Genomic DNA, 41711 nt, shown 5'->3' on the forward strand with positions numbered 1-41711 from the left:
CTGCCTTTGCGAATGACCGAACGATCCGAACGGCAAATGGCGCAAGCCTGCTTGCGTGACTTTGGAACAACCTGAATATGGATCGTTTGCTCATCAATTTCCACAATCTGTTGAACATTTACCTCTGGTAAATTGACTAAAAGATCAGTATACTGGTTGTGCATCTGTCATTCCTCGAGTTGGATTGGTCGCACAACCATCTTATGGAATGTACAGATGTTTTTCAATTTTGGCTCTACATGTTGTCAAGCACTATGTTTGGTATAGAGCCTAAATTTATTTGTAAAATTACACATTCAGGAGCGGTATCGGACCGTTTTCGGCCAAATTCCGGCTTCGCGGCGAAAAAATAAAACAGCTCCGGCGCGCGGAGCTGTTATCTGGCGGCGAAAGCGGTTATCCTTGCGGCTTGCAGACGAGCGCGGCCAGGAACGAGAAGATGATTGCCGCCGAGATGCCGGCGCTCGTCACCTCGAAAATGCCGGTGATGATGCCGATCGGGCCGCTCGTCTTCAGCTCGGCCAAAGCGCCGTGCACGAGCGAATTGCCGAAGCTGGTAATCGGCACGGTCGCTCCGGCGCCGGCGAATTTGATGAACGGTTCGTACAAGCCGAGGCCGTCGACGATCGCCCCGGCCACGACCAATGTGCTCATCGTATGCGCGGGAGTTAGCCGGACGATGTCGATCAACAGCTGGCCGACAACGCAAATCGCGCCCCCGATGACGAATGCCCATACAAACTGCATCCAATTCATTGCTCTTCACCTCCGCTTTCGATAGCAACCGCGTGGGCGATGCACGGAATGCTCTCTCCTTGCTGGTACGATAACGGCGAATGCAGCGATCCCGTCGCGACGACAAGCACCCTTCTCAGCTCGCCGCGCCTCATTCGTTTGAGAATATGGCCGTACGTCACGGTGGCGGAGCAGCCGCACCCGCTGCCTCCGGCCTGAACGTCCTGCTTCTTCAGATCGTAAATCATCAGGCCGCAGTCGTTGTACTTCGTCTGCTGCATCGGCAGCCCGTGCTTGACGAGCAGGTCTCTGGCGATTTCGGAGCCGACGCTGGCCAGGTCGCCTGTGACGATCAGATCGTAGTAGCCAGGCTCGCGGTTGAAATCGCGAAAATGCGCCGCAATCGTATCGACCGCCGCCGGAGCCATCGCCGCCCCCATATTGAACGGGTCCTTGAGGCCCATATCGACGACGCGGCCGATCGTGGCGCCGGTTACGACCGGCCCTTCGCCGCGATCGGAGAGGACAGCTACGCCGGCTCCGGTCACGGTATATTGCGCGGTAGGCGGCTTCTGCGAGCCGTATTCCGTCGGATAGCGGAATTGCTTCTCCACCGTGCAGTTATGGCTGCACGTGCCCGCGACCACATTGCGGCCGAATCCTGAATCGACGATGAGCGAGGCCAGCGCCAGTCCTTCCATCGATGTCGAGCAGGCGCCGAAAATGCCGAGATACGGGATATTCAGCGTGCGGACGGCAAACGTGTTGCTGATGATCTGGTTCATCAAATCGCCGCCAACATAAAAATGAACGCGATCGTTCGTCAGTCCCGCATTTTCGATTGCCAGCTTGGACGCTTCCTCCAGCAGCTTTTTCTCCGCTTTCTCCCAGCTGTCCTGCCCTATTCGCAAATCGCCGTGGACGATATCGAATTCGTTGCCGAGCGGGCCCTCGCCTTCATCCGGCCCGACGACCGTGGCCGTGCCGATGATGACCGGACGGTTGCGAAATTCCCAGCTTTGATGGCCTTTCAGCATGTTATTTCAGCCCCCCGATTTCCAGCGCCATATGAATGAGCCCGATGATGAATGCCGCAACGACGCCGAACACGATGACCGAGCCGGCCAGCTTGAACATGTTGCCGCCGACGCCGAGCACGAGCCCTTCGCTGCGGTGCTCCAGGGCAGCCGAACAGACGGAATTGGCAAAGCCGGTTACCGGAACGGCGGTTCCTGCGCCGGCCCATTGGGCGATTTTGTCGTAAACCCCAAGGCACGTGAGTATAACCGAAATCAAAATAAGCACCGCCACCGTCGGGTTTCCGGCCGTTCTTTCGGTAAAGCCGAAATAAGTCTTGAAGAACAGCGTCAGCGCCTGTCCGATCAGACAGATCGTGCCCCCGACCAAAAAAGCGCGAATGCAGTTTCGCAGAACGGGCCGCGCCGGCTCGCGTTCTTTGGCGAATTGCTTGTATTCCTGCTGCGTCCAGGTCAATTTCTGTTTCGCTTTCGTGGCCATCTTCTTTTCCCCTCGCTTTGCACTTGTTTTCATCGTTAAGAACGGGCCGAATGGCGTCCGACAGCCCTCCGATCAGCCCTGCAGCTTGTCAGGAGCTGTTCGGATAAGGATGGCCTAACCCGGCAGCTTCGGCCATTTTTCGGATGGCAGGGCAAGCACTATTCAAATTATTTGCTAAATCGCCCCGGGTTACCCGGGCCCAACAAAGGTGCATTATATGTAACATATTGCCAGTTATTCACAGCGATGGTTTGTGCATATTAGTTGTGGGAGGTGATTAACATGACCGTTGCATCTCAAGTGAAAACAACGTTGGCCTCTCTCAAAAGCGCTCAAGCCAACCTTGAAACGTTTGCGCTCAGCACCGAAAACCAGGAAGCGAAGCAATTGTTCGAAAATGCCGCCAAAACGACTCAGCAAGTGGTCGACCAGCTGCATTCCCGCGTTCAGGAGCTGGAGCAGCAGGAGCCGCAATACAAAGGCTTTTAATCCAAGCCAACAGTCCGTAAAAAACAAAAACAGCCTTGCGCGCTCCATCGAGCGTTCAAGGCTGTTTGCCGTTCCCGTTGTCTCAGATTCGGGCAAAAATCAACACAACCAGCAGCAATACAAAAAGTACCAAAATGAGCAGCAAGAAGGAGCGCTGACGATCGATGCTCATCGCTTACCGGGCCTCCGTTCGGCATAAAAAGTCCGTACGCTTAAGCTTATTCCCTGCTGCCTCCGTTCGGACCGGGATATGCGCGGATTTGTCGCCAATGCGAGTGACTTAAACAAAGTCTTGTAGGCGTCCATGAAGGCTGAAGGTCGGCATCTCGGCTTCCCGAAAGCGCGGAAGCCAAACGGAAAAGGACCCCGGCAAGAGTCCTTTTTTCCAGCGTTAATCTTTGATGATAACGACCGTGCCTAACGGAATGTGACGAAACAGCCATTCCACGTCTTTGTTGTGCATCCGAATGCAGCCGGACGAGACGGAGCCGCCGATCGACCAGGGACGGTTCGTTCCGTGAATGCCGTATTTGTAGCCGCCGGTTCCCGGCACATTAAGCCCCATCCAGCGGCTGCCGAGCGGGTTGTTCGGATGTCCCCCGGGAATTTGCTTCCTGACGTAATAAGGCTTCTCGATTTTGGTTACAATATGAAACCGCCCCGACGGGGTCAGTTCCTTGCGCCTTCCGGTGGCAACGGGAAAAGAATACATCGCCCTTCCGTTCACCATAACCGACAATACGTTAGCCGATTTGCTGATCACAAGAAAGACGCCTTCTTCCATCAAATGCTCCGGCAGGCTCGTATCCGGCGCCTGTACGTTCGCCGCAAGGGCCGATACCGGCTCACCTTCCGCCGCAACCGGAGTGAAGGTAATCGCGAGAAGTACGAGCATCAGCAGGCTTAACCCGATTTTTTTCAATTCGATCATCCTTATGCTTTGAAATGGCACGCTTAGTGTTGCTTTCGCTCCCCGAGGATATACCGAATAAATCGGCGACCCGGCGGCCTTACTCTTTTCTGACGCTTTCGGCATACTCGGTCCAGTCGCCCTTGACCGTTACGGTAACGGTATCCTGCTCGGTATGCCCGTTCGGCCAGCGGGAAGTAAATACAAACCGATACGCGCCGTCAGGCAACCGCTCGAAATCGTCGCGGTGCGCTTCCCCCTTCCATTGTGTGGAACCTGCTTCAGGCTGAAGCCCTGTCGTTATCTCCGTATAGGACATGCGGGCCGAAACCTGCGCCGCAGGCTCGTTCGTATCCGCCCGCAGCACGAACGCTTCGCCGGCCCAAAACATGTCGGGCGGCCGCGGGCGCTCCGGATCGCCGGACACCTCGGTATTGTATTGGCGCCGATACGATTCCCACAGGTCGGTATGGTTCACAAAGCCCTTCAGCTGCAAATCGCCGACCGGAATTTTCTGGATCGCTTCGGCGGAAGCGCCGTACGGATCGGTCACGACGAGCGACGCTTCCCACTCCCCGGGATGACCGGACGTTGCCGCGGCCGGAATGGCCGTTTCGACGCGCGTGTCCGACGCTTCATATCCGGGACCGCGAATGCGCCACGCATACTGCAGCGGATCGCCGTCGGGATCGTAGGCTTCCCCGATCAGGCGGATTTCGTCTCCTTCGAAGGCGGGCTGCGGAAGCCAGCGGATGCTGACGATCGGCGCCCGGTTAATGTACAGCCACGTTTGCTCAGACCAGTCGGAAGCTGCGCCGTATTGATCGGAATAGGTAAGGCTTTGGAATCTTTTTCATCATTTCCTCCGCCTTTTCCCCTCCGCCACACCGTGCGTGCGCGTTTCCGCGCACACGGCGTTCCATCTTCTCCGCAGCAAGCAGAGAAGACTTGGGGCTGTTCCTCCATGCCCGTTACAGGCACTTCCTCGGTCGCGCCCCAGCTCTCACAAGGGTAAGTGCATTTCGGCCGAAGCCTTATAGCAGCCGTCCTGATGGCATTCAGTTCATGTGACGTCCCTTGCTTTCCTTGTTCCCTGCAACCTAGCTATCCGTATCGTCCTTAGGCGCTGCCTCTGAGTCTCAAGGGCTGGATACCGCCATCGTTCGGTATAGCGACTTTCCTATGGGACTGCGTACTCCTCGCCACCCTTAAGTTGTGTCAGACCCGTTCGTTCGGCAGTTCGTCAGACCGCCCTAAGGTCATTCTCGCCATAGACGATTTTTCAGCCGTCCGGCATATCGGTACGAGCCCCGCAATTAGTGTTCTGGTACTCTTCCTCATGCCGCCTTTACCTGGCTTCATACGGCGGGCGTTGCCGCACCCTGCCGCATGCAGGAGATTAACGAGATCGCTTCGGAAAACATGGCTTCCTCATTTCAATCTTCGGTTGCAAAGTTAGGCTTCGCATAAGCCCCTGCTTTTCCGCCTGCAGCGCTTAGGCAGCAGCCGTTATAGCAGAACAAGTCGCACGTCCCACACTTTGACACGTACGCGCAGCTTCTGTCCGGCCGGCAAATCCTGATTCACGGTCCAGCTGCCGTTTGTGGAGCTGGTCCATTGCGGGAGCTTGCCGGTATCGAGAATCATCGCCGTATTGGCCTCGTTCGTGATCTGCAGCTGATAGCCGGAGAAGATCGTTCCTGCGTCCGGATCGGTCTGTGTCCAAGTCAGCGTCGGCCGCAGCGTATCGATGACGGTCGGTTGAGCTTGCGTCCCGTTCGGGAACGTCATGACGGCCACAGGCGGGCGATTCGTTTGCATCCAGCCGATGTTGCTCCAGGGAGACCACGCTTCTCCATCGCTGACGCGCACCTGAACTTGAACCTTCTGGCCTGCCGCGAGATCGAAGTCGAGTGGCCAGCTATTGCTTGTTGCTGTCGTGTTCTGAAGAACGTTACTTCGGTGCTTGACCGTATTGCCCCATTCATCGCGAATGATCAGATCGTACAGGACAAAGACGGTGCCAGGATCCGGGTCGGACTGATTCCAGCGGATCGTCGGCCGCAGCGTGGAGAGCTGCGTCGGGCTGCTCTGGCTGCCGTTCGGATACGTCAGCACTGCCGCCGGCGGCTTGTTCGGCGCCACCGGGTTCGTCACATTGAGCTCCTGCGTATACCAGTCCGACCAAGCGCCGTATTCGTCGCGAACAGCCATGGCCACCGTATATACGCCCTGTTCGGTCGGCCGGATCAGCTTGCCGTTCACCGATTGGCCGCTCGGCGTAATGTAGTAATATTTCGCTCCGAAGATGCCGCTGTTCGCTTCATAACCGGCCTGACAACCGGTCCGGTAGCCGCGGCAGCGGTCCACGTCGTACGATCGATCGTTCCAGACGACGGTGTTGTCGCCGGCAATCGAGAGCGTGAACAGCGAGATCGGCTTTCGGTGGACGACCAAAATCTTCGAATGAACCGGCGAGTATTTCCGGTAGTTGTCGAAGCGGTTGTCCGGATAGCGGTGGTCCGGCTTCGGATCGTCGGGAATGCGGTAATCGATCCGGTATTCGCCGACTTTACTGAACTGCAAAATTTCGTTTGTTTCTTTTCGAGGCGGCTGATAACCGACGGCGCCGTCATTGTAATCGAGGAACATGTTCCAGTTCGTATGCGTGTATGTCCATTCGCTGCGCGCCGGGATGGGCGGATCGTTCTCCGGGTCCTTGAACGTCTTCGTATACCGCACCGGTTCGTTCACAATGGCGTAGCCGTCCACGAACGATAGGCCTGGGTCGGGATACACCGCGTAGGACAATGCTTTGAACTCGACCGCGGTCTGCTCCGTAAACGGACCGAAGCCGCCGGAAGCAAACGTGTTGTCGTTTACGTCCATCTGCAGGTAGCCGTTCAAATAAATCCGGATGTTGCTGCCGATCGCCATGACTTCGACCGTGTACCACGTGTTCGATTCCAGGCTGCTGATTGCTTTGCGCGCCAGCTCGGTCTTGCGGCCATTGACGATTTTGAACAACACCGCCGTGTTTTTCATCAGCTCCAACCGGTACATATTGGCATGATTCGTCTGCCGGAAGGCAAGACCGGTCGGGATCACGGCATCCGGCTCATACAAATAGCGGAAGCTCATTTTGAGCGAAAAGCTGGACAGCTGAATCGGGCTCATAAACTGCCCGTGCGTCCGGGTACGGCCGTCCACGTACATTTCATTTTGCGCGCCCTGGCTGTAGTCCGGATCAATGGTGAGCAGCTTATCCGGCGCCTGGAACACCACATTCCCGTTAAATAACCGATTTTCTTCGCTCCGCGGCCTAGTTTCGTACATCCATAAGTTTGGATCTTCTTTGCCTGCTGGCAGCGTATCGCCGACGTAATTGAAGTTGGCGTCGAAGTATTCCGTTTTGTATAAACGGTGTCCGGAGATACGTGTTGCCCATTCCGGATTTTGATCCGAAGAAGTCGTCACCTCGTGGTATTGGACTTTGATTAAATCGCCCTTGGCGTTCATATATACGACCGGAACCAACAGAATGCCATATCCCCGTTTAACCACCCGAAAAGGCGTCAGGTTGCCTTGTGCATCCAAGGTCAAGAGCCCCACAGAGTATCCCTGATTGCCTAACCAGGAACTACAGTTCATGATGATTTTATCGTTAAAAGTACGGGTCGTCGCATAGGTTAACCGACCGTAGTTGTTCGTACCGCACATGTTGCTGATCTCCGCTTCGGTGAAGTGGCGCGTAAAATAGGGACGGTCTGCTCCGTACTCGGTAAGGCTCAGCGACTGCGGCCACTCCGACCGGCTATTCTGCCACAAGATACGCCCATTTTCCAGGGTGGTAAACACGCCTTCTGGCATCTGGTTGGTAAAGTAATAGTGCCACGGATTCGTTCCATCAGCGAAGGTCATCGGCGAACCTTGCGTTGAGTCGCAAAATCCTCCGTTAAATCCGCGCCCCTTTTCCTCATACTGCCCTTTTTCAATCTCCTTCTTGATGCCGTTATTGAGATCGGACAAGCGATACTTCGTGAAATAGTAAACGGTTCGGTTCGAGCAGGATCCATAATTGAAATCGACATATTGACGCACGATCAACTCGTCCGTCGCTTTGTTCCATTGAATATCAGCTAAGGAATTCGTGTCTGTCAATGGAACAGGTTCAAAGCGAGAACTTGCGACATAATACTGATAGGCCCAGCTGTTTCTGCTTCTCATAAGAACTAAATCATCAAAAATAAAATCATCGAAATACGGATCGCCGCCATCATAGTTCTTTATTATTTTCAGTTTCTTCTCAGCCACTACGTTCATCGGGGCGGCATACAGCTGATCGTAGCCCCAGCCGCTGTAATCCGTTTCGCGGATTCCGGCGGAAATGAGCGTATTTCGCCATGTTTTGGTATAACCGCTGTACAGTCCCGGGCTGGCGCCGTCCAGCGTCGTGATCGGCCAGCGCATCATATCGGACACATACACAGGGTGAGATTCGACCGGCATCGGCTCTTCGACTTGTCCGGACGCGGTGAACGTCGCCTCCGGCGCATCGTTGATGACGTCGATCCAGTACAGCGCCTCGGCCGATTTGCCGTATTCGCCGGGCTCCTTGGCATAGACCTTCAGGCAGTATTTGCCGATCTTGTCCGACGAGAACGGGAAATTGTTCCCGTGATCCGATAACAGCGTCGTCGGCGAACATGTGCCGTTATTTTGGTTGTCATAGCCGTAATGGATCCGGTACACTTCGATACCGTCGCCGTCCGGCGAGTACGATGTATTGCGCAGCTGAATCGTCTGGTTCCGCACAATCGTCTCCTGATACTGCAGCTGAGGGATTGGCGGCATATCTGGAAACACCGTTAACGTATGCTTGGCCGGCTTCAGCGATTTCAAGCCCGTGTTGTCGTATACGTGCAGCTGCAGCTCATAGGTTCCGGGGGTAGGGTATTTATCAGCCCATAATCCGCCCTTTTCGTCCCTATTGTGATCGATGGTCCGTCCGGCGACGGGAGAATAGCTTTTGTCCGTACGGAACGGCTCCGGCAGCGGCCGATTCTCTTTCACAAGCGAAGGGCCGGTAATGACCGGGATCGGGTTCGGCGGTACCACTTCCAAATATTCGCAGACCGTCAAGGAGGTGCGTTTCGTGGAGCCTGTCAGGCACACCATCTGATCCCCGGCCGGATCTGCTGTAACGAGTCCGGTAATGGTGCGTTGGTTATATGGCGGCCGTAGATTTTTCATGGTCGGAATGCTGGCCACCCAAGATGTACTCTGCGTAAAATCCCAGGACAGCTCGACGTCCATGCCTTGCGGATCGCGGGCTTTCGTGACCTTGAGCGCCACCGTTTCCCCCAGTGCGGCGCGCGTGATCGGATTGTTCAAGTCGTGGCTGTAAAACCATTTGAACTCGAGCTCGAGCGGTTCAGGCGGCGGCTCCGGACCGATGGTGAATTCTGTGGTGCCAATCGTATGCGAGTTACCGCAGTTATCCAGCACCGAGCCAAATACGTGGATTTTCCCCGAACCGATGCCGCCGGGGTACGAAAAGTTTCGGCTATCATAGAAAAAGCCGTGCGATCCATCCAGCTTGCCATTCACAACTCCATTGAAGGGCATATTCGGCGACACATGCCGGTTCCCTCTTGGGTCTTCGTAGGAAATACGAAACGTCGCTGCTTTGCAGGACGAGGCCGAATCATCGACCGTCACAATGGTCAAATTGTCATCGCCCCAAGGAATGAAAGGCTTGTCCACTTCAATCGTTCCGGTAATTTTGCCGTCGCCTCCGCCGCCGCCATCGTCGCCGCAGGAAGTTTGCGTCCGGATCGTCACCGATTTCACGTTATTGCCCCGCGTTGCCTCGTTTTCGCCCACCGCATTGTCCTCATCGACAACGAGCGTAAATGTGATGATCGGCGAGCTGACGGTGCCGGTATACGTCCCGGATAGCGTGATTCCGTTTTTCATCCCCCCGGGAATCGTCTCCGTCTTCTTCACGACGCCATCCACTTTGACGACAACCTTGAACGGCTTGTCGGTCGATTCGCCGCCATTGCGGTACTTGTAAGTGAGCGTAATGGGAGCGTTGACGACGTAGCACGCTTTATCCGGCACGAGATCCGCAGCCATCAGGTCCGGCACCGTCGGCGGCTCATACGTTACATCGATGTAGGCCTGGTATTGGTAGGTGGTGCCTTTCCATTTGGCGTAGGCGTACATAAAGTAGTTACGTAATAAGCCATCTGTGCCATCGTTGTCAGGATCATCCTTATAAAATCGAGGGTTTACATCCCCATCCAACTTTAACATTGTTCGGATCATACCTTGACCGGGAAGCTTACCTTTACCGTAAGATAACGGAATGGCGTTAGTATCAGAATGTTTAGAAGCACCATAAATTTCGATGGAATCCTGTTTCAGTTTAGAACCATCTGTAATGTCTGGAATCCCATCCTCGAGCTTAACATTGTTCTCATTCAGAAACCATTGTTCTGGACGAACCACTTCATAAGCCGTTGTTACCGCCCAGCCTTCTTTGTTATAATCCATTACCAGATCTCCACTAGCTGTTGATCCTGCCTGACCCGATTTTAAATACTGCGGGGAGTTAAATGCATACCTTAAATCGGGGCCATTGTTCGGAGCGCCGGGGGTGCGATAATCAAAAGGTTTTGTTGTATATCGATATCGTCCCACTGTGGGAATCAGGCCCGGATAAGGTGACGGATTGCCGGGAGCACCGTCAAATTCAATAGGCGTTTCCGGTGTTGCCTCCCCTCTATGTTCCCATATACGCCCTTCGGGTTGTCGGTAAATTTGGTGCCCCGGCAATGTTTCAGAGATGCCATATACGGTTGTTTCCTTTCCTCTTAGTCCAGTTACGGTGACAGTATGACCGCTTAACGTGACATTTGAGGAACTATCTACTCCGTTATTGAATAACTTGACCGAAGTTATAGTCCCTGGTATATGTGAGGAAAGATTTATCGTAAACGATTTTGTCTCCGAAGCCGAAAACTGGACGTTTACTTCGCTTTCACTGATTGCCGATTGTTCAAAGTTGTAATACAAACGCTTCGTCTCGGCCGCAGCGGCTTCTGTTGAAGAAATATAAGCAAAGGGAAGTAGTAACTCTACAATGAAAAGAGATAGTAAGACCTTTGCGATCATCTTACGCAAAAGGCTCGCCCCCTATTTTTTTGCAATTTTAACTTTGTTGCCGACAACGTTAAAAGTCATACCGGTTTTAGCATGATCCTTTTCCACCGTGTAAGCGACGAATCCGGAATAAGTTCCAGGCTTTCTAAATGGAATTACTTCTGGAAGACTTTCCTTAGAGACGGTTAAAAGTCCTGTTCTATCATAAAGAGTAAAATGTTGATTGTCATATAATCGGACATTATCATCCGCTGATTCATCGACATTAACAGTAAACTTGGCCATCACCACAATATCTCGCTTTTTATCCGCTGTTTCCGGCCACCACGACTTATCGATGTAAGCCCAATAAGGATCATTCTCGTCGCTCGGATCAGCCACAATAACCTGATTCAGCGTCACCGAAGCTCCTTGACCCAGGCTCCACGTTTGCCCGATGTTTTGTGGTTGAAGTCCCAGCATTGAGTTTACATTGCTGCCGGTTTTCTCGATTTCCGCTCGAGACACAGCATATTTATCGACTTCCAGCTCTTTGCCCTCCCGAGCGTCCAAAATACGCTCGATAATCGTTACCGCCTGCGCACGAGTGGTATGGCCCATCGGCTCCAACTCGCCGTTGCCTACGCCCTGGACGATGCCGCGTTCGGTCGCTTCGAGCAGCGTTCCCTTCAGCTCCGGATCGACTGCCTTCACTGCGTACATGGCCATCTCGGCCCGCACCATCGGCTGGTTCATGTCGCCGGGGCTAAACCTTTCATCGACAATGCCTTCCTCTCTCAGCGCCTTGATGTACGGCATGTACCAGGCATTGCCCTCCACCGTTTCCACCTTCTTGCCGATCCCTGCAGCCACAAGCTTCATAAACTGCGCCCGCGTCACCGGCTCGTTCGGCCGGAAAGTGCCGTCCTCGAAGCCGTCAACGTATCCTTTGGCCGCTGCGTCTTTAACCGATTGCTCGAACCATTGGCCCGAGATATCCGAAAAATGGGCCGAGCTGTAGGAAGTGCCTGCGACGGCTCCCGTAATGGCGACTGCAACGATGCCGGCTGCTGTCAGTTTTTGCAGAGATGTGAATGTCTTTTTCATGGTTATATTTTCCCCTCTCATGGAATTGATTTATCGATAGTTATTGTTCAATTGATTCAGCCTTGCTGATCTCTCGAAGCCTTTCCTGCATCCGTACAAGTGCTGTCGTTAGTAAAATCATTTCTGACTTCATCTCGTGCGGCACTTCAGCCACGTCCATAAGGCAAGTATTGGCCCAAGACATTAGGTGCGAGGCTTTACCGATGTGAGCCAGCGCTTGAAAAATGTAATCATCCTGCTTACCGAGCTTGATAAATATCTCGTTATTCGGTTGGATCGATAGTGCTTCTTTCATACTCCATACCTCCATCTCGTATCGTATTTATTACTTCGCTGTAACGTATTCAACGTTTCCAATTTTCAAATACTGCGGCTGAAGCTTCCCATCCGCTGCCATCCTTTCATGGACTGCCGTCTTCTCCAAGGCGTAAAACTTCCACATCTTAAGCTGCTGCTTCGGCCTGAGGCTAAACATATGCAACGCATCGTAAGCGGCATGAGAAGCTTCTATTATGTTGCCGCTGCGGACGAATCCAAGCAGATCGGAACTGTCGTAACGCACCTTTGCATCCGCATGCTCAGTCGCTCTGACCGTAAGCTGATACGCAACGACGTACACGTCCAATAGGTCGCCGCCTGCCTGCAGCTCCAATCCTTTCGTCAAGTATCCGTACGGCTGAGCTTCTCCCCGTGCGTAATCAAGAACAATCATCCGGTTCACGTCCACACGAAGCGCTTCGTCATAAGGCACATCTTTTGGCAAAAAAATGTCCCTCAGTCCAAAGACCACCCCCGCATTGCTGCCGATCCGATGGATCCATACGGTTTGAAGCGCATCCTTGTCCGGCACAAGGCTGCCCCCGGATCGGAGCGTCCGGACACGTTCCATAATGACGCACGCCTGCGCCCTTGTCGTCAGTCCGTCCGGCTCAAGCTCACCGTATCCGACGCCTTGCAGCAACCCTCTTTCCACAGCTTCCTCGATCGTCCCCTCCATATCCCGATCAACGGCTCTTAATGCTACTCGCGCCATTTCGGCTCTTGTCATAGGCGCATTCATCTCTTCGGGGAGTTCTTCCATATCGACAATCCCCTCCTGCTGCAGCGCTTGGGCGTACGGCATGTACCATGCAGCGCCATCCTGCAGCTTCGCGCCTTTGCCGATTGCTGCCGCTACCAATTTCATGAATTGCGCTCGCGTCACCGGCTGATCCGGCCGAAAGGTACCGTCCTCGAAGCCGTGCAAGTATCCTTGCGCTACAGCATCGGCGATATAACGCTCGGCCCAATGACCCGCTGCATCGGAAAAGGCGTTTGCCGGACCGGAACTCGTACTGCTGTCAAGGTGTACAGCCGCATTCGCGCCGCTTGTCAGCTGCATGACCATCGCCGCAGCGAAAGCAACCAGCGCGACCGTCCCATACTTGAACGCACGCTTACTCATGCCCAACTCTCCTTGTTCTACGCTTGTGCTATCTTGAAAATAGCCCGGGCCCGCGGCCCATTTTCATCTTCTGATGGTGCCGCGCCGGCGGCATGGGCGTCTATCTTGAAAACTCGACGAAGTCCTTCGGCGAATTTTCAATACCGCAGGTGACGACCGATGACGACAGGAATCGCTTGGCACAGGCGGCCATCTTGCAAATAAGAAAAGCACCCCAAACAAAGGTTCGCCTCTGTCCATCGGGTGCTTCCACGATCTGACCTCTATGGGTTCCGTATGCTATAAGTTCCATGATGATACCTACGACCCATATTATACCTTAAGTCCTATCATTTTGACAATTGCTATCTTGAAAAATTCGACGAAGTCCTTCGGCGAAATTTTCAATACCGCAGGTGACGACCGATGACAAAGGCTTCGTTCGCCACTGTCTCAACAAGGACTTTTTTCCTAATTTTTAAAGAATAACCTCGTCTTCGGCAATATCCTTTCTCGTGCAAACCTATACGGTGCTGCGACAGGGATACTCAATCGGTGCCCCCCGAACTCTGCGTTAGTTGTCGAACTTCATGTTAGCGTTTGGACTCCGCGCAAAGGTTCGAACTCCGCGTTAGCGCTGCTCCTTGCCAGGCTCACCCGAGCACATAAGGCGACAAATCCTGCAAAAAATGCAACTTTGCCGTATCCTTCGCCCAAAAAGAGGGGGATTGTTGTATTTTGCGCAACAATTTGGATGAGATTGGCTTCAAATCGAGGAAAATCGCCTGAAATGTTGCACATTCTACAACAATGAGCCGCGAGTACGGCCGGTTTCCCCGTTTTTGTTGTACAAAATACAACATTTGCTCATTCTCTTGAAAATAGCCCGGGGCTCGCGGCACATTTTCATCCAAGGCGGCTGGCAAGCGGTCGCGCACCGCAATGCGCGCCGAGCCAACCGGCAGAGCCGCGGCGGCGGCCGCCTTCCTCTAGCCGCCCGCGGCCCGGGCGGAGCGGCCCGCATCCTGGGCGTACGGCGCTTCCCACGAGCGGTATTTGTTCGGGACGATGACCCGGAAGACGGAGCCTTTGCCGAGTTCGCTCTCCACCTCGATCCGGCCGTCGTGCGCTTCGGCGAGCGCCTTGGCGATGCTCAGACCGAGACCGACGCCGCCGCTGAACCGCGAGCGCGATTTGTCAGCCCGATACAACCGGTTGAACACATACGGCAAATCCTCCGGACCGATGCCGATCCCCGTATCCGAGCAAAAAATGATCGTATCGTCCTCGCTGTAGCCGACACCGAGGATGACGCGGCCTCCCGCATTCGTATATTTGATCGCGTTGGAGACGATGTTGGCGATGATCTGGACCATTTTGTCCCGGTCGACCTCCGCATAGCAGGGCACGTTCGGGTTGCTGAACTGAAGGCGAATGCCTTTGCTCCGCGCCATCGATTGGAAGTTGCGGTACACGCGCTCGGCCAGCTGCACCATATTTGTCCGTTTGATGGACACGGTAAAACGGGCCGCCTCCGCCTCGGACAGCTTTTCCATGTCGTTCATAAGGCGGCTCAGCCGAATCAGCTCATCGTAGATTTCCTCCAGCCATTCCTGCTTCACTTCATATATGCCGTCGATCATCGCTTCCAGCTGGGACAGCACGGAAGTGAGCGGCGTGCGCAGCTCGTGAGTCAAATCCTCCATCAGCTGATGGCGCCAATCCTCCTGCTTCTTCAGCTCGCGGGACAGCTCGTTGAGCGTTAGCGCCAGCTGCCTGACCTCCTCAGGACCCTTGACCTCCGCCGACTCGTTCCAATGCCCCTGACGTATTTTCATCGCTGTGCTCTGCAGCCGCTCCATATGCGCCGACAGCAGCCGGGACACGTAATAGCTGATGCCGACCGAGACGAGGACGATGAGAGCGAACAGCCAGGCCGAGCGCGTCCGCATCGTCTGGCGGTAAGCGACGACGTTCGGATCGAGCTCGTTAAGCGATTTCAAGTACCCGATCTTAAGCAGGCCTTGGCTTTCTCCCTTGGAGATGAGCGGATATTCCTGAATAACGATATTTTCGTCCTCGTTCACGCGGCTCAGCATATCGAACCATGGCGGTCCACCGTCCGGAGGCCCGTAGCTGATCAGAATGCCGTACAGCGTCGCGCGGCGGTTAAGCCACAGCTTCTCATCTCCCGTATAGGGACCGACCTCCAGATGCTCGTTGCGCATGTCGTCCATCATTTTAAAAGCGTTGAGAGTCAGCTGTTCCCGCTGATAGCGCTCAAATACGTTTTCCCAGTTAAAATTGTAAGCGGATGCAATGATAGCAATAATGAGCAAAAAGCTTCCCTGGAGCACCAGAAACAGCACGACGTTCATTTTGCGCAGCAGGCGGACGATCATCCGATCATCCCTCCTCTTCCTTCCCGTCCGGCATCGCCGAGAAACGGTAGCCCGCTCCGACCAAGGTGACGATATATTTCGGCTCGCCGGGATCCTCTTCAATTTTTTTGCGCAAATTTTTCACATGCGTATCGATCGAGCGGCTGTCGCCCTGAAAGCGGTAGCCGAGCACCTGCTGGGTCAGCTCGCTGCGGCTGAACACCTTGCCGGGCCTAGAGACGAGCACGGTCAGCAGCTTGAACTCGGTCGTCGTGAGATTGACGCTCGTCCCGCGAACGACCGCCGTTCCCGCTTCCAGATTGACGACGAGCTGTCCGCGATCGAACGTCAGCACGCCGGGATTGCTCGTCTCAGGCGTGTAGCGGTTGATCCGGCGCAGCAGGGCATGAATGCGGGCGATCACTTCCTTGACCCTAAACGGCTTCATGATATAATCGTCCGCACCGAGCTGCAGCCCTTGAATCGTGTCCGCTTCGCGCGACTTCGAGGTAATCATAATGATCGGCACGACCGATTGCTTGCGAATTTCCCGGCATACCTCCTCGCCCGGGAGCCCTTCGATCATCAGATCAAGCAGTACGACCTGGTATTCGTTCGCCGCGAACAACCGAAGCGCTTCATGGCCGTCCGAAGTGTAATCGGCCTCCCAGCCTTCGTTCTTGAGATAGGCGATCAGCACTTCGCGAATCTTCGGCTCGTCTTCCACCAGCAAAATGCGCATCGTTCATCCCCCTCAGCATAACTTGCTCGCCGTACGATCCGTTACTTGTAGTATCTATTCTTGTGACGACCGATGACGCAGGAATCGCTCGTCATAGGCGTCCATCTTGAAAATTTGGCGGTTTCCGCCGACAAAATTTCAATACCGAAGGCGACGACCGATGACGCAGGAATCGCTCGTCATAGGCGTCCATACGCGTATATTCATTCGGATCGGATCGCCGGAAAGGCCGGCGCAGGCAAAGCGGGAGCAGCGGATTTGCGGAGCGTGATTGGCCGGTGTCCGTCCCCGTCCTGCCATGCTTCATCGCAATAACACCCCGCAAATCCGTTACTGCCGCCCGATGAAGAACAAAAACAAGGGAAAGCCTGACAGGAAGTCTGTCAGGCATCCTTCATTTCCATATTAGCGGGCTTTGCCCTATTCGACAAGCCCCGTTCTTTCCACGCCTTCCACGAACCAGCGCTGCGTGAAGGCGTACACGATCAGGGGCGGCAGAATGATCAGGAAGGAGGCCGCCATCTTGATCGGCTCGGCGAAGATGCTCGGTCCGGCCTGCTCCGCTTCCGCCGCAAGCGAGGCGGCCAGGCGGGATAAGCTGATGGACAGAGGCACTTCCTTCGTGCCGAACATGAACATGGACGGATAATAGAAGTCGTTCCAATTCCATACGAACGAGAACAGGAAGACGACGATAATCGCCGACGACGAGATCGGCAGCATGACCCGGAAAAAGACGCGGAACACGCTGGCGCCGTCGATTTTGGCCGCTTCCTCGAGTTCCTTCGGCAGCGTGCTGAAAAACTGCCGGAAAATAATAACGAACAGCGCGCCCTTCAGGCCGTGACCGAATATCGCGGGGATGATCAGCGGCCAGTAGGTGTTGATCCAGCCGAATTCCTTGAACATGATGATCATCGGCAATATCGTTGCCTGCGGCGGCATGATGAACGTGAAGATCAGGCAGATGAACCAAAATTTTTTGAGCGGAAAATCAAGCCGGGCAAACGCGTACCCGGCGATAGCGCAGGAAATAACCTGCAGCACCGCCACGGAGAGCGACACCGTCATGCTGATCGTGAACGCCTGGCCGTACTGCAGCAGCCTCAGCGCATCTTCCAGATGGCCGAAGAACAGCGAGCGCGGCACCCAGATGACCGCCGGGTCGAGCAGGTTGGCCGCATCCTTGACCATCGTGGTGAGCATGTAAAGGATCGGCTTGACGTAGATAAAGGCGGTGTCGATCAAGATCAAATACATGAACAGCCGGAAAATCAAGCCCTTGTCGGCTTCTTTGCCAAGCAGGACGTTCCTGCTCGTCACCAGCCATCGCTGCCGCCGCGGCGCATCGAAGCGCACGTTCTTGAAGCGGTTCAGTACCTTTTCCATTCGCCCTCTCCTTTCTACCTTTGATGAGACGCCCGGTTAACCCTGGCGAAGAAGTAAAAGATGATGCCCAGAAACAGCAGCACGATCATCAAATAGATCCAGGCCAGCGCGCTGGACAGGCCGTAGTTTTGCGTGTTCACCTTCGCGATGATCGGGTTGGAAGGGAACGTGAACAGGTCGACGACGGTGTAGATCAGGTTCAGCAAAATAAAAGGCGTCAGACCTGGCAGCGTAATTTTCCAGAACGTCTCCCACGGGTCCGCCCCGTCGATCCGCGCCGCTTCGTATACCGAGAGCGGAATCGTCTGACGGCCTGCCAGGAAGATCAATATTTGCACCCCGGAATACCACAGGACGAGGACGAACGAGTTGATGACATTGATGACCGGCGTCGCCCAGGAATCCGGCAAATATTCCCGTGCGTATTCGGCGATGGCGAACTGCTCGACGAACGAGAGCGTGCCTTCGCCCTGCGTGATGAATTCCTGAATAATTTGTCCGGTGGAAAAAATGACCGGGAGGAAGAAGATGGCACGAAACCATCCTCTACCCCAAAACTTCTGATTGAGCAAAATGGCGATCAGCAGCGAAAACACGACGATGACGGGAATCATGATGACGGCCTGCCGCAGGAACGGAATCAGGTCGTTATACAGGAGACCGCCGTCCGCCAGCAAAATTTCGCGGTAATATTGAAATCCCACCGGCGTATATTCGATGCCGCTTGCCGTAATCTTGACCCGCTGAAAGCTCATATACAAGGAATACGCCAGCGGGAACGCGATAAACGCGATAAACCCGAAGATCCACGGCGCAATGAACAGACTGCCTTCCAGCTTCCGCTGAGTGACCGCATTTAACCGGAATCTGCCCTTTATCATTGGCCGCCACCTCCCGTCAGTACGATAAAGTCTTGCGCCGGCACGTTCAGACCGCCGCCCGTGTAAGGCGCCGTATCATAGTTGACGATAATCCGCTTGCCGCCCTCGTAGGTCGTCTCGAACACTTTGGGGGCCAGGTTGCGGTGATTGACGATGAACTTGTTCTGTACATCGCCGAGCGCTTCGTTATAGCGCTGATATTCCTCGACCGCCATCGTTTCCCAATCGCGGTAGTTCAAGCTGTAATACCAGATCCAGAAGGCGCCCTTCATGTCTTCCGACTCCGCATGGGTGAAAATAAACGACGGGTACGAGCCGTACTCGATGCTGCGCAGAAACTCGTTGCGGTATTGGTCCCGCATATTGGCCCAATCGGACGTATAAGTCACGAGCCCGTGCAGCGAGATCTGCAGAAACGGCACAGGACGGTCGATGAACAGGTCGTACGAGTAATCGTCATCCAGCCGGTGCAGATGGTTCGCCTGGCCGATCGTGTAAATGTTCGGCCGCTCGACCTGCACGCCGCCGAGCGTATCCTTAACCGACTGCAGCATCCGCTGCTGCGTCTTCATCGTCTCCGAACGGGTCGACAAATAGCGGTTGTTGAAGTCGCTGTCGAGGTTACGGCCAATGCCGTCCTCGAAATACAAGCCTTTGGCGCCGAGCTCCTTGAAATCCGGCAAATCCTTGTTCAGGATCACTTCGCTGTATTTGGGGCTGACCATCGTGACCAATTCCCGGTTGGCGAAGCTCGTGTATTCCAATACTTGCCCGGCCATATTGCGCATGCCTTCGTATCTGCCGCTGAAGCTGTCCTTGCCGTTGTTGTTGATCGTATAGTTGACGCCGAGATAGACCGGAATTTGCAGCGAATCGGCGAAGCGGATGAATTGCTTCATGCCTTCGTTGCCGCCGAGCCGCTTGTCGACCGGGAACAGTCCGCCGAAGGAGCTGTACCCGCCCTTTTGCCAGCCCAAGTAGCGTATGGACATATTTTCGATGCCGAGACCGTACAGCCGCTTCACCATCTCCGTCGCCTGGGCGGTTGTCGTTCCTTCGATGTAGCTGTCCCAGACGAGGCCCTTCTTGATGTCGGCGCCGACGATATCGAGGAACAGCGGCAGCTTGTTGCCGGTAACCTCCAGCTTCTTCAGGCCTTTCGTCTCCATTAAATATTGGCGGTAACGGGAAGCCATTCCGACATAGCTGCTTTGCTCGCCGTTCAACAGGAAATATTTGGTAACCCGTTCATTGCCGTTAAACCGCTCCTTGCTGTACGTATAGAAGCCGGTGTTCGCCTTGCGGCTCGTATTCTGATAAAACTTGATCCGATACTGCAGCTCCGGCGTGATCCAGTTGAAGACGCCGTAAGCGCCGGACGGCGAGGCGAACAGCTTGTTGTACTCCTCTCCGCCTTCCATCACGGCCACCATCGCCTTGTCGCCGTTTTTTACCCCGAAGACGGGAATTTTCGGCATCAGCCGATCGGTGCTTTCCGAGAAGAACGAGGCGTCGTTGCCGTAGATGCTTTCGCGGTACACCGATTTGTCGTTCGTGCGGTTCTCCTTGAAATCAATCAGCGCGCCCGAGCCGTCCGGCACGAACAGGTACCCCTCCTGCCCGGAGGACGGCGCGGCGCCGAACATCGGGTACAGCTTCAGGTTGAGCAGGCTCAGCTTGCCTTCCTCAATCCCGTCGTCGAACACCTTCGTCTCGACAGCATCGCCGTTGAGCTTCACCTCAACCGGAATTTTGAACCCGCTCGTCTTGAAGTCGAAGGTCAGTTTGAAGCCGCCGTCAATCTTCTGGAAGCCTTCCACCGCTCCCTTGTCCTCGATGAAGCTGATCAGCTTCGGCTGGGATTTGTGGTTGGCCATATCGATGAATTCCACGATGATCGGAGAACGCAGATTGTTCCTCCAGGTGCCCTGAATCGTTTCCTTCGGCCAATCTTCCGGCGACGGGTACGAAGTCCAGACCGCTCCGCTCCGTTTGTCCTCGACGCGAAAATGGCCCGAACGGCTATCGACCGACAGCTTCAGCTGCGCCGTCTCCGCTACCGGCTGGAACGCCGCAAGATCCGGCAGCTCGCTTGCCGCGTTCGCCGCTCCCCCCTGCGCAGGCGCTTGCCGGGCAGGCTGCTGCCCAGCTGCCGGCTGCTGCGCGGCGGCAGCTGCTTGCCCGTCTGCCGGCGCCGCCTGCTGCGCGCTGCCGCTGTTCTGCGGAGCCGACTCCGCCGCCGTCGGCGTACCGGATTGCGACGCGGTATAGCCTAGCCCCAGCGCCACGACCAAGGCGATGAAGCCGGCCAGCTTTTTGCGCTTATGTCTCATCGGATGGTCACCTCCTGGTACACCGAATAGAAGAAGTCTTTAAGCTCGCTGCTGAGGCCGAAGGTGATGAAAATCAGCACGCCGAGCAGCGTCATCGTCACAAGCGACAGGAACAGGTTCATCACCGTCTCGCCCACGCTGTAGTTTTGGGTCGCCTGCACGTTCCAGAACATCAATAGAGCTACCCAGATCAGCATGGCTGTATTGAGGAACGAATAGATCGCGCCTTCGCTGAGCGTCATGAAGTTCGAAACGAGCGTCAGCGGCAGTCCGACCAGCACGAACGGCACCATCGCGTAGGCGCTGCCGAACGCCACATCCCGGAAGCGGCCTTCCCCGCGGTAAATCGTACTGATCAAATAGTTGGATACGACCCAGCCGACCCACAGCATCAGAAATTGCAAAAAGACGGATACGAGGCTGATTTCAAGCACGTAGCTCGCGTTGAACGAGAAGCTCGTGAAGCCTTTGCTGATCGAGTAGGACACCATGGCCGCGACGAGAATGATCAGGCTGCTCCACGCACCGCCCTTCGATTCGTAACGGAGCGCGGTAAAGCCGTCAAGCGGATGCTTCAAAATGTACAAAGCATGCTTCAGCTGATTGACCAGCTCGAAGCGCGAACGCCGCCCTTTTCGGCTCTTGCCCCGCCTGCTTTTGCGCAGGTAGCGGTTGGCTATCAGGTAAATGACGGCAGCGGCGATGACGATGTTCATCAGGGTGCCGAAATGCTGCTGGAACCACTGCAGGCGGATTTGCCAGAAGGCGTCGGAATAGCCCTGCTGGTGCCCGGCATCCAGGAACAGCTTTCTCGCTTCCTCGTAATCGCCCTTCTTGTACGCCGCTTTCGCCAGCCCCAGCATCGCCGGTGTATAATAGGCGTTCAGACGCAGCACTTCGCGCCACGGCTGCTCGCTCTCTTCGTAGCGTCCTTCCTGCGTCAGCCGGTTCGCCTTGTGAACGAGCTCGCCGAACTCCGACAGCCGGAACCGCTGGATGGAGCCGTTCTCTTCGTCCAGGATGAACAGCTCGTTCCTGGAGTTGTGGTCCAGCGCGGACGGGGATTTGATCATCCCGAGCTTCGTCGTGGCGGCCGACTGCTCGCCGGACCAGAAAAACAGCAGGTTGCCTGTCGCGTCATACTGGTTCAAGTATTTCAGCGACGAGTCGATCACGGTAATGTTGCCGCCGTTGTCGACGGCGACGTCGCTGAGCTGCGGAAGCTTCTTATCCTTCGGCGGAAAACGCACCTCGCCGAACGTCTTCTCCGTCCCCTCCATCGAATATTCATTCTTGGCAGAGAGCAGGTCCTTGCCCGCGATATTCAGCTTCTTGATCTGCGCCGTCTCGATATCCTTCGTCACGGTATAGACGAATCCGTTGTCGTCCACCGTTACGCTGGCGACCGAGCCGGGCAGCTTGCTGATCTCGCGCAGGTACATTTCGCGCGTGTACAGAAGCCGCTTGATCGAGTCCATCACGGAGAAGGCGGTCTTGTTCGCCCCGAAGAAGCTTTGGAAGTTGCCTTCGGAGTCCATCTGCAGAAGCCCCTGGTAACCGCCCAGCGTAGCCACGTACAGGAAACCGCGCTTGTCGACGATCAGCTTGATCGGGTCGTACTTGAACGATTCCGGCAAAAATTTCGAATCCGGCCGGCCGTATTCCTTCACCAGCTTGCCGTCCTTGTCAAGCCGGAGCACCCGCTTGTTGCCGGTATCGGCGATATAGATGTCGCCGTTCTTGTCGACAAAGACGCCTTCCGGCTTGTTGAGCGGGCTTTCCGGGACAGCGATGATCCGAACGAGATCGCCCTGTTCGTCCAGATGGACGATCCGGTTGTTTCCCGTATCGGCGACATAGATGTGATCGTTATGGTCGATGAACAGATCCTTCGGCTGCGCCATCGGCGAGAATACCTGCTTCGTCGGATCGTTCTCATCCGGCAAATAAATATCCCGGCCGAGCACTTCCACCGGATAGTACGCGGACTGCGTCCATACCAGCCGGCCGTAGTTGTCTTTAAAGTTCGTATTATACGGTACGTAAGCTGAGCCCCCCGCCGGGAACAGGACGGCAGAGGCGATCAGCGCGGCCATGAACAAAAGCACGGTCCGCCGACATAGCCGATATATGGATAACGACATCGGGCTCCCCCTTTTCCGTCGGTTATTTGATTCCGGAGTGGGCCATCGTGGCGATGACTTTGCTTTGGAACGCAAGGAAGATGATCAGGTTCGGCAGGAACATCACCATCGCCGCGGCCGCAGCCGCCCCTTGCCTTGCGACGTTGTTGGCCAGGTTGTTCGTCAGCGTCGTCAGGAAGAACGGGAAGTTCTTCATCTCGTCGTCCTGCATGAACAGCGTCGACGTCTCTACGTTGCTCCACGAGCTCTGGAACGTCAGAATCGCCACCGTCGCCACCGCCGGCATGCAGATCGGCATGGCGATGCGCAGGAACGTCGTGAACTCGCTGGCGCCGTCGATCCGCGCCGCCTCGAGCAGCTCGTTAGGCACCTGGTCCATAAACTGCTTCATCAGGAAGACGCCGACCGGCATCGCAATGATCGGCAGAATATGGCCGAGATACGTATTCATGATGCCGAGACTGCTCACCACGAGATAACGCGGAATTTGCACCGCCTCCGGCGCGAACATCAGCGTCAAGAGAATCATCGCGAATACCGCCTGGTGCCCCGGGAACCGGTGCTTCGAGATCGGGTAGGCGCACAGGGCGCTGACGATGACGACGCTGACGACCGACAGGCCGGAGATCACGATGCTGTTGAACAGGTAGCGCGTAACCGGCACGGTCGAGCTCGTCGCGACGAGGAACAGCTCCACGAAGTTCGAAAACGACGGCTCCCGCACGAAGATGTTCGGCGGATAGATGAACAGCTCGTGATACGGCTTTAAGGCATGGTTGAAAATATAGACGATCGGCAGCAGCATGAACGCTGCCATCAGAATAAGCAGAACGGTCAATATTTTTTGAAAGCCGTCCATGCGGTTCAGCTTCGATTTTTTCTTGAACCGAAACGCTTGTTTCCACTTGGCCACCGCGCTGCGCATTACTCATCCTCCTTCGTGCCGAACAAGCCCCAGGACAGCTTGTTGGACAAATACATGATGATCAGCAGGAACACGGACACGCATGCGGCATAGCCCATCTCGAACCGGATGAAGCCGTAGTCGTCGATATGGTTGATGATCAGGTGCCCCGCATATTGCGGAGTCGGATTTTGTCCGGACAATTCGACGCCGATCGCTCCCGCCTTGAAGGTCGATACGATCGCCATGACCGCCCCGAACAGCATCTGCGGCTTCATCGAAGGAATCGTAATGTACCAGATTTCCTGCAGACGGCTGCTCATGCCGTCGATTCGGCCCGCCTCGTACAGCTCGGGGTTCACGTTCAGGATGCCGGCCAGCATGGCCAGGAAGCCTACGCCCATACTCGACCACAGCGTAACGACCATCATGGAATTCATCAAATAAGCTTTGTCGGTCACCCAGAGCTTCGGTTCGTCCAGAATGCCGAGCTCGAGCAGAAAGCTGTTGAGATAACCGATCCGGTCGCCGGACAGAAGCGGCAGCCAGACGATCGACATGGCGATCCCCGCCGTCAGCGACGGGGTGTACATCGCCAGCGCTATCCACTTGCGCGATTTGGCCGGCAGCTGGCAGATCAGCCAGGCCAGAATGAACGATGCAATATAGCCGCCCGGCCCGACGATCACCGCGAATTTGAACGTGTTCGGAAGCGCGTATTTCAGGAACAGCAAGTCTTGCGAGATCAGGTACTGGAAGTTTTTCCAGCCGATGAACGTCGGCGCCTGAATCGCGTTGAAATACGTAAAGCTGAGCACGACCGCCGCGACGACCGGGATCAAGATGAAAGCAATAAAGCATAGCATGAACGGCATGATGAACAAGTACGACAGCCGGTAGGACCATATTTCTTTCAGCAGCCGCTTGAAGCGGGTCGATACCGGCGCTTTGACCGGCGTGCTGGCAGCAACCTGCGCCCGGTTACTTAACATAGGCTTCCACCCCTTCCCACGGTTTGTTCACGACGGGCAAATCCATCGTCTGCTTCACGTTCCCCGCCTCGTCGACGAAGCCGAATTCCTGCTGCTTGCGCCTCAGCTCGCGCTCGATATCCATCACCGCAATCTCCAGCGACGAACGGTAGTTCATTCCGTCGACGACCGTGCGGTTCCAGGCGTTCGTTATTTCCCGGGGCACGAAGTAGCTGCCCGGCAAGTTTGGCATCTCTTTGTACCAGCTCCACTGATGCAAAATGACGTTCGCGTCCTCCCGCTTCCACGGCAGCCGGGTAAAGGCCTCGATGTTGGACGTATTCCAGCGGAAGGCGACGCCGTTGAACGCCTCGAGATCGGAGCCGTAGCGGTCCTGCACCTCGGTGGAAATCCACCATTTCAGAAACTCCCACGCCTGCTCTTTTTTCTCCGATTTCGCGAAAATGACGCCCGTGTTTTGCCCGCCGCCCGCCCAACGGGCGACCGTGCCGTCCGGCTGAAGCGTGCCCGGCAGCGGAGCGATGCCCCAGGAGCCGTTCAGCTCGGGAGCCGCAGCGGAGAGCTGCACGTACATGTTGTAGTCGGAGATGCCGATCGGCATCGTGCCTTTGCGGAAGTGCTGCAGGAAGCTCGGCACTTCCCGTTCGATGGCGTAAATGTTGAACATATCGGTCCACTGCTGGAACGCCTTGAACGCTTCCGGCGTGTCAAGGGCGGTTTTCAAGCCGTCCTGAGTGAAAAACTCGGCGTTGTTCTGATAAAAATACATCATGAATTCTTTAGGGTTAATATAGAAATTCATATAGTTTTGCTGCAGTGTCGGCAGCATGTCGTAGACGTCCTGCCACGTGTCCGGAATCGACAGGCCGAGGCGGGATAAAATGTCCTTGCGGTAATACAGCACCTGGAACGACTGCGTCTCCGGCAGGGCATAATAGCCTTTGTTGTAATAGAAGCCGAGCCACGAGCCCGGGCTGAACTGCTTGTAGACCTCCGGAAAATCCGGGAATTTGGACAGGTCGTACACGCTGCCGCGAATCGCGTAATCGACCGGCAAATCCTGCGTCAGGCCGAGCGCCACGTCCGGTTGAATGCCCGCCGCATTCGAGAGAATGAGCAGCTGCGGGTTCGGCAGCAGATTGACCTTGACCTTGATGCCGGTCTCCGGCGTGAACATCTCGTCGGACAGCTCCTGCAGCAGGTTGACATAGTCGCGCCCGCGCTGCACCCAGACGTTCAGCGCCTCGGGATCGAGATCGCTCAGTCTCGTCTTCGGATCGAACGAATAGAAGAAGTTTTTGACCATGCCCGTCAAGCGGGTGAGCAGCGACGCCTCCATATCCGGGAACTCGCTGCCGGAGGGAACGATATAGATTTCGTCCAGCTGCAGCGGCTGCTGCACGAGCGTTTCGATATAGCGGCTGACCTTATCCTGCATCGAGGCGATATCGTCCGTATGGTACGGGATGTCGTCGACCTTCTTGAGCAGGTTCTCGATATCCTTGACCGTCGTGCCGAGGCCCTGGCTGATATTGTCCTTGCGGCCGTTAACCTCCAGCATCTGCGCTTCCAGCGAGCGGAGCAGCTCCGCCACCTTCGTCAGCCGTTCCGGCAAATCCGGCATGTCCTGGGCGATCCGCCAGGTCCGGTTCCGATCGTCCACGCCGCCGGTGAGCGACCGCAGGTCCTGGGTAATTTCGCCGAGCAGGTCGGTCGCTTCCTCGATGCCTATGATGATCGGCTTGAACGGCGCGTGCGTGACAGCCATCGAGAGCGTATGCTCCCCTGCCTCCAGGTAAAAATCGAACGGTTTGCCCGCTTCATCCGCCAATACTTTGCCTCGGTAGGCCGTATCGTAATCGAAGCGGTAGGTGAGGAGCTCCTGGAACGGCACCTTGCCGTCGATCTTGATCGTGCGGAAGGATGCCTTCTGCGAGATGAAGCGCTGCAGCGCCCGCATGCCGATCTGATAACGGCCGCTCTCCGCCACCTTGAAGCTCCAGGTAATCTCCTGGTTACGATTTTGCCAGCGCGTGCCGCCGACGTTGTTGAAGGTGATTTTGCCTTTGGCCAGCGGCACCGAGCGCTGATCCGTATCCGAGACGAGCTGAATGGCCGAATCGTTCTTGGCAGCCATGTCCTCGGCCTGGATCAGGATGAGCTCTCCGCCGCTTGCCTCCTTCTGCGGATAGGCCTTCGCCACCTCCGCATACGGCTTCAGCTCATCGCGCGGCACGAGACGGAACGATTCGATGGCGACCGGCTCGAAGCCTTCCACCCGCAGCGTATGAGTCCCTTGCGAGAAATACCATTGCAGCGGCTCGGCGTACGCGCCTCCCGCATCCTGCAGCGATACCGTCATCCAGTCGCTGATATCGAGCGACTTGGGGCGAATGTCGTTGCCGTCGTCGTCCTGCTTGATCGGGCGATCATCCCGCCACGTCCGGTTCAGCGTGATGGAGGTCGCTTCGCGGAACGGCCTTACTCCGTCCAGCTTCATGTCCCACACGATCGGCCGGCGCATGCCCTTTTCTTTGGAGGGGCGGTACGTCACCTGAATTTCGTACAGCCCGTCGCTCGGAACGTCCACCTGGTATTCCACCCAGCTGTTCTTGGTCCCCTTCCAGATCAGCGCCTGCCTGCCTTCATGCGAACCGACCGTGATATCCGCGCCTTCGGACAGCGCCGAATACTTCGTCGCATCGATCGTGACGGCGGAGGCTCCCTTCCCGATGCCCTTCTCCTGCCAGCCCTTCAGCACCTCCGAGTAGTACGGTTCGAATTCGTTCGGCTGGATGGTCTGCTTCGATGCCCCGCGGGCTGCCGGCTGCGCTGCGCCGCTTGCGGGCTGCTGGGCAATCTGCGTCTGGGCCGGCTGCTGCGCATTGCCGGATGACGCCGGCAGCGTCGCCGCTCCGGTGTAAGGCAGGACGGTGCTCAGCGCGAGCACACCGGTCAGGGCCGCAACGAGCCGGCGCTTCGATTTCCTTGATTCATGCCCTTGGCGTTGCAATCATTCTCCCTCCCCCGGCTTTCCTGCGGAAAGCCGCATCTTTAGCATGCATTAATCCGTGAACCGTTCGCCCGTCTCCGCATGGAAGAACAGCGCCTTCGACATATCGACGGCCACCTGCACCTTGTCGTCCTCCGCGTAGTGATAGCGCGGATTGACGCGGACGACCAGCATCTTATCCTGACCGATATCCAAGTGAAGGTACCGGTCCGCGCCCATCAGCTCGCTGAGCTTGTGCGTGCCTGGAATCACCGCCCGGGGATAGGCCTGGAACATGATTTCGTCGAGACTGGCGTGCTCCGGCCGAATCCCGAGTGTCACCGTGCGGTTGATCTGCTTGTGCTGCCTTAGCGAGAACGCCTTGCTCTCGGGAATTTCCAGCAGGAACCGCTGCGTGTGGAATTCCAGCTGCTTCGTCTTGTCGTTCTCGAGAATGCGCCCTTCGACGAAGTTCATCGGCGGCGATCCGATGAAGCTGGCGACGAACGTGTTGGCCGGATACATGTAGATCGTCTCCGGCGTATCGACCTGCTGAATGACGCCGTCCTTCATGACGACGATCCGATCGCCCATCGTCATCGCTTCGATCTGGTCGTGCGTAACGTAGATCATCGTTACATTCAGCGATTTCTGCAGCTTGATGATCTCGGTGCGCATCTGCACGCGCAGCTTGGCGTCGAGGTTGGACAGCGGTTCGTCCATCAGGAACACCTGCGGCTCGCGCACGATCGCCCGGCCGAGCGCCACCCGCTGGCGCTGACCGCCGGACAGCTGCCGGGGCTTGCGGCTCAAATACTGCTCGATCTCGAGCACGCGGGAGGCGCGCTTCACGCTGAGATCGATCTCATGCTTCGGCAGCTTCCTCAGCCGCAGGCCGAAGGCGATGTTTTCGAACACGCTCATATTCGGATACAGCGCGTAGTTCTGAAACACCATCGCGATATCGCGGTCCTTCGGCGGCAAATCGTTGACCAGCCGGTCGCCGATATAAATCTCTCCCTCCGATATATCCTCCAGCCCGGCGATCATGCGCAGCGTGGTCGACTTGCCGCAGCCGGAAGGGCCGACGAACACGAGAAATTCCTTGTCCTTGATCTCCAGGTGGAAATCCTTGACGACCGGCAACTTGTCTTTTCCATACCGTTTGTACACATGATTCATTAAAATTCTCGCCATGAGTTCGCCCCCCAGTTCATAGTGGTACGATGTTACGTATTATTGTAATCGAAGCGTTGTGAAGATGGTGTGAAGATTGCAAGCCTTTTCAAAATAGGCGCCGATGACGAGCGATGCCTCGTCATCGGTCGTCACCTGCGGTATGGAAAATTCAGCGTTTAGATAGCGCTGAATTTTCAAGGTAGCTTTTGCAAAGACAAGCCTATTAAGGCGTATGCAGCCAATCTGACAACGATTCCAAAAATAAGTGCGGCGCGAACAGCGCTTAACCGACCGAAGGTTGTCGCCGCCGCATCAGGCGCTTTTCCTCATCGCCTTGGTTTCCCCCGCTGTCGCGACCATTATACGGCGGCAATCTCATCGTATGCATACAAAAAAACAGGGGTACGCGTCCCCTGTTTTTTCGCCTTCTAATGTTCCTTCCCGCGTCCCGTCCCGGCCCTTGTATTCCCGCTGTCGGCCGAGCCCGCCGTGCGAGTCCAGCGCGACGAGAGCGGATGCGGGCAGTCGCTGCCCGCAAGCTTGGCCCGCACGGCGACGATGCAGCCGCAGTGCATGCACGTATGTCCTTGCCACAACGAGTCGCAGCCGCTGCAGGCGGCCAGCCGGTCCCGGTACACCTCGTCCGGCACGGCCGCCGCGCTCTGCTCCAGCTTCCGAAGCAAGCGCCGCACGTCTTCCTCGGACACGCGGACAGACCGCTCGCAGCCTTTGCAGGCTCCTTGCCGCTTGGCCAATCCGCCTGCGTCCATCCTACGCCTCCAGCGTCAGCACCGCGACCGATCGGGCCGGCAGCTGCGCAGTCAAGACGCCGCCTGCGACGGCGGCCCCGTCGAACGGCACCGGATGGACCGCGTCGGGCTGCGCGAACGTGTTGTGCGCCTGGATGGACGGACCTGTCAGCAGCCGGCCTGACACGCGCCGGTTGTCCGTCAAGCCTCTTAACTGGACGGACAAGTCGGCTGCAGCCTCATGGTGCAAATTGCACAGGCTGATATGAATGCGCCCTTCGGCGTCGCGGGAAGCGGACAGGCTGACCTGCGGAATGCGCTCGCCACCGAACTCGTAATCGTCCGACTTAAGATGCACGTCCAGCGCCTCGCCCCCCTGATGCACCTTGAACATCTCGAACACATGATACGTCGGCGTCAGCACCATTTTGGCGCCCTCGGTCAGCACCATCGCCTGCAGCACATTGACCGTCTGGGCGATATTCGCCATCTTCACCCTGCTCGCATGCTTGTGGAAAATATGAAGGTTGACCCCTGCCACCAGCGCGTCGCGCAGCGTGTTCTGCTGGTACAAAAAGCCCGGATTCGTGCCCGGCTCGACATCGTACCACGTGCCCCATTCGTCCACGATCAGGCCGATCCGGCGCTCGGGATCGTATTGATCCATAATCGCCGCATGCTTCGCGATCAGCTCGTCCATGAACAGCGTCTTCTTCAGCGTCGTGAACCAGTCCTGCTCCGTAAACTCGGTAGCCGAGCCCTTCTCCTGCCACGTCGGGCCGGGCACGGTGTAATAGTGCAGACTGAGCCCGTCCATGAACCGCGCCGCCTCGCGCATCAGCACCTCCGTCCAGCGGTAGTCCCCGCTGTTCGCTCCGCAGGCGATTCTGTAGATTTTGTTGCCGCCGTAATTCCGCACATAAGTCTGGTAATGGCGGTACAGGTCGGCGTAATATTCCGGCCGCATGTTGCCGCCGCAGCCCCAGTTCTCGTTGCCCACCCCGAAATAAGTCAGCTTCCACGGCTCCGCCCTGCCGTTCTGCCGCCGCCAATCCGCCATCGGCGATTCGCCGTCAAACGTCATGTACTCGACCCATTCCTGCATCTCCTGCACCGTGCCGCTGCCGACGTTGCCGCTGATGTACGGCTCGCAACCGAGCAGCTCGCACAGCAGCATGAATTCGTGGGTGCCGAAATGGTTGTTTTCCACGACGCCGCCCCAATGCGTATTGACCATCCGCTTTCGCTGCTTGCGCGGCCCGACGCCGTCCTTCCAATGGTATTCGTCGGCGAAGCAGCCGCCGGGCCAGCGAAGCACGGGCACGTTCAGCCGCTTTAACGCTTCCAGCACATCGCTGCGAATTCCTTGCGTATTCGGTATCGGAGAATCTTCCCCGACCCACAATCCTTCGTAGATGCAGCGGCCCAAATGCTCCGCAAAATGGCCGTAAATGTTGCGGTTGATCGTCGCTTTGACGACATCGGTTTGAATGATGGCATTCGCTTTCATCAGGTTGACCCTCCCCGGGAAAATGTCGTTTTGCCAGCCCTTCCAAAACAGCGGCGCGAGCGGCGGCCGTCGGGCCGCCGCTATAGGCGGTTACGGCCTCGTCCGCACCAGGCGGATCACATTCCAGGACGCCTTGGGCAGCGCCGCCTCCAGCTTCCCGTCCGAGATCGCCGCATTGCCCCGATTGTGCGGCTTCACCCGCTCTTCCTCCTCCGTGTTGACAGCCTTCAGGTCGTCATGCTCCAGCACCAGATGCTCGGCGACGCGGTAGCCCGCGAACTGGCGAACGTCGCATTCCAGCTGCAGCGGCGCGTCCAGGCTGCGGTTGACGGCGAAGACGGTAAGCGCCTCCTGCTCCTCGTTCCATACGGCGGCCGATTCCAGATACGGCACATCCGTAAAATCCTTGCTGTCATAGACGGGCGACTTGATGACAGGCCGCAGCGATACGCCACGCCCGTAGACAGATGCGTGCAGGTACGGATAGAAGATCGTCTGCCTCCAGCTGCCGCCGCCGTTGCGGGTCATGATCGGCGCGATCACGTTGACGAGCTGGGCCATGCAGGCGATTTTCACGCGGTCGGCGTGCTTGAGCAGCGAGATCAGCATGCAGCCGACGAGCAGCGCGTCCTCGAAATTGTACACATCCTCCAGCTGCGGCGGCGCAATCGTCCACTTCTCCAGCTTCTTGTCCTGATCGTGGGAATGGTACCATACGTTCCATTCGTCGAACGAGAGATACATCGTTTTCTTGCTGCGCTGCTTCGCCTTGATATAATCGCAAATGGATATGACCGCTTCGATGAAATTGTCCATATCGAGCGACCGGGCCAAATAATTCGGCGTATCATTGCTGCGGTTACCGTAATACGTATGCAGCGAAATGTAGTCGACATGCCGGTATGTAAGATCCAGCACGGTCGCCTCCCATTCGGCGAAGGTCGGCATGCCGCGGTTCGAGCTGCCGCAAACGACAAGTTCGATCGACGGGTCGACGAGCCGCATGACGTTCGCCGTCTCGGCCGCCAGCCGCCCGTATTCCGCTGCGGTCTTGTGGCCGATCTGCCACGGGCCGTCCATTTCGTTGCCCAGACACCATGTCTTGAATCGGTGCGGCTCCTTGTAGCCGTGCGAAATGCGCAGGTCGCTGTAGTACGATCCGCCGGGATGGTTGCAATATTCCAGCAGATTGCGGGCGTCGTCGATGCCGCGCGTCCCCAGATTGACGGCCATGTTCACCTCGGCCCCGGCCTTCTTCGCCCAGTCGGCGAATTCGTTCGTGCCGACCCAGTTCGGCTCGATCGTCCCCCAGGCGAGTTCCAGCTTGCGCGGGCGCTGCGCCACAGGGCCGACGCCGTCCTCCCAGTTATAGCCCGAGACGAAATTGCCGCCGGGATAACGGACGAGCGGCACCTGAAGCTCCTTGACGAGCCGAAGCACGTCCTTGCGAAAGCCCTGCTCGTCCGCCTCCGGGTGATCGGCTTCGTAGATGCCTCCATAGACGGCGCGCCCGAGATGCTCGATAAACGAACCGTAGATGCGGTTGTCCACTGGCGCGATCGTGAATGCGGAATCCAGCACCATGGACGCTTTCAGAGGAGTGGTCATCGGTCTTGTCTCCTTTTGACATTAATATTTTTATTAATTCATTAATATTATCTTTAATCATTATGCTGTCATTCGCCTCCCTTGTCAATCGAAAATTCGGCTTCGCCGCCAAATTCCATAGCGCCGAAGCTCGCCGGGAAATGCGCCTTCCGTGTCCTCGAAGCTCTAAAGCAATAGGAAAACGTCTATCGTCATCCATTCAGGGATGAGCGACCGCGGTTCAGCGGTTATTTTTCTTGGTACAAAAAAATCGCACTTCGCTTTAAGCTTATAGCGATGTTAAGTTTTCTGTAACGTTAAGAAAACCGCTCCATGACTTGGGCAAAGTCACCAGCGGTTTCACGTTGTGGGGCCGTTATCCGAGCTCAAACCGCCGGGCACGGCTTAAGCAGCATAAATCGCGGGCTCATAGCAGGCCAAGCGGGCGAGATTTCTGGAACCTTCCGGATCGTAATATCATCTCTCAATCCTTTCTAACGCAAGTGACGAACGCTATTTTTCTCACTCCTCTCTAACGCAAGTAACAAACGCTATTTTGCGAAATCGCAGCCTTTGAAAAATGTAACACAACTAGGGAGCGCTATTTTGTCAAAAACACGGAATCAGGTAGCCAAACTTGCCAAATAAGACTGCTCACTTGCGTTACAATTTCAAATCGATGGTTTCGAGTGAAATAAGCTCCGTGGCTAGTGTTAGCTTAAGGTCTGCCCGACAAAGCCCGGCAAAACGTGAGCCCACGGCCCGCAACGCGGGGCTAGCAACGCGGGGCTAGCAACGCGAGGCTAACAACACAAGGCCCGCAACGCGAGGCTAGTAACGCATGGCTACAAAACGAGGCTTGCAAAACGTGAGCTCACGGCCAGCGGAGCGCTAATCGAAGGGCTGGCAAAGCGAGCCATCCATTCCCGGCAGCTCGGGTCCGCCTATCGCAAGTGCCGGCGACGTTCCTTTGCAGAGAACGTTAAGCAAGCACTTTCGGCTTGGCAGCGATCCGGAAGCGAGCCGCAAGCCGCTTCTAATACCATGATGCTCTAGGACAGATTCGTTTCCCTGCGCCGGGAAGTCCTATGGCCCGAAAATTGATACGTTCTATCATTTTGAAAAATGCCTGCTGAAAATTTTCAACAGGCTGAACCTTGTCTTCGGTAATGGTCCGCTCCCCGATCATCAGGTTATACGCCCCTCCCCGGGCACATGAGGCATATGAGCCGACGAATCCTGCAAAAAATGCAACATTTTCCGGCTCCTTCGAGTCAATGGACAGGGAATGTTGTATTTTGCGCAACATTTTGGGCGAAATTGGCTGCAAAGCAGGGAAAACCGCCCGAAATGTTGCACGTTGTGCAACATTGAGCCGCGAATGCGGGGCATTTCCCCGTTTTTGTTGTACAAAATACAACAATTGCAGACTCTCTTGAAAATAGCCCAGGGCGGTGCGGCCCATTTTCACCATCTGATGGTGCTGCGCCAGCGGCATGGACGTCTCTCTTGAGAATTCGGCCCGCGGATGCCGCCAAATTTTTCAGCGGAGTCGCCTCTTCAACCAAACATCCGCTTAAAAAGTCATTGACCGGCGTATACAGCCAAATGATGAAAGAAAGCGGACTGCCTGTCGGCACCTTAAGCACCGTGCATAGGGTTGACGCGATGCCGGCCAGCCAGAGCGTGATGAAGACGGCAAGCTGGCCGATTCGCCTGGAACGAACGAGAGACGGCAGATCGAGCGCTATAAAGCACGCGGCAACGAGCATAACGGCAAACAAGCTCTTCATTCGGCCTCACTCCTTGATGTCGCCCTGGAGCGATTCGTCGATGAGCCCGATCCGGTCGATATGCACGGAGGCTTGATAATGAACGGGCAGCGTCTGCAAATAATTTTCGCGCTGCTCCTTCAGCTTCTCCCACACCTTCGGATAGGACTGATAAATCAGTTGGCCATACCCCATAATATCGGTATTGTATTTCTCAATAATATGCTTGGCCGCATTTTCCATAAGGTAAATGAGACGCTCTTCCGCCTTCTTCTCCAATTTTCTGATGACCCGGTCGTCATCCAGCTTATCCGTGCTTTGGGAAGCCTGAATATTGAGTGTAGCGCGGACGGAAATGTAAATATTCGGTTGCCCGTTGATCATTTTGACTTTCCGCTTGGTGGAAGTCCGGATCGCTTCCATGACGATGACTTTTCCGTCCTCCCCTTTCACCGTACCAATGCTTGACCTCACTTCATCCATAATATAGTTATAACCTATCGTCTCCTCCTCATCGAGCCATCCGACCAGCTTGTCCTTTTTAAAGACAGCGAGCCCATGAAACTTCAGGCTTGCTCGGGGCTTCGTGCTTTTCAGGTTTTTCTCGTCCCCTTCTACGGTGCGGTCGCCGACAATCTGGATCCCCGACAGCGCGACGTTTCTCCCCTCGGCTACCAGACGGTCGACCAGTTTATCTACAGTGACGGGCGAGGTTCTGGCGGTTGACTCGGATGAAGTCTCCAAGGAATAAAACAGTCGGTTGGCCGGCAATTTGTCCAGCGGCGCCAAAAACCGCAGCACCTCGGAAGCTTCGGCATCCCGCGCAACGACGACGAAGAAATCCGTCCGCGGTTCGCGGCTTCTTACAATGACATCAAGCACCGGGGCGATGCCGGAGCGAGCCAGCTCCTCGCCAAGCACCAATACGCGGATGTGCCCCAGGTAACTGGACCTGGAGCTCAATAAAGTGAATTCATGCAGCGCTTCAAAAATGTTTTTAACTCTGAATTCGTAAATGGAAACCGGCATTCCTTCCTTATTGGAGGAGGTTGTGGCGATTTCCGAAGGGACGACCACCTGCATTGTGACCTTGAAGTGGTCCCCCACTTTATCGAGTCCGTACCCCAGGACAAAGGCGAGCTCATTGAGCTTTTTTCTTTCCCAGCAGCCGCTAAGCAGGGCAGGCAGCATAATGATCAGCATGAACCCGCATAAAGTTGCTTTCAACCGTTTCATCATGGCTTGCGGTCCTCCTGTCCGGTCTGTCCTTGCCGGGTGACATTGCCGGAATCCGTCTGCTCGGGCCTTGCCCTCAGCTTCGGCCACGGAAGGCGGAATACGGAACCCTTCATATCGCCTGGAACATAAGGTCCGATCGGACTCATATAGGGCATTCCGAAAGAGCGCAGCCCCCACCAGGTGCAGCACGACGACAAACAGGCCGAACAATATTCCGAACAGCCCCTTAAACGCCCCCAGCGCCGCTCAGGACGCGCGAGGCCATCGGGTCCTGGATTTCCTGACAAAATGAACGATCAGCAGCGCCCCGTCCACCAGGATAGCTACTTTTCCTTCCAGGATTCCCGCCGCGATCGTATCGGGACGATCGGTATTGTGTATCGTCGGAAACGGGGTCATGGCCGTATCCTGAATGAATTCTTTTTGTTGGCGACATGGCGCTGATCTCATCCGCTTCTGCTGCGAATTCATGGGCTGGAGGCGGCGACTTCAGTCCGGATGCACCGGCCGGCTGCTGGCTGGGCTGCCTGCTGACAGGCCGCTCGCGATGGGGCCGGCATGTCCGTTTTTTCTTGTTTCTCTGAAATGTTACTTTTCTATCCCGAATGTCAACGTTTCCATTTTGCCGAATGTTTTTGTTTTTGTTGATTTATTTTTGAAAGCATTATAAGATACTGAATGAGGGGGGAATGATGGAAATGGCAAATTTCATACATTTTTCTGCTGCCGAGAACCGGCCGACAATCCCCGGCATTCTGATCTCGGGCCGGTACAAGCGCCCATACGGCTACAAAGTCAAACGAAGCCAAGGCACGAAGGATTATTACCTTACCTACACGCTGTCCGGACGCGGCTGGTTCTACAACGGAGAGGAGTACCGGGAATGCCGCGAAGGCGACGTCTCGATCATTACGCCGGGCACGCCACACTATTACGGAACGGCGGAAGGCGCGAGCTGGGAGTTTTACTGGTGCCACTTCGTCCCGCGCGAGCAGTGGATGAATCTGCTGCAGTTTCCCGAGCCGCTCAAAGGCATCAAATGGACTCATATCGAGAACCGCTCCCTGGCTTCCAGGCTGTACAGCGCCTTCTCCAACCTGGTCCGCTACAACGCCGAGACGGACGCCTTCGCCGAACGGCTGTCGCTGAACGCCCTGGAGGAAGTGCTGCTCCTCATCTCGAAGAGCATCGCCGACAAAACGCAAAATCTCGATCCGCGGATCGAGGAGGCGATTCATATTTTATCGCAGCATTTCACCCGCTCGCTCACCGTCCCGGGGATCGCCGCCAAGGTCAATCTGTCGCCATCCCGCTTCGCTCATTTGTTCAAGGAGCAGACAGGCGAAGCCGTTATGGAAATGCTGATCAAAATTCGCCTCCGGCACGCCAAAAAGCTGCTGGAGCTGACATCCATGTCCGTCGCCGAAATCGCGCTTGAAGCCGGTTTCAACAATCCGTTTTATTTCACCCGGCAGTTCACGTCCTTCTTCGGCTGTCCCCCCGCCACCTACCGCAAGCAAAAGCAAAACGTGCATACGCACGCTTGAATAGTCCGAGGCAATAAATAGCGCCCCGCCCTTTCTCTGCGCAAGCAGAAGAAGGAGCGGGGCGCTGCTTGCGTCAAGCTTCTTGTTCGGCGAGATGGCGGCTCATCCGCAGCGCCTCGATGCCGGCCAGCATGACGATGCCGATGCCGTGCGTATCGTTCAGCAGCCACGACAACTGGTCCTTGTAGTACAGCGGGGAGAAGGAATAGCCCGAGCCCCGGCAGACGCCGTAGACGTTGCCGTTCTGATCGATCGAGCGCCGGGTCATGCCGTGCCAGCCTTTCATCACCGCCGCGATGTACGGCTCTGCCTCCTCCAGCCAGCCGAAGCGGACGCCGCGGGCGAAGGCGTACACGAACATCGACGTGCACGAGGTCTCCTCGTACGACTCGGGAAGCGTCAGCACCTGATGCCACAGGCCGTTCTCGCCCTGCAGGCGCAAGTAGCCTTCGCACAGCTCGCGGAAGAACGCGATCAGCTCCTCCCTCAGCTCGTGATCGGCCGGCAGCACGGCGAGCAGCTCGGTCAGCGAGAACAGCACCCAGCCGTTGCCGCGGCCCCACGGCACGCCGTTCGGCTTGTCGAATTTGAAGTCGTAGACGTGATGCATGATCTTCAGGTCGGGCATGAACAGGCGCTGCTTGTACAGCAGAAACTGCCTGGCCGCATCGTCGATATATTTGCGCTCGCCTGTCAGCACGTAATACCGGCACAAAAACGGCGTGCTCATGTACAGGTCGTCGCACCACATCGTATCCTTCATGAAATCGGTCGTACCGCGCACGCGGAACAGCGCACCGTCCTCCGTGCGATCCTGGACGTTGGAGATGTAATCGGCGATCCGGTCGACGGATTCCCGCGCGCCCTTCAACTCGCGCTGCCCCATGGCGAGCACCGTCGTCGCGCCGAACGAGCCGCAGTCGTCGAGGCTGTCGATCGCCGCCAGCTGATGGTTGATGCCCGGGGCGCCGTACCGCTTCATGTCCCAGCGCGCATAGCGATCCATCGAGGTGCTCAGCTCGATATGATCGAGCACGTAATCCACGTAATCGTCCCGCTTAAGCTCCACGCCCGTCTGCATCAGGCCGTAGAGCGTTACGCCGAGCGGGTAGTTCCACTTGCCGAACATCGGGTTCTCCAGGTACGGCCTGACCCGCATGCCCGGCCGGTCGGCGCGCCAATAGACGCCTTCGCCGCCGTCGTCGAACACCGTATCCAAGGCGCACCACTGCTCGGGCCGCAGCTTTGGCAGCTGCGGGAACGGCCCTGCGTACAGCCAGGTACCCGCAAGCCCCAGCACGGGATGCGGCGGAATGAATTCCGCTTCCCCTTCCTTCAGTTCAAGGTCAAAGCCCCATCCTGCGCCGGGGCATTCCGACTGCACGAGCAGGTCGTGCTCGCCGAACGGAAGCGTCAGCGGGATCGCCATCTCCCCGCTGCCGCTGCCCTCGTACACCTTCTGGCCGCTTAGCAGCACGGTCAGCTTGCCCGCGTGGCGCCCCTTAAGCGTCACGGACCGGCGCGCCGCCGTCTGCTGGCGCAGCTTCGTCCAGGCGACGGCCGCCTGTCCCTCGCGGGCGCCGAACATCCGCTCGAGCGGACTGAGCGCCTGCTCGCGCTCGCTCCAGGCCGCCTCCGGATACCAGCGGATGTCGGCATAAGATGCCGCATCGTCCTCCTGCGGCAACGCGGCAAGGCGCTCATCGAGCGGCTCGCTGTATATCCAGCCCTCCTGCCCTTCGCGCTCCGCCGTCGGCGCCAGGAAGTGCAGCGGCGCCCCCTTGATCGAGCCGGTGCCGAAGCGGCCGCCGCAGCCGGTGCCGGTCTTGTAGAATTCCAGCACGAAGTGATTCCAGCCTTTGCCCAGCCGCGCCCGGAAGCCGGTTTTCCGGTCGGGAAACACATCGTCGTTCAGATTCGACTGGAACTTGCGCTCTCCGTTGACGAAAATGCGCACGGGGCCAAAGCAGCTGACGCTGAAGCCGAGCTCGCTCTCCTGCTCGCTCCACAGCTTGCCCCATACATAGACGAACTGCCCTATTTTCATGTGAGGCAGCCTCTCGTCCACGTTCATCACATAGCGGTAATCTTCGCCGCGAATGAAGCCGTCCTCGCAAAATGTCCGAAAGACGAGCGGATGCTTCGGATGCGCGCCGACATACCGGTCGGCAATCGTCGTCAACGTCTCTTCGATCCGGCCGTGAAATTTGGCCGCGATCGATTCTTTTTCGTGAAAGTAGCTCATCGATTTTCTCCTTTCGCCATAGACCCGGCCGCCTGCGCCAGCGGCACTTCCCCGCCGGGGTACAAGGTCGAACTGTACAGCCTTTTCGTCTGAGGCAGCGGCACGCCGGGCCGCTTCGCCGTCAGCCCGTCCGGCTGGCTGGCATAAATGAAAGCCCGCTCCTGCCCGTATACGACGACGTTCTCCCTGCCGGCGCCAAGCAGATCGGCATGCACGACATAGCCGTCCTCAGGGAACACCGTCACCGGGTTCATCTCCCCGTCGTACAGCGTCGGAGTTACGCCCCCGCCCCGGCGGTAAGCCAATATGTAGTCGAGCGGTCCGTCGTCCCAGCCGGAGATCGGCTCGATGATGGTAAGCCAGCCCTTCGTCTGGCGGTCTTCCTTCCACAGCTCGCGCCCCTCCGCGTCGAGCAGGAACATCCCGTCCTTGCCGTTGGCATTGCCCCGCACGATGCGGTCGAGACCGGCGATCTGCAAGCCGGGCATATCGCCGCGGAATTTGCCGAGCGCAACGTGCTGCGATTCGACGGAGCCTTCGTAGCGCCACAGCTCCCGGCCCTGCGCGTCGTACATCACCGTCACGCTGCCGCCAATGACGATCTCCGGCTCGCCGTCGCCATTCACGTCGCCGACCCAGATGCAGTCGGCATGATCGTCAAGCTCGCGACACGACCACAGCTTCCGTCCGTCGTGATCCAGCATGTCGTAGCCGGCCATCACCTCGTCGCGCCCGTCGCCGTCGAAGTCATATACCCACGGGAAATGCCCCGTGTTTCCTTCGTGCGTCCACAGCAGCCGAAAATCGCGATCGAGCGCCCACATTTTCTTATAGCGGTTTTTCAAAATCATATCCTGCGGCCGTCCCGCCCCTGTCAAGTCGGCAATCACGATGCAGTCGTGCGCCTCCGGATCGGGCAGCTCGTACCGCTGCTTCACCTTGCCGGTCGCTCCGTCGAGCACCAGGAAGCGCTTGCCCATCACGCACAGCACCTCGTTCGCGCCGTCGCCGTCAATGTCCCATATTTGCGCCGGATAGTCGGAGCCGGGCCCTCCCGCATTCGGGTCGGGCTCGCCAACCTGCCACAGCATGCGCCCTTCAAGGTCGTACGCCGTCAGGCACTGCACCTGATGCGGCACATAGCGGTCGTCGATGCCGCCGTCGGCTTGAACCATCAATATTTCCATCCGGCCGTCGCCGTCCAGGTCGCCGAGCAGCATCTTGCTGCGCAGTCCGGCGGCCGACAAGTCGATCGTTCCGAGCAAATAGGCAGAGTCGCCTGCTGTCATCCTTCACCAGCCTCCTTGTTCACTACTGCCAGCGGCAGTACAGTTACTATCATAAAGGAACTCGGCCTCTCATCATATAAACGATTCTGCCGTTTTTCGGCCGCCATGCGCGCGCAGCAAGCTTCGGCGCGGCGCGGGCGCGGGGGCGCTGGCTCCGGCGCCACGCGGGGCGAGCGCGAGGACGCGGCCAGGGCGCGGCGCGGGGCGGGCGCGGGGGCACGGCCAGGGCGCGGCCAGGGCGCGAGCGCGAGGACGTGGCCAGGGTGCCACGCGGCGCGAGCGCGAGGACGCGGCCAGGGCGCGGCGCGGCGCGAGCGCGAGGGCGCGGCCAGGGCGCCACGCGGCGCGAGACCCGGCGCGGGCGCGGCCAGGGCGCGCGGGCGCGAGGACGCGGCCAGGGCGCGGCGCGGGCGCGAGGACGCGGCCAAGGTGCGGCGCGGGGGCGGGGGCGCGGCCAGGGCGCGAGCGCGAGGACGTGGCCAGGGCGCCACGCGGCGCGAGCGCG

General features: G+C 57.0%; 28 protein-coding genes and 2 pseudogenes. 2 read left to right on the plus strand and 28 right to left on the minus strand.

The features are described 5' to 3' along the window. The 4 genes and pseudogenes from F591_RS33585 to spoVAC all read right to left on the minus strand — a co-directional run. A pseudogene (locus tag F591_RS33585) lies at nucleotides 1-164 on the minus strand (ISL3 family transposase); the annotation flags it as partial. A gap of 232 nt (nucleotides 165-396) precedes the next feature. After that, complete coding sequence (gene spoVAE / locus F591_RS0118860) at nucleotides 397-747, minus strand: stage V sporulation protein AE (protein WP_026326729.1); 351 nt, start codon at nucleotides 745-747, stop codon at nucleotides 397-399. 5 nt (nucleotides 748-752) lie between these two features. Continuing rightward, nucleotides 753-1772: a stage V sporulation protein AD gene (gene spoVAD / locus F591_RS0118865; RefSeq protein ID WP_019536179.1), complete on the minus strand. Its 1020-nt coding sequence runs from the start codon at nucleotides 1770-1772 to the stop codon at nucleotides 753-755. Between the two features lies 1 nt (nucleotide 1773). Beyond that, nucleotides 1774-2253: a stage V sporulation protein AC gene (gene spoVAC / locus F591_RS0118870; RefSeq protein WP_019536180.1), complete on the minus strand. Its 480-nt coding sequence runs from the start codon at nucleotides 2251-2253 to the stop codon at nucleotides 1774-1776. A 282-nt stretch (nucleotides 2254-2535) separates the two neighbouring features. Between spoVAC and F591_RS0118875 the strand changes: the two genes are divergently transcribed. After that, on the plus strand, nucleotides 2536-2742 hold the full coding sequence (locus F591_RS0118875; RefSeq protein WP_019536181.1) for a DUF1657 domain-containing protein: 207 nt from the start codon (nucleotides 2536-2538) through the stop codon (nucleotides 2740-2742). Between the two features lie 391 nt (nucleotides 2743-3133). On the opposite strand, the gene F591_RS0118885 is transcribed toward F591_RS0118875, so the two are convergent. From F591_RS0118885 to F591_RS32940, 22 genes and pseudogenes are all read right to left on the minus strand, one after another. Beyond that, complete coding sequence (locus F591_RS0118885; RefSeq protein WP_019536183.1) at nucleotides 3134-3673, minus strand: L,D-transpeptidase; 540 nt, start codon at nucleotides 3671-3673, stop codon at nucleotides 3134-3136. 79 nt (nucleotides 3674-3752) lie between these two features. Beyond that, nucleotides 3753-4205 carry a hypothetical protein gene (locus F591_RS0118890; RefSeq protein WP_019536184.1) on the minus strand — a complete coding sequence of 151 codons (453 nt, stop codon included), beginning with the start codon at nucleotides 4203-4205 and terminating at the stop codon, nucleotides 3753-3755. A gap of 956 nt (nucleotides 4206-5161) precedes the next feature. Continuing rightward, complete coding sequence (locus F591_RS0118895) at nucleotides 5162-9883, minus strand: glycoside hydrolase family 78 protein (protein ID WP_019536185.1); 4722 nt, start codon at nucleotides 9881-9883, stop codon at nucleotides 5162-5164. A 972-nt stretch (nucleotides 9884-10855) separates the two neighbouring features. After that, nucleotides 10856-11908 carry an S-layer homology domain-containing protein gene (locus F591_RS29680; protein ID WP_019536187.1) on the minus strand — a complete coding sequence of 351 codons (1053 nt, stop codon included), beginning with the start codon at nucleotides 11906-11908 and terminating at the stop codon, nucleotides 10856-10858. A 40-nt stretch (nucleotides 11909-11948) separates the two neighbouring features. After that, nucleotides 11949-12203, minus strand: coding sequence for a hypothetical protein (locus F591_RS0118905; RefSeq protein ID WP_019536188.1), 255 nt, complete (start codon nucleotides 12201-12203; stop codon nucleotides 11949-11951). A 30-nt stretch (nucleotides 12204-12233) separates the two neighbouring features. Beyond that, complete coding sequence (locus F591_RS29685) at nucleotides 12234-13352, minus strand: S-layer homology domain-containing protein (protein WP_019536189.1); 1119 nt, start codon at nucleotides 13350-13352, stop codon at nucleotides 12234-12236. A 968-nt stretch (nucleotides 13353-14320) separates the two neighbouring features. Continuing rightward, nucleotides 14321-15733, minus strand: coding sequence for a sensor histidine kinase (locus F591_RS0118920; protein WP_019536190.1), 1413 nt, complete (start codon nucleotides 15731-15733; stop codon nucleotides 14321-14323). A 4-nt stretch (nucleotides 15734-15737) separates the two neighbouring features. Next, nucleotides 15738-16454, minus strand: a complete 717-nt coding sequence (locus F591_RS0118925) for a response regulator transcription factor (RefSeq protein ID WP_019536191.1) — start codon at nucleotides 16452-16454, stop codon at nucleotides 15738-15740. A 420-nt stretch (nucleotides 16455-16874) separates the two neighbouring features. Beyond that, nucleotides 16875-17843, minus strand: a complete 969-nt coding sequence (locus tag F591_RS0118935) for a carbohydrate ABC transporter permease (RefSeq protein WP_019536193.1) — start codon at nucleotides 17841-17843, stop codon at nucleotides 16875-16877. Nucleotides 17844-17857: 14 nt separating this feature from the next. After that, nucleotides 17858-18724, minus strand: coding sequence for a carbohydrate ABC transporter permease (locus F591_RS0118940; protein ID WP_019536194.1), 867 nt, complete (start codon nucleotides 18722-18724; stop codon nucleotides 17858-17860). After that, nucleotides 18721-21057 carry a DUF5696 domain-containing protein gene (locus F591_RS0118945; RefSeq protein WP_019536195.1) on the minus strand — a complete coding sequence of 779 codons (2337 nt, stop codon included), beginning with the start codon at nucleotides 21055-21057 and terminating at the stop codon, nucleotides 18721-18723. Before F591_RS0118945 ends, F591_RS0118940 begins: the two co-directional genes overlap by 4 nt. Then, entirely contained in the window at nucleotides 21054-23201 is a 2148-nt protein-coding gene (locus F591_RS0118950; RefSeq protein ID WP_019536196.1) for a YIP1 family protein, read from the minus strand. Before F591_RS0118950 ends, F591_RS0118945 begins: the two co-directional genes overlap by 4 nt. Nucleotides 23202-23223: 22 nt before the next feature. Beyond that, nucleotides 23224-24126, minus strand: a complete 903-nt coding sequence (locus F591_RS0118955) for a carbohydrate ABC transporter permease (RefSeq protein WP_019536197.1) — start codon at nucleotides 24124-24126, stop codon at nucleotides 23224-23226. Next, entirely contained in the window at nucleotides 24126-25097 is a 972-nt protein-coding gene (locus tag F591_RS0118960; protein ID WP_019536198.1) for a carbohydrate ABC transporter permease, read from the minus strand. The genes F591_RS0118955 and F591_RS0118960 overlap by 1 nt, the downstream gene beginning before the upstream one ends. Further along, nucleotides 25087-28110: an extracellular solute-binding protein gene (locus tag F591_RS0118965; protein WP_019536199.1), complete on the minus strand. Its 3024-nt coding sequence runs from the start codon at nucleotides 28108-28110 to the stop codon at nucleotides 25087-25089. The genes F591_RS0118960 and F591_RS0118965 overlap by 11 nt, the downstream gene beginning before the upstream one ends. Nucleotides 28111-28161: 51 nt before the next feature. Further along, on the minus strand, nucleotides 28162-29286 hold the full coding sequence (locus F591_RS0118970; RefSeq protein WP_026326731.1) for an ABC transporter ATP-binding protein: 1125 nt from the start codon (nucleotides 29284-29286) through the stop codon (nucleotides 28162-28164). 410 nt (nucleotides 29287-29696) lie between these two features. Then, nucleotides 29697-30038: a DUF6171 family protein gene (locus F591_RS28495; protein ID WP_019536201.1), complete on the minus strand. Its 342-nt coding sequence runs from the start codon at nucleotides 30036-30038 to the stop codon at nucleotides 29697-29699. Between the two features lies 1 nt (nucleotide 30039). Next, on the minus strand, nucleotides 30040-31527 hold the full coding sequence (locus F591_RS0118980) for an alpha-N-arabinofuranosidase (protein WP_019536202.1): 1488 nt from the start codon (nucleotides 31525-31527) through the stop codon (nucleotides 30040-30042). A 90-nt stretch (nucleotides 31528-31617) separates the two neighbouring features. Further along, complete coding sequence (gene arfA / locus F591_RS0118985; RefSeq protein WP_019536203.1) at nucleotides 31618-33135, minus strand: arabinosylfuranosidase ArfA; 1518 nt, start codon at nucleotides 33133-33135, stop codon at nucleotides 31618-31620. Nucleotides 33136-34150: 1015 nt separating this feature from the next. Then, the gene (locus F591_RS31580) at nucleotides 34151-34612 is read right to left on the minus strand and encodes a hypothetical protein (RefSeq protein WP_019536204.1); all 462 of its coding nucleotides are present in this window, start codon (nucleotides 34610-34612) and stop codon (nucleotides 34151-34153) included. A 301-nt stretch (nucleotides 34613-34913) separates the two neighbouring features. Next, entirely contained in the window at nucleotides 34914-36125 is a 1212-nt protein-coding gene (locus F591_RS0118995) for a Ger(x)C family spore germination protein (RefSeq protein WP_019536205.1), read from the minus strand. Further along, nucleotides 36122-36548, minus strand: a pseudogene (locus tag F591_RS32940) (spore germination protein); the annotation flags it as partial. The gene F591_RS0118995 and the pseudogene F591_RS32940, both read right to left, overlap by 4 nt. A 275-nt stretch (nucleotides 36549-36823) precedes the next feature. Here F591_RS32940 and F591_RS0119010 point away from each other — a divergent pair. Then, entirely contained in the window at nucleotides 36824-37672 is an 849-nt protein-coding gene (locus tag F591_RS0119010; protein WP_026326732.1) for a helix-turn-helix domain-containing protein, read from the plus strand. 73 nt (nucleotides 37673-37745) lie between these two features. Here F591_RS0119010 and F591_RS0119015 read toward each other — a convergent pair whose 3' ends face one another. Then, nucleotides 37746-39917 (minus strand): glycoside hydrolase family 88/105 protein, encoded by a 2172-nt coding sequence (locus F591_RS0119015; RefSeq protein ID WP_019536209.1) that lies wholly within the window; start codon nucleotides 39915-39917, stop codon nucleotides 37746-37748. Continuing rightward, the gene (locus F591_RS0119020) at nucleotides 39914-41206 is read right to left on the minus strand and encodes a hypothetical protein (RefSeq protein ID WP_019536210.1); all 1293 of its coding nucleotides are present in this window, start codon (nucleotides 41204-41206) and stop codon (nucleotides 39914-39916) included. Before F591_RS0119020 ends, F591_RS0119015 begins: the two co-directional genes overlap by 4 nt. Nucleotides 41207-41711 lie beyond the last annotated feature (505 nt).

Origin of the sequence: Paenibacillus ginsengihumi DSM 21568 (assembly GCF_000380965.1) — a bacterium.
Taxonomy (GTDB): Bacteria; Bacillota; Bacilli; order Paenibacillales; family NBRC-103111; genus Paenibacillus_G; species Paenibacillus_G ginsengihumi.

Bases quoted from the DNA above. Each gene is read 5' to 3' on its own strand.
- spoVAE (WP_026326729.1), bottom strand. From the start codon at position 747: ATGCAGTTTGTATGGGCATTCGTCATCGGGGGCGCGATTTGCGTTGTC.
- spoVAD (WP_019536179.1), bottom strand. From the start codon at position 1,772: ATGCTGAAAGGCCATCAAAGCTGGGAATTTCGCAACCGTCCGGTCATC.
- spoVAC (WP_019536180.1), bottom strand. From the start codon at position 2,253: ATGGCCACGAAAGCGAAACAGAAATTGACCTGGACGCAGCAGGAATAC.
- F591_RS0118875 (WP_019536181.1), top strand. From the start codon at position 2,536: ATGACCGTTGCATCTCAAGTGAAAACAACGTTGGCCTCTCTCAAAAGC.
- F591_RS0118885 (WP_019536183.1), bottom strand. From the start codon at position 3,673: ATGATCGAATTGAAAAAAATCGGGTTAAGCCTGCTGATGCTCGTACTT.
- F591_RS0118895 (WP_019536185.1), bottom strand. From the start codon at position 9,883: ATGTACGCCTACGCCAAATGGAAAGGCACCACCTACCAATACCAGGCC.
- F591_RS29680 (WP_019536187.1), bottom strand. From the start codon at position 11,908: ATGAAAAAGACATTCACATCTCTGCAAAAACTGACAGCAGCCGGCATC.
- F591_RS0118905 (WP_019536188.1), bottom strand. From the start codon at position 12,203: ATGAAAGAAGCACTATCGATCCAACCGAATAACGAGATATTTATCAAG.
- F591_RS29685 (WP_019536189.1), bottom strand. From the start codon at position 13,352: ATGAGTAAGCGTGCGTTCAAGTATGGGACGGTCGCGCTGGTTGCTTTC.
- F591_RS0118920 (WP_019536190.1), bottom strand. From the start codon at position 15,733: ATGATCGTCCGCCTGCTGCGCAAAATGAACGTCGTGCTGTTTCTGGTG.
- F591_RS0118925 (WP_019536191.1), bottom strand. From the start codon at position 16,454: ATGCGCATTTTGCTGGTGGAAGACGAGCCGAAGATTCGCGAAGTGCTG.
- F591_RS0118935 (WP_019536193.1), bottom strand. From the start codon at position 17,843: ATGGAAAAGGTACTGAACCGCTTCAAGAACGTGCGCTTCGATGCGCCG.
- F591_RS0118940 (WP_019536194.1), bottom strand. From the start codon at position 18,724: ATGATAAAGGGCAGATTCCGGTTAAATGCGGTCACTCAGCGGAAGCTG.
- F591_RS0118945 (WP_019536195.1), bottom strand. From the start codon at position 21,057: ATGAGACATAAGCGCAAAAAGCTGGCCGGCTTCATCGCCTTGGTCGTG.
- F591_RS0118950 (WP_019536196.1), bottom strand. From the start codon at position 23,201: ATGTCGTTATCCATATATCGGCTATGTCGGCGGACCGTGCTTTTGTTC.
- F591_RS0118955 (WP_019536197.1), bottom strand. From the start codon at position 24,126: ATGCGCAGCGCGGTGGCCAAGTGGAAACAAGCGTTTCGGTTCAAGAAA.
- F591_RS0118960 (WP_019536198.1), bottom strand. From the start codon at position 25,097: ATGTTAAGTAACCGGGCGCAGGTTGCTGCCAGCACGCCGGTCAAAGCG.
- F591_RS0118970 (WP_026326731.1), bottom strand. From the start codon at position 29,286: ATGGCGAGAATTTTAATGAATCATGTGTACAAACGGTATGGAAAAGAC.
- F591_RS28495 (WP_019536201.1), bottom strand. From the start codon at position 30,038: ATGGACGCAGGCGGATTGGCCAAGCGGCAAGGAGCCTGCAAAGGCTGC.
- F591_RS0118980 (WP_019536202.1), bottom strand. From the start codon at position 31,527: ATGAAAGCGAATGCCATCATTCAAACCGATGTCGTCAAAGCGACGATC.
- arfA (WP_019536203.1), bottom strand. From the start codon at position 33,135: ATGACCACTCCTCTGAAAGCGTCCATGGTGCTGGATTCCGCATTCACG.
- F591_RS31580 (WP_019536204.1), bottom strand. From the start codon at position 34,612: ATGCCGCTGGCGCAGCACCATCAGATGGTGAAAATGGGCCGCACCGCC.
- F591_RS0118995 (WP_019536205.1), bottom strand. From the start codon at position 36,125: ATGATGAAACGGTTGAAAGCAACTTTATGCGGGTTCATGCTGATCATT.
- F591_RS0119010 (WP_026326732.1), top strand. From the start codon at position 36,824: ATGGCAAATTTCATACATTTTTCTGCTGCCGAGAACCGGCCGACAATC.
- F591_RS0119015 (WP_019536209.1), bottom strand. From the start codon at position 39,917: ATGAGCTACTTTCACGAAAAAGAATCGATCGCGGCCAAATTTCACGGC.
- F591_RS0119020 (WP_019536210.1), bottom strand. From the start codon at position 41,206: ATGACAGCAGGCGACTCTGCCTATTTGCTCGGAACGATCGACTTGTCG.